Genomic DNA, 57671 nt, shown 5'->3' with positions numbered 1-57671 from the left:
CGATCAAGGCTTTCCGCTTTTGAATCTCTTCCGTAGTCCAAACTTCCCCGTTCGGGATATGGTGCAACGCATTTACGATACCGGTGGCACCCGCCTGACGGATGTCCCAAAGGCTGACAGGATCATTCGGTCCGTACCAACGCCAAGTTTGCTCACATAGATACATAATGAATAATTTTTAAATTTATCAATGTGCCAATATACCAATGCGGTTTGATGCATGGCTGGTTGGCACATTGGCACATTATTTAGATGGAGAAAGCGTCGAAACCTCCGTCTATGGGGATCACGGTACCGGTTACGAATGCGGAGGCGTCGCTCGCCAGCCATTGTAAAGTACCGAGTAACTCCTCCGGTTTTCCTAAGCGGCGGAACGGCGTGTGCGCGACGATCGTGTTGCAACGATCACTAGGTGATCCATCCGGATTGCTCATCAATGCCCGGTTCTGCTCGGTAAGGAAGAATCCCGGTGCCATGGCGTTCACTCGCAGGCCCTCTCCGAATTTAATCGCCAGCTCCCCGGCCATGTATTGCGTGAAATTGTTGATAGCGGCTTTCGCACATCCATAGCCAACCACACGAGTCAATGGGCGTAGGGACGATTCGGACGAGATATTAATAATGCTTCCTTTCCCTTGCCCCACCATGACCTCGGCGAAGACCATTGTCGGCAGTACGGTCCCGAATAAGTTCAGGTCCACGACCGTCCGGAAAGCATCGATATCCAGATCAAAGATCGTCTTGTCGGGAGGAATCGTCGCTCCGGCTTGGTTGCCACCCGCCAAATTGACTAAAACATCAATCTTCCCATATGCTTTCAATATCTCTTGCTTGTTTTGCTCCAGCAAGGCTTTATCCAGTACGTTTGAAACCAAGAATAAGGCCTCGCCCCCTTCCGCTTTAATCTCATTGACCAAGGCAGATCCTTTTTGCTCGTTTCGTCCGAGGATTACGACATACGCGCCTTCTCTCGCCAAGTGTTTGGCCATGCAGGCTCCTAATATACCATAGCCTCCGGTCAACAAAATCACTTTCTCTTTTACGCTAAATAAGGAGTTCATCAGATATAATTATTGTAGTATTGTATATTTTCCTTTACCAAGATATCGATCGGCATATAATTGACAGGCTCAATTTTCTCCTTAAGGATCAAATACCTGAAAAGTGCCTTGATACAATGATATCCTTGTACCTCCGGTCGCTGGGCGATCAAATGCGTGATCAAGCCGTTTTCCAGATAACGGACATTCGGTTCTATCACATCGTAGCCAAGAAGCTTGAAAGGATAGTCCGGCCGTTCGCTACTTAGATAATCTCCAAGGAAATGGGCCCTCGAATTAAAGATGATACCGATTCTTACTTGAGGATATTTGTCGAAGAAAGTATTCAGTAGTCTCGTATTCTCTTCTCGGTCATCCGCGTGCACATGCAGCAAATGAATCTTTCCCTTGAATGAGGTATTGGCGAGATAATCCCGGAATCCTTCCTCTCGCTTCTGCACTTGCGTAGAACATGAATCCCCCTTACGGGTGAAACGGAAAATCACTAGATCGTCCTCTTCACGGATTTGCTCGAATAAAAGGCGTCCCGCTATATACCCCGAATCATATGAATGCGTTCCGTAGTAAGAGATACAATTCGTGTGGTCGATAAAAGAATCGATTAATATATAAGGAATACCTTTCTGGTCTAGCCGCTGGGTCAAGGTCAAGACACTTTGCTTGAATAATGTAGCGATGATAACCCCTTGGCAATCCGCGGTCTCAATCTTCGGGATTAATTCGTCGAAACTGTTGCTATCGTATTGGTCAAAATAGATTTGCTCGACATCTATATTATAGCTAAACAATTCCCGTTCCGCTTTCTCGATCCCTTGGCTTAGTTTCGCCCAGTATTCCCCTTCATGGAAAGAAGGGATCAAAGCGATGAAATGATATTTTTTCTTCAACGCTAAAGAACGGGCTATCAAATTTGGTTGATAGTCAATTTCTTTTAAGACTTTCTCCACCTTTTTCCGTGCGTCCTCCGATACCTTTCCCCGCTCATGTAAAATGCGGTCTACCGTACCGGTTGATACGCCGGATAATTCGGCGATATCTTTTATCCTGTAATTTTTATTCATGGTATAGATTGTAGTGTGTATTCGTCCTCTCTGCTTATTCGAGTATTTGAAGAGGAGTGTTCAATTTACGGAAAACGTAGCCATACATCATATAGATAAGAGGAACGGCGACGAAAATTCCGATACCGAACAAAATACATCCTAATATCAAGATCCCGATCATAACCAACGCCAGAATGAACAGAGGCAATACTTGTCCTTTCGTTATCTCCCAGCTTTTATGCAAAGACTCGATAATCCCGGCGTTTTCCTCGATAATAAAGGCTTGGAAGAACTGAAGGCGCAATGCCAGATAAATACCGGGGATGATAAAAAATAAGAAACCCGCCAATACGACAAATCCCGTGATAAGACTCGCTAGAAAGTAGGTGATGATATTCTTTGTCTGTTGTCCATATGCGGAAAACTGAGGTTCTTCCCCATCCAACGCCTGAAATATATTTTTCATATATCCTAAGGAGAAAATAATGGAGAATAACGCGCTGATCACGTTTACGATGATTTTACCGATAATAGAACTTTGCATGGGCATCGCGAACGCTGTCAGCGTGAAAGACAAGATACAATATCCGATTAATAATCCGGCTAATATCCATAGCTGCGACTTCGTTCCCTTCCATGCGGTACTGAATACTTCTGATATTATAAATTTAGGCTCCATAATATATAATATTTGTTTATTGTGTGTGGACACAAATGTAAAATATATTGTTGAAAAAAACAATTTTATTTTCGTTTGAAACCAAAAGAGATGTATTTCAACAGGCGCTTCCTTTTAAGTGCTATTAATTTAGGTGAAAAAGATAAGTAGGAAACAGAAATCGTGTAAAAAGTTTCTACATTTGTAGGATGAAACGACGAGTAAAGACCCTATTGTGTGAATAGATGTAAAAGATCTCCACTTGGGTTAGAAAGAGAAGGTAACTGAAAAACAGCCTTGAATATATAATTATATACAAATATGGATAAACGAATGCTGAAAATTACGATTACTCAGTTAAGGCAGATCGCATTGTTTGCGGTTGGTATGTCTTTATTAACTGCCTGTGGAAACAGTCAGAGTGGTATGAAATTAGGGGATGCTGAGTTCGCTGTGATGGCGGTCAATTCAACGACTAGCGACCAAACAACATCCTATCCGGCTACCATCAAAGGTACGCAGGATATCGAAGTCCGTCCTCAAGTTTCTGGATTTATCGTGAAATTATGTGTGGATGAGGGAGCTACGGTTCGTAAAGGACAGGCGTTGTTCCAAATTGATCCTACGCAGTACGCTGCCGCGGTAGGTCAGGCTAAGGCCGCGGTAGAGATGGCGAAGGCAAACGTAAGCACTTTAACATTGACCGAGAAGAATAAGAAAACTTTGTTTGATCAGAAAATCATCAGTGATTTCGAGTATCAGACTGCCGTGAACCAGCTGATGTCGGCAAAAGCGAGCTTGGCGCAGGCGGAGGCTCAATTGGTTAGCGCTAACCAGAACTTGTCTTTCTGTACGGTTACAAGTCCCTCGAACGGTGTTGTCGGTACATTCCCGTATCGTGTAGGTAGCTTGGTAAGCGCTTCGATCGCTCAACCGCTGACTACCGTATCTGAGATCGGTGATATGTATGTGTATTTCTCTATGACGGAAAAGGAGCTATTGGCATTGACGAAAGCCGGTGGTACCTTGAAAGAGCAATTAGAGAAGATGCCGGCCGTAAGACTGCAATTGGCGGATGGCTCTACGTACCATCATGAGGGTAAGATTGATGCCGTGAGCGGTGTTATCGATCAATCTACCGGTTCTGTAAGCATGCGTGCTATTTTCTCTAACGAGGGAAATGTCTTACGAAGCGGTGGTACTGGTAATATTATCTTCCCATATACGATGAACGATATCATTACGATCCCTCAATCGGCTACCGTGGAGATCCAGGATAAGAAATTCGTATTTGTATTGCAGCCTGATAATACCGTGAAGAATACCGAGATCAAGGTTTCCAATTTGAATGATGGCAAAAATTATTTAGTGACGGGAGGCTTGAAGTCCGGTGATAAGATTGTCGTGGAAGGCGTACAGATCTTGAAAGACGGCCAGGAAATCCAGCCGATTACTCGTGAGCAGCAAAAGGCAAAGTACGATCAGGCCTTGAAAGACCAGCATGACGGTAATTTGCAGACTGCTTTTAATTAATAGGTATATAGAATAAGACAAATATTCGCTTTTGTCGAGTAAAAACGAAAGATATGAAATTAGATAGATTTATAAACCGCCCGGTGCTCTCCACGGTGATTTCCATCTTGATTGTCATCTTGGGTTTCCTAGGCTTGATTTCCTTGCCGGTTACCCAATATCCGGATATCGCCCCTCCAACCGTTTCGGTAAGGGCAACTTATACGGGTGCCAATGCGCAAACGGTATTGAATAGTGTGATCGCGCCTTTGGAAGACCAGATCAATGGTGTTGAGAACATGATGTATATGAGTTCCAATGCCTCTAATAATGGTTCTGCGGATATCTCCATTTATTTTAAGCAAGGAACGGACCCGGATATGGCGGCTGTCAATGTGCAGAACCGTGTATCTATGGCACAAGGTTTGTTGCCTGCCGAGGTAACGCAGATTGGTGTGACGACCCAGAAACGTCAGAACTCAATGTTGTTGGTTTTCTCCGTATACGCGGAAGATGATCGTTATGACTCAGAGTTTCTTGAGAATTACGCAAAGATTAACTTGATCCCGGAAGTCCAGCGTGTGCCGGGTGTCGGTGATGCCAACGTGTTGGGTACGGACTACTCCATGCGTATTTGGTTGAAGCCGGATGTGATGGCCCAATATAAATTAAGTCCGAGCGACGTAACCGTTGCCTTGTCTGAACAGAACGTAGAGGCCGCTCCGGGTTCGTTCGGCGAACAAGGAAATCAGTCTTTCCAATATACGATCCGCTATAAAGGACGTTTGCAAGAGGCTAATGAGTTTGAGCAGATTGTTGTAAAGGCTTTGCCGGATGGTGAGGTCTTGCGTTTGAAAGATATCGCCGATATCGAGTTGGGGCGTTTGACTTACAACTTTATCAACCGTGTAAATGGTCACGACGCCGTTACCTGTATCGTTTACCAGATGCCGGGAACCAACGCTACGGAAACAATTAGTAACATTGAAACCTTGCTGGAGGAAACTCAGTTGACAATGCCTCCCGGAATGAAGGTGAATATTTCCATGAATGCCAATGACTTCTTGTTCGCTTCTATCCATGAGGTAATCAAGACTTTGTTGGAGGCGTTCGTATTGGTGTTTATCGTGGTATATGTGTTCTTGCAGGATTTGCGTTCTACGTTGATTCCGGCTATCGCTATCCCGGTTGCCTTGATCGGTACCTTCTTTATGTTATCCTTGATCGGATTTAGTATCAACTTGTTGACTCTTTGTGCTATGGTGCTTGCCATCGCTATTGTGGTCGATGATGCGATCGTCGTCGTCGAGGGTGTCCATGCCAAGTTGGACCAAGGGTACAAGTCGGCGAAACTCGCTTCTATCGATGCCATGAGTGAGTTGGGTGGCGCTATCGTCTCCATTACGTTGGTCATGATGTCCGTGTTTATTCCCGTAAGTTTCATGGGAGGTACGGCCGGTACGTTCTATCGCCAGTTCGGTCTGACGATGGCGATCGCTATCGGTTTGTCCGCTTTGAACGCCTTGACATTGAGTCCCGCCTTGTGTGCGATATTCCTGAAACCACACGATACGGAACATAAGGAAAAGAAAACGACCTTCGTTTCCCGATTCCATACTTCGTTTAATGCGGCTTATGATTCTTTGTTGGCTAAATACAAGAAAAGTATCGTATTCTTCATTCAGAAAAAATGGCTTTCATTCGGTATTGTTGCCGCATGTATTGCGTTATTGGTGTTCTTGATGCAGGTTACTCCTACAGGCATGGTGCCGAACGAGGACACGGGTACGATTATGGGTGCTGTTACGTTACCCCCGGGAACTTCCCAGGAGCGTACCTTTGAGGTAATGAATAAGGTGGATAGCTTGATCGCTGCCGATCCGGCCGTTGAGTCTCGTACGGCGGTTGTCGGTTTTAGTTTCATCGGTGGTCAGGGACCTTCTTACGGTTCATTCATCATCAAGCTGAAAGATTGGGAGGAGCGTTCTATGATGCAAAATTCCGATATCGTATATGGTAGCTTGTTCATGCGTGCCCAAAAGATCGTAAAGGACGCTCAGGTATTGTTCTTTACGCCTCCTATGATCCCCGGTTACTCAGCGTCCAGTGATATTGAGTTGAATATGCAGGATAAGACCGGAGGTAATTTGGATCGTTTCTTTGATATCTCCAAGGAATATATGGCCGCTTTGACGGCACGTCCGGAGATCAAGTCCGCTCAAACTACGTTTAACCCGAACTTCCCGCAATACGAGATCGATATCGACGCTGCCGCTTGTAAGAAAGCCGGTATCAGTCCGAAGGACATCTTGTCTACCTTGCAGGGATATTATGGTGGTTTATATGCCTCTAACTTCAACCGTTTCGGTAAGATGTACCGTGTAATGGTGCAAGCGGATCCCGATTTGCGTAAGAATATGGAGTCCATGAAGAACATCAAGGTAAAGAGCGGTAACGATATGGCTCCGATTTCCCAGTTCATTACGATGAAGAAGGTATATGGCCCGGATATCATCAGCCGTTTCAATATGTATACCGCCATCAAGGTCATGGTTGCCCCGGCGGATGGTTATACCAGTGGTCAGGCGTTGAAAGCGATTGACGAGGTGGCTAAGACAACGCTTCCGGCAGGTTTCGACTATGAGTTAGGTGGTATGGCACGTGAGGAGGCAAGTACGAGTGGCAGTACGACGGCTTTGATCTTCTTGTTGTGTTTCGTATTCGTTTACTTGCTGTTGAGCGCGCAGTATGAGAGTTACATCCTTCCTTTGTCCGTATTGCTCTCCGTGCCGTTCGGTTTGATGGGTAGCTTTTTGTTCGTCCAAGGTTGGGCCGCTTTGGGAAATATCCCGGCGTTGAAGATGATCGTAGGAACCATGTCTAACAATATCTATATGCAGATCGCCTTGATCATGTTGGTAGGTTTGTTGGCGAAGAACGCTATCTTGATCGTAGAGTTCGCTTTGGAACGTCGTCGTATGGGTATGAGTATCACATGGGCTGCCGTATTAGGAGCCGCCGCCCGTTTGCGTCCGATCTTGATGACCTCATTGGCGATGGTGGTCGGATTGTTGCCTATGATGTTCGCGTTCGGAGTAGGAGCGCACGGTAACCGTACATTGGGTACAGCGGCTATCGGCGGTATGTTCATCGGTATGATCTTCCAGATCTTTATTGTTCCGGTTTTGTTCGTGGTATTCCAGTACTTACAGGAGAAATTCAAGCCGATCGAATGGGAAGATTTGGATAACAGCGATATGAGTACGGAAATAGAACAGTACGCTAAAATAAAATAAGAGATGACAATGAAGAAACAAATTATATATATGGTATGTGCGACTGCTTTGTTAAGCAGTTGCCATATCTATAAGGCATACGAGCGTCCGGATTCCATCGATGCGACGGGAATTTATCGTGATCCGGTTTCCGAGACTGATACATTAGCCTCCGCGGATACGACCAATATGGGAAACCTTCCTTGGAAGGAAGTTTTTCGTGATCCGAAGTTACAGGCGTTAATTGAGGAGGGATTAGCTAATAATGTAGATATGCAGGCAGCCGTTCTTCGGGTAGAGGAAGCGAAAGTATTGTTGACTTCCGCCCGTCTGTCTTTCTTGCCTTCTATTAATTTCGCTCCCCAAGGGACGATTACATCGATTGGAAATAGCGAATACGTAAAGGCTTACTCAACGCCTTTGGCCGCTAGCTGGGAGGTTGACCTATTCGGAAAGCTCTTGAACGCGAGCCGTGGCCAAAAAGCCTCCTACTTACAGAGCCAGTATTCAAGACAGGCCGTGCGCTCTCAATTGATCGGTGGTATAGCGAATACTTATTATACCTTGTTGATGCTTGATCGGCAGGTGGAAATTACCGCTAAGACGGTTGATATCTATAAAGAGAATGTTCGTGTCATGGAGGCTATGAAGATAGCGGGTATGGCTACCGAGGCTGCCGTGACGCAAATGCGTGCCGCTTACCATCAGGTTTCCGGCTCGTTGATCGAGTTGGAGAGCCAGGTGCGTAGCGTGGAAAACTCATTGTCCGTGTTATTGGCTAAGGCCCCTCAACAGATTGATCGGGGTACTTTGGAGGAACAAGTAATGCCGGAGGATATCATGGTGGGTGTGCCTTTGCAATTGTTAGAGAATCGTCCGGACGTGAAGATCGCGGAGATGACACTTGCTAGTGCCTATTATACGACGAACAAAGCCCGTGCCGCTTTTTATCCGGGATTGAATATCACGGCGACAGCGGGCTGGACGAATGGTTCAGGCATCTCTGTCGCCAATCCGGGCCAATTTATGTTTCAAGCTTTGGCTTCGTTGGCCCAACCGATCTTCAACAATGGTAAGTTGGTCGCTAACTTGAAGGTATCGAAGGCAGAAGAGAAGATCGCTCAAATGAATTATCAGCAGACAATTCTGGAAGCAGGTAAGGAGGTGAGTGATGCTTTACATCAGTATGATGCCACGAGCAAGAAGCTTGTCCAAGATAGAGCGCAGATCGAGCAGCTAGAGAAAGCGGTGGCTTATACCAGCGCCTTGTTCCAGTCGGCTCAATCTACTTATTTGGAAATCCTTTCCGCACAGCAGAGCCTCTTGAGCGCTCAGTTGACGGAAGTATCCGACAATGTGCAACGTATGCAAGCGGTTGTCAGTTTATACAGTGCCATCGGTGGTGGTAGAGAATAATAACCTTTAAATGTAGTAAAGTTATGATTAGTCCATTAGCATATGTAGATTCAAGCGCAAAGATCGGGAAGAACGTTACGATTCATCCTTTTGCGTACATTGATAAGAACGTGGAGATCGGGGATGATTGCGAGATCATGCCTCATGCCAGCTTGATGAGCGGTACACGCATGGGAAATCGCAACCGTGTATTTAACGGAGCTGTTATCGCTGCTGAGCCTCAGGATTTCTTTTATAAGGGAGGTGATACGATCGCCGTAATCGGAGATGACAACGTGATTCGTGAGAATGTGGTGATTAACCGTTCCTCGACAGCGGAAGGACGTACTAGTATCGGTAATGGTAATTTCTTGCATGAGGGGGTACATGTTTCTCATGATACGCGGATCGGAAATCGTAGTGTATTCGGCTATGGTAGTAAGATTTCCGGAAATTGCATCTTGGAAGATTACGTGATCTTCGGAGGCAATGTGTTGATGAGCCAAGGATCCCGGGTTGGGGCTTGGGCGATGATTCAAACCGGCTGTCGTTTCCGTAAGGATATCCCTCCTTTTATCGTAGCGGCAAAGGAGCCTACCACGTATTATGGCGTGAACTCTTTCATCATGTCTCATGAGGGATTCAGTGAAAAGGTTATCAAGCACATCAGTCATGCGTACCGGATCATCTTCCAAGGAAACAGCAGCCTTACGGATGCCTTGTTAATGATCAAGGATCAGGTTCCGATGAGTAAGGAGATCCAACATATTATAGATTTCGTTGGTGAGTCTAAATTAGGTATTGTCAAATAAATACCAATAACAAACGATAGGTAAAAGCCGAAGGAAATCATTTCCTCCGGCTTTTTTTATATAATGGAAGGACGGTTTGGTTAATAATGTTTGTTAAATAATGGTAAACGTGCAGCATTTGTCTCTTTTTAAGTGTCTTACTAATAAGACAACACGCAATGAAATCCAATAAAGGAGGTTTAATATGAAAAAGTCATTTTTATTATATCTTATCATGTCTGTATTTCTCATCGGTTATTGCGCTTGCGATAATGATGAGGAAAATTTTGATACGGCTACTACCGGACAAGTGATCAAAGTCCCGGATGATATCAAATCTTTTAATTCAGTTACAAAAGAAATCGTTTTCGAGAAGAATATTTCTATCAAGCAAGACGTGCTAGGCAATGAGAAGGTTGAATTCCGGATAGCTGGAAACGGTCACTTCACGGTAGGCAGTATCTCTTCGATAAGTTCCGTTATCTATAATGCCCCAGTCTTATTAGGGGATTATCAGAGATATTATTTATATGATGGATATCCTGTTGTAGATGTTCTACAAAATGAGGTAAGTAACCAAGAGGAAAGGGACGAAAACATGCAAAAGATAGAGAAAGCTTGGAGCAACTTCCTGAAAGTATTGAATGAGGCTGGAAAGTTGAAGTAGTGATTACCGGTTTGGGATGAAACGAATAAACTTAGTGAAGCTCGTATTGAACTAGTGAAGGCTTTTCATATTCAAACAAAAACTGTACTTTTGTCATAAATGCTTTACCGTGATCTTTTGAAATAAATCAATGGAGATACGTATGTATCTTCAAAGATTGAAAAATACGAATATTATCTTCGTTCCGTCGTAACTGTCCGTATCCACATAAAAAGAAAGAGGCCAACCCCGAAGGATCAGCCTCTTTTATCGCTTTAATAGAAATTCAAATTAAAGTGCACCCACTTCTTTCAAAGCCTCGTTAGTCTTATGAACAGCGGCAGCGCTCTTAGCGAACAACTCTTTCTCTTCAGCTGTCAATTCCAACTCAACGATCTTCTCGATACCGTTCTTGCCAAGGATAACAGGAACACCGATGCAAAGATCAGATTCACCGTACTCACCTTCCAAGTAAACAGAGCAAGGAACCATCTTACCTTGGTTGTGAATGATAGACTCAACAACAAATGCTCCAGCAGCACCCGGTGCATACCAAGCAGAAGTACCTAACAATTTAGTTAATGTAGCGCCACCAACCATTGTGGAAGCAACAACCTCTTGCAATTTCTCTGCGCTTAACAATTGGCTAACAGGGATACCTTTGTAAGTAGCCAAGCGAGCCAACGGAATCATTGTAGTGTCACCGTGACCACCGATTACCATACCCTCAACCTCGTTAGCGTTACAGCCTAGAGCCTGAGATAAGAAATATTTGAAACGAGAGCTATCCAAAGCACCACCCATACCGATGATACGGTTCTTCGGCAAGCCTAAAGACTTCAATGACAAATAAGTCATTGTATCCATCGGGTTAGAGATAACTACCAAGATTGCGTTCGGAGAGTATTTCAAGATGTTTTGAGCTACGCTCTTAACGATACCAGCGTTAACACCGATCAGTTCTTCGCGAGTCATACCCGGTTTACGAGGAATACCAGAAGTGATAACTACAACGTCAGAGTTAGCTGTCTTCTCATAATCGTTTGTGCAACCTACAACCTTAGTATCGAAACCTAGCAATTGAGCGGTCTGCATCATATCCATCGCTTTACCTTCGGATACGCCTTCCTTTACGTCTAGCATTACAACTTCGTCTGCCACTTCATTGAAGGCAAGAACATTTGCGCAAGTAGCGCCTACATTTCCGGCACCAACAACTGTTACTTTTGACATAATAAATAAGTTTTAGTATGTTATTACTTAATAATACGCTATGTTTTTTAACGATGGCAAAGGTACAATCTATTACGGAATAAAGAAATATTTCCGTATATATTTTTGAGGGACATTATTAAATATCGCTAAAGCCTTGTCGAGGCTTCTTGACAACTTGGTACGCTTTTATTTTTAAGATCTTGAGGAAATGTTGTATCTTGGGTGCGAACAAAACTAAACCGAGGGAAGTTTTATTTATATGGGTTATTAATCTTAAATCCAACGTACTTATGAAAGTTTTTATATATATCCGAAAAGTCCTGTTTTTGTTTCTGTGCGGGGCCTTGTCTTTCTCTTACGGCTACGGTCAGGAGCTGCCGCTTCTGCCGGATACGATCAAGCCTCTCTTGTCGGACTCCAATTTGATAGATGAGTTGATCACTGTCGGATATGCTACGGGCAATCGTAGTACTTTATCCGGTTCCGTAAACCGGGTGAATGAAGGGGGGATGAATGAGGGATTGATCTCTACACCCTTGGACGCTCTTCGGGGAAGGGTGTCCGGCGTTAGTATCCCGGTTGGAGGAAATAGCGCCGCTGCCTTGGCTGCCGTCCGGGTCCGGGGTACAACTTCCTTGACGGGAGGTAATGATCCGTTGGTGATTATTGATGGGGTTTTTGCCGATCTTAATTTGCTTAGCTCGATCTATCCGGCGGATATCGAGAACTTCACGATCTTGAAAGATGCCTCGGAGACTGCTCAATATGGTTCTCGTGGTGCTTCCGGTGTTATCGAGGTAACGACAAAGAAAGGGCGGCAGGGAGCTTTTAGTATCAGTTATGATGGGAGTTTCGGTGTGGAGGCGGCTTATAAAAGTTTGGATATGTTATCGGCGAATGGTTTCCGGAAACTGGCGGAGGAACGTAATATCGGTATTTTAGATTTAGGGAATAATACGGACTTTCAGGATGAGATTACCCGGTTGGGGTTGGTGCAGAATCATCATATCGCTTTTGGGGGTGGTTCGGAGACTTCCAGTTATCGTGCCTCCTTGGGATTTGTGGAAAGGGAAGGGGTTATCCGAAATACGAACTCACGTAATTTTACGACCAAGTTGAATATTACGCAGCATGCGTTCAATGATCTTCTGGTCTTTGATTTAGGCATATTTGGTTCCTTGCTAAAAAATGCTTATTTAAATGATGTACAGAAGATGTTCTATTCCGCCGCTACTTTCAACCCGACATTTCCGAATCATAAGAATATGGAGACGGGTAGCTGGGATCAAATAACCAACGCTAGCCAGATCACGAATCCTTTGGCTTGGTTGGAGGTGAAGGATGATGATTCGAATGCTCATATAAATACGCACTTAAAACTGGTTTTTAACTTGAGTAAGCATTTAATGTTTACGGCTTTCGGTTCGTATACCTATAATGTAATAGATAACGCCCAATACCTCCCTACTTCGGTTTGGGCGCATGGGCAGGCTTATCGGGGGGAGCGGAAAACAGAATCTTTATTAGGAGATTTCATGTTGGCCTATAAAAAAGACTTTGGTTTGCATCAACTAAATGTATTGGGATTGGCAGAAGCTCAGAAAATGATAACGAGAGGTTTTTATACGACTGCGACGAATTTCAGTACCGATCGTTTTGGTTATGATAATTTACAGGCAGGTGCGGTACGTTTATGGGAGGGGACCGGTTCTTACTATGAGGCTCCTCATCTGGCTTCTTTCCTTGGACGTGTGAATTATATTTATGATGGAAAGTATATCGCTACCGTGAATGCCCGTGCGGATGCCTCTTCGAAAGTGGGGGCCAATAATAAATGGGGTTTTTTCCCTTCGGCTTCTGTCGCTTGGGTGTTGACCGAAGAGGAGTTTATGGAAGGTGTCTCGTGGGTAAGGAATTTAAAGATTCGTTCGGGATATGGCCTTTCCGGTAATCAAGACGCGATCGATTCTTACAATTCTTTGCGATTGATGAAGCCTAATGGGGTTGTTTCCGTAAATGGTGCGCCCACCGTTACCTTGGGTACGATCCGTAATGCGAATCCGGACTTGAAATGGGAGGTAAAACGTACGTTCAATGCCGGTATCGATGCCGGGTTTTTCGACAATCGTTTTATTCTTGCCGTAGATTATTATAATTCCAAGACGGATGATATGTTGTATTTATACGATGTAAGCGTTCCGCCTTTCGCTTATAATAAAATGTTGGCGAATCTGGGATCGATGCGAAATAGTGGCGTGGAATTGGGTATTGGCGTCACGCCCTTGCGTACGAAAGATATGGAATTGAATATAAACGTAAACGTAACTTTCCAACGGAATAAATTGCTCTCCTTGAGCGGTTACTATAAAGGGGAATATATGTCCGCCCCGGAATATACTAGCATCTCGGATTTAAATGGGGCTGGTTTCCATGGAGGGTATAATCATATCGTTTATCAAATGGTCGGACAGCCTTTGGGTGTTTTTTATTTACCGAAATGTACAGGTTTGGTTTCCGATGGGAATGGCGGCTATAAGTATGAGATTGAGGACTTGAATGGAAACGGGGTGAGTTTGGAGGATGGTGAGGATCGTTATATTGCGGGACAAGCCATGCCGAAAACACTTTTAGGCTCTAATATCAGTTTCCGGTATAAACAATTCGATCTATCAGTACAGATTAACGGAGCCTTTGGGCATAAGATTTATAATGGAACATCGCTAACTTATATGAATATGGATATATTCCCGGATTATAACGTGTTGCGAGAAGCTCCATCCCTGAATATTCAAGATCAGACGGCTACGGATTATTGGTTGGAGAAAGGGGATTATATCAATTTTGATTATTTGACGTTGGGTTGGAACGTGCCTCTGGGTAATTTAAGGAAATATGTAAGAAACGTACGGCTTTCGGTTTCCGTAAATAATTTGGCGACAATTACAGGTTATTCGGGATTGACTCCGATGATAAATAGCTCTATCGTAAATAATACGTTAGGTATAGACGATAAGCGATCTTATCCGGTGGTTCGTTCCTATACGATGGGGTTGAGTTTTAATTTTTAAAAAGGTGTTCGTATGAGAAAGCTTTCTATTTTATCCTATATATTTGCGGGTTTGATGTTATCGTCGTGCGATGGCTATCTGAAAGAGGACCCTCGTGATCAGCTTTATCCGGAGGATGCGTACGATACCCCTCAGAATGTCTATCTGAATACGGTTGCTTCCTTATATAATTATATCGGAGGTTATAGCGATAGCCAAGGATTGCAAGGAACGTACCGGGGTGTCTACGACTTGAATACCTTTACGACTGACGAGGCCATGCTCCCGACTCGTGGCGGCGACTGGTATGACGGTGGTTTCTGGCAAGGTCTCTTCTTGCATAAGTGGGGAACGAATAGTGACGCTATCCAAGCTACTTGGGAATATCTGTATAAAGTAATCGTATTAAGCAATCAATCTTTAGAGATATTAGGCGAGTTGCGGCAAAAAACGGATTATAACGATTTAGATCGGTATGAGGCGGAGGTTCGTGCCTTGCGTGCGATGTATTATTATTATTTAGTCGATATGTTTGGCCGTGTCCCTCTTATCGTTTCTTCTTCCATTCCGGTGAAAGACGTGCGGCAGAGTGACCGGAAAGAGGTCTTTGATTTTGTTGTAAAAGAATTACAAGAATCCCTTTTGTTATTGAGTACGGCGCATAGTAATTCGCCCGGCGATTATTATGGAAGGATTACGAGACCGGTTGTTTATTTTTTATTGGCGAAGTTGGCCTTAAACGCAGAAGTGTTTACGGATAACGACTGGACGGATGGTCTGCGTCCGAATGGACGGGAAATCTATTTTAGGGTAGGCGAGAGGAAGTTGAACGCTTGGCAAACGGTTGTGGCGTACTGTGATTCAATAACGGACTTAAACTATAGCTTATCTCCGAACTATGCGGATAATTTTTCTGTATTTAATGAATCGTCCGGAGAGAATATTTTCACGATTCCGATGGATAAGAACTTATATACGAGCCAAATGCAATATCTTTTCCGCTCCCGTCACTATAATCATGCCAAAGCATATGGATTGGGGGGAGAGAACGGCTCTTGCGCTACGATAGAGGCCCTTCGGGTATTTGCGTATGGGACGGACTCGGTCGATACCCGGTTTTATGAGAATTATTACGCCGATACGATGTTTGACCTCAATGGTGATACGATTCGGTTAGATAATGGGACTCCTTTGGTATATTTACCTCTAGAGGTTAGGTTGGATTTGTCTAGGTTGCCTGCCGAGAAAACGGCGGGTGCCCGCATGAAGAAATACGAGATCGATAAGATGGGGACGAAAGATGGAAAGCTATCGGATAATGATATCGTATTATTCCGTTATGCGGATGTCTTGTTAATGAGATCGGAAGCGAAAGTTCGTAATGGAGAGAATGGGGATGAAGAGTTGAATGCCGTTCGTTTCCGTGTGGGAATGTTACCTCGTAAGGCGACATTAGAAAATATTTTGGCTGAGCGTCAACTGGAATTGGCTTGGGAAGGCTGGAGGAGGCAGGATTTGGTACGTTTTGGAAAGTTTACCCGCCCTTATACGGATCGCCCTCAATTGCCCCATGAATCGAATGGCTATACCACCGTTTTCCCAATTCCCGATAAAGTCCGTTCCTTGAATCCTAATTTGATACAGAATCCGGGATATTAGTAGATTTGGATTGTATTTATCAATTATGTAATAATTTGGAATATAGGAAGATTTTATTTTTCTTTGTGTAAAAAGTAAAACGTTTGTCTATGAGATCGCAAAAAGAGTGTATAGAATTGCTACGTGGCTATTTTCAAAATAAGGCTAAAGATTATGGCATTGTTCGTATGGCCCTTTTTGGTTCAGTCGTGCGAAATGAACAAACAGAGGAGAGTGACGTAGATATTGCTTACGAAGGGGAAGCTAATCTATTATTACGTAGCCGAATGAAACAAGAGTTAGAGTCTTTGTTTGGATGTAGAGTCGATATCATTCGTCTTCGCAAACAACTTGTTGATAGTGTATTTGGACAAAATATCGAAAATGATTTGATTTATGTTTGATAAGGTACGGATTGGCTCATTGTTAGATCGAATAGAAAATTCGATTCTCTTAATACAGAGTAAATCGGGGGAGATAAATTGTCCGGATGATTTCCTTTTGAGTCAAGATGGTATGTTCATTTTAAGTGGCATCTGTATGCAGTTGGTTTTTATTGGAGAAAGTGTCAAGACTATTGATAATAAAACTAATCATAGTTATTTAATAAAATATACAGATATACCTTGGACTGCTATTATGGGATTAAGGGATATTATAGCTCATGAGTATCATCGTATTGATGAGGAAGAGATCTTTGCGGTTGTGAATAAAGACTTAATTTCTCTTTTGAAAATAATTCAGCAAATGAAAATGGATTTAGAGACAATAAATTAAGGGTGAAAATAATATTCAATTTCTCACCCTTAATATCTATTTTACTCTATATACAATACCAATCCCTTTAAATATTCACCTTCCGGATGGTAGATATTCACCGGATGGTCTGCGGGTTGGGTTAATTGATGCAAGATACGAACGCTACGGCCGGATTGGGCGGCGGCGCTAAATACAGCTAAACGGAAGTTTTCCTTGCTGACAACCTGTGAGCAGGAGAAGGTAAACAAGATTCCTCCCGGCTTGATCTTCTCGAAAGCGATCGCGTTTAATTTGCGATACCCTTGTAAGGCGTTACGTAGTACATTCTTATGTTTAGCGAACGCAGGAGGGTCCAATATGATTAAATCATAATTACTTCCCATTTTTTCCAAATACTTAAACGCGTCTTCCGCATATGCCTCATGACGGGGATCTCCCGGGAAATTCAACTCGACATTCTTTTTCGTCAAAGAAATCGCTTTCGCCGAACTATCTACGGAATGAACCACCTTAGCGCCTCCTCTCATCGCATAGAAAGAGAAACCGCCCGTATAACAGAACATATTCAATACGGAGCGATCTTTTGCGTAATACTCCAACAAAGAGCGATTCTCCCGTTGATCCACGAAGAAACCTGTCTTTTGGCCTTTCTGCCAGTCTACACAGAATTTCAGTCCGTTTTCTATAGCGATATCTTCCACTTCGCCTCCGAATAAGTAACCATCTTCGCTACCTAAATTCGCTTTATAAGGTAAAGTCGCTTCCGATTTATAGTAGATGTTTTGTAAAGTATCGCCCAATACCGCTTTCAAAGCCTCCGCGATCTGATGACGGGCATAATGCATTCCTACCGAATGTGCTTGCATAACCGCCGTATGCGCATACATATCGATCACCAATCCCGGTAAGTTATCGCCTTCGCCGTGAATCAGGCGGAACGTATTATTATTTTCTACCCCAGCCAGCCGCAAGGTCTTTCTGAGTTCGTAAGCGATACGGATACGTTCAACCCAAAAAGCATCGTCGATGGCGATTGGGGTGAAAGATAACACACGTACGGCGATACTGCCGATTTGGTAATGGCCGATCGCCAAAAAACGCTGGTTCGCTCCGTATACCTCTACCAAGTCACCCTCTTCCGGATCGCCTTCAACAGATTGGATCGCTCCGGAAAATACCCATGGATGGAAACGCAATAGCGATTCTTCTTTCTTAGGCTTGAGAAAAACTTTACAATACTCCATTTATGCTTGATTCAATAAATTATATATTCTTAGGCAGGCCCAAGCATCGAGGGCCGCATATTTCTTTTGTGAGTCTGTCAATACATCCGCCTCCCAATTCGTGAGGCGTTGTCCTTTTGATATCTTTTTTTGGAAAAGTATCGCATATATCTTTTGCAGGCTGGCATCCTCGATGCCGAACTGGCCTACGTAATTCTGTAAATCAAGGAAATTAGCGGGTTCTATATCCGAACGCTTCCGTATCGCCCCGAAATCATCCCGTAAAGATAACCCGATCTTTAAGGTCGAACTGCTTTTTAGGAATTTCTCCAGAGATTCCGGTATACCGATATGATTCAAGCGGAACAAGAAACAAGTATCATCCGTTGATATCTGCATCAATGAGATCTTGTAACGCTGTCCCTTCTTAAAGCTGGGACGGGTCTCCGTGTCAAAACCAACGATCGGAAAACGCAGCAAGTACTCTACGGCCTTGTCTGCCTCCTCTTTACTAAGGATCGTAATGATACGTCCCTTGAATTCCTCTACGGTAAGTTTCGCTATTTCCTCTTTAGCAATTGTATGTATAAATTGTTGTATCATTCTTCCTCTTCATTCTTTTCCAAATCCTCATCACCACTGTAACGCACAGCGTGCAACGCTTTCAAGGCATTCAATAATTGCTGTCCCCAGTATTCTTGGAAGTTCGTGCGGCACAAAGCGATAGCCTCTTGCATAACTTCCTCGTTTCCTTGACGGAATAAAGATACGAAATTTCCTGTATCTTGATAGACATCAGCCAAGTTCTCGGAAATAAACGCTGCGATAGGAGTATCGCTATACCGCATATCCGCATGAAATGTTTCCAGATAGGAATCTCGTTCGCCAAGCAAACCGGCTATCCGTGAACGAACCGACTCGTACATGTCTTCTGAAACGGAAAGCTCGAGTTCGGTTTCCTCTTCAGATTCCACTTCGGGCAACAGGCTGGCCTTTAAGTATAAAAGAGGCAAAAGTTTTGTCGCCTTATCTACGAAGTCGAAAAGCCCGGTATTTCCGGCGGTCTCAACAAAGGTACAATATTCCAGTGCTACCGTAACAAATTCTAGCGTGTTGCGCTCGTATATCGGATTTTCTTCTTTTTCCATGTGCCTGTTCGTCTAATCATTCTTGATAACAATTCGCAAAAATACAACAAAAATCCGTTTTTTTCGTGATAAAGTCCCGAATATTCTTTTTAGTCGGGGATTGCTCTCCTATATATTTCCTGTTTTATTATTTTTGTGCAATTAATAGAAGGAATGTTAATGATAGACTAATGTTGGATATACTAATTAGGATAAAAAAACCGATCGAGTTATGAGTTCATGTGGAAAGAATGAGAACCCTCAAGAGATGAATCGCCGTAAATTCTTGAAGGTATTTGGGGGTGGGGCTGTCGCCTCTTCGGCGGCGCTTTACGGTTGCGCTCCCAAGAATGAGCCGGGGGCGGCTGTGGCGTTAGGTGAGGTTCCTACCGATAAAATGACCTATCGCCAACATCCTACGAATGGCGATAAGGTTTCTATTTTAGGATATGGTTGTATGCGTTGGCCCTTGAAACAAGGATCGGACGGTAAAGACCAGATTGATCAAGAAGCCGTGAATCGTTTAGTGGATTATGCGATAGAACATGGGGTGAATTACTTTGATACTTCTCCTGTTTATGTACAAGGTATGTCCGAGAAAGCGACCGGTATCGCATTGGCACGCCATCCTAGGAACTCCTATTATTTGGCCACTAAACTGTCAAACTTCCAGAACTATACGAGAGAAAACTCGTTGGCGATGTATCGGCAGTCGTTCCGTGATTTGCAAACCGATTATCTGGATTATTATTTGCTTCACTCTATCGGTGGGGGGAATGGTATCGAGCTTTTCAATGACCGCTATATAAATAATGGAATGCTTGATTTCTTGGTGAAAGAACGGGAAGCGGGACGTATCCGTAACCTAGGTTGGTCTTTTCATGGGGATGTAAAAGTGTTTGATTATGTGTTGGATATGGGCGTGAAATGGGATTTCGTTCAGATCCAGCTGAATTATCTGGACTGGAAACATGCCTCGGGGCGTAACGTAAACGCTGATTATCTGTATGGCGAATTAGAGAAGCGAGGTATTCCGGCGGTTATCATGGAACCGCTATTAGGAGGTCGCTTATCGAATGTTCCGGATCATATCGTTGCTCGTTTGAAACAGCAACGGCCTGAGAATAGCGTGGCTTCATGGGCTTTTCGTTTCGCCGGCTCTCCGGATGGGGTCTTGACGGTGTTAAGCGGCATGACGTATATGGAGCATTTGCAAGATAATATCCGTACTTATTCCCCGCTTATTCCGGTAACGGACGAGGAGAAAGACTTTTTGGAAGAGACGGCCCAGCTTATGATGAAATATCCGACAATACCTTGCAATGATTGCAAATATTGTATGCCTTGTCCATATGCGTTGGATATTCCGGGCATTCTTTTACATTATAATAAATGTGTGAACGAAGGAAATGTTCCGAAAAGCGTGCAAGACGAAAATTACGCAAAAGCTCGTCGTGCCTTCTTAGTCGGTTATGACCGGAGTGTCCCAAAGTTGCGTCAAGCGAACCATTGTACAGGGTGTGAGCAATGTAATCCTCATTGTCCGCAGGGTATCGATATCCCCAAAGAGATGCAGCGTATCGATAAATTCGTGGAAGAGTTGAAAGTGAATGGTTAACCTTTAAACAAACGGAAAATTATGTTACGAAAAATAAGAATATTCGCCGCCACCTTTTGCTTTGTGCTGATAACCCTGTTATTTCTTGATTTCACGGGTACGATTCACGCTTGGTTCGGATGGTTGGCAAAGATACAGTTTTGGCCTGCGTTGTTGGCTTTGAATGTCGGTGTTGTGGTAGGGTTGGTAATCTTGACTCTTTTATTGGGGCGTGTATATTGCTCCGTTATCTGCCCTTTAGGGGTATTGCAAGATATTATTTCGTGGTTTGCTAGTAAACGGAAGAAATACCGCTTTTCCTATTCTCCCGCATTGAAGTGGGTACGTTATGGTACCTTGGTTGTTTTTATAGTGGCTTGTATTGCTGGTGTCGGTTCCTTGGTAGCGTTGATTTCGCCTTATAGCGCTTATGGGCGTATCGCTTCTAATTTATTTGCGCCAATCTATCAAGAGGGCAACAATCTATTGGCCTATTTTGCGGAACGTATGGATAGTTACGCTTTCTATTCGGTGGACGTATGGGTGCGTAGTCTGGCTACGATGGGAATCGCTATTCTGAGCTTTGTCATATTGGCGATTTTAGCTTGGAGAAATGGACGTACATATTGTAATACGATCTGTCCGGTAGGTACGGTTCTCGGTTTTTTGTCGAAGTATGCTTTACTTAAACCTCGTATTGATACCGATAAATGTAATGGTTGCGGATTATGCGCACGTAAATGCAAGGCTTCTTGCATCGACTCTAAGAATCATGCGATCGATTATAGCCGTTGCGTGACTTGTATGGACTGTTTGGATAATTGCCGTCAAGGCGCGATTTTGTATACGAGGGCACGCAAGGCTGATAAAGCTACTTCGGTAAAAGAATCCTTAACGAAGGACACTACGGATGTTTCCCGCCGTCGAGCCTTGTCGGCTACGGCATTGGTAGCCATGTCTTCCGTTTTGCATGCTCAGCAGAAAAAACTGGAGGATTATGTGGAGATGAAGAAAGACGGAGGCTTTGCGCCGATTAAAGAACGTAAAGAGCCGAATCGTTTGGCACCATTGGTTCCTTCCGGAGCTTTGAGTATCGGGAATCTGGCGCAACATTGCACGGGGTGTCAGCTTTGTGTATCTGTCTGCGAGAATCATGTCCTGCGCCCGTCTACGGATCTGATGAAACTGATGCAGCCGAAGATGGCATTCGATAGAGGGTATTGCCGTCCGGAATGTGTGAAATGTTCGGAGGTTTGCCCGACGGGAGCGATCAAACCTATTACGAAAGAAGATAAATCTGCTATACAGATCGGTCATGCCGTATGGGTAAGAGATCTTTGTATTGTCAATACGGACGGTATGAGTTGTGGTAATTGTGAACGCCATTGCCCGACAAAATCGATCCAGATGGTGGCGAAAGATCCGGCAGATCCAAAGTCGTTAAAGATCCCGGTGATCAATACGGAAACTTGTATTGGTTGTGGTGCTTGCGAGCATCTTTGTCCGTCTCGTCCTCAAAGTGCGATCTATGTGGAAGGGCATGAGATGCACAGATCTATTTAATGCCGTTAAAATCTATCCCTAAAAACATGTACGTGTTTCCGCGAAAACATGTACATGTTTTTCAGAAAACACGTACGTCTTTTTTTCAAAGGTTCGTCAGACTCGATTTTTCTATGTACATTTGCGTGTTATAAAAGAATTATTGAGAAACTATTTATGGCAAAGAAGACAACAACAACGAAGCAAAATCATACAGAGCCGAGCTGGTTCGCAGCCTTGAAGACTTTTTTTACAAATGAACGGACCCGTTTCATTACAGGTTTGATTATCTCTATACTAACCATTTATGTAGGGCTTGCCTTGATTTCGTTTTTCTTTACAGGAGCTGCCGATCAAAGCAAAATAGAGAATGTTCCTTTAGGTGATTTATTGATCAATCGAGGATCGGTAGAGAATTGGACGGGTGTACGCGGGGCGTATTTGTCTGATCTGTTGATGAATCGTTGGTTCGGTATCTCTTCTTTTATGATCCTCTTTTTCTTGGGATCGGTTGGGGCGAAACTCATGAACTTAAATAAAGTATCCTTGTTGAGGCGTTTTTTGTTTAGCGCTTCGGCGTTGATCTGGGGATCTGTGTTTTTTGCTTTTATATTTATCAAGGGATATGAGGATACGTTTATTTATCTAGGCGGTCAACACGGATATTACATCTCGGAGATGTTTATTACCAATATCGGAATCCCCGGTACGATCTTGCTTTTATTAGGCTCATTCTTAATCATCGCTATTTTTACCAGTAAGAAGACAATCCCGTTCTTACAGCGCGTATTTTCTTTAGGTTGGGTGAAAGATCGTTTGAAACGTGAAGGCGAGGTAGATGTCGATCAGACGGAAAAGGAGGATAATGTAATTCCTCGCTCTAAGCCTGTCGTAGAGCAACCGGATGAACAACCGGAAATGGATGAGTATGAGGAGTTCGATACGGAGGCTGAATTGTTGAAAGCCGAAGGGAAAGAAAACCGTAAAACAGTACCGGAATATAAGAACGAAGAGGTCGCTGTTGCTGATGATTTAGTAGTTACGATCGCTCAAGGTGACGACGATCCGATAAACGAAAAAACAGATGAGATAAATACCCCGGAGTCAGAGGATGAGGAGGATGCCGGATTTACGGTGGAAGTTGCCGCCGGTAATGATGAGACCTACGATGCCTCGGCCTTGGGTACGTATGATCCCCGTTTGGATCTTTCCCGTTATGTATTCCCTACCTTGGACTTGCTGAAAGCGTATGATAGTGGGAGCATGGAGATCAATCGGGACGAATTGGCGGAAAACCAACGCTTGATCAAGCAAGCCTTGGAAGATTTCAATATAAAGATCGCTTCGATCAAAGCGACAGTCGGACCTACGGTTACGCTTTATGAGATTGTACCCGAGGCGGGTGTCCGTATTTCTAAGATCAAGAACTTGGAGGATGATATCGCCTTGAGTTTATCCGCTTTGCAGATCCGTATTATCGCCCCGATGCCCGGAAAAGGAACGATCGGTATCGAGGTGCCGAATAAGAATCCTCAGACGGTATCGATGCAATCTGTTATCGCTTCACGCCGATTCATTGAGGGTAAGTATGAGTTGCCTGTGGCGATGGGTAAGACGATTACGAACGAGGTGTTCATGTTCGATCTTTGTAAGACACCGCATCTATTGGTAGCCGGTGCTACGGGACAAGGTAAGTCTGTCGGTCTAAATGCGATCATCACTTCCTTATTATATAAGAAGCATCCATCGGAGTTGAAATTCGTGATGGTAGACCCGAAAATGGTTGAGTTTAGTATCTATTCCAAGATAGAACGTCATTATCTGGCGAAACTTCCGAATGCGGAGAAGCCGATCGTTACGGAGCCAGCTGACGCTGTCGCTACATTGAACTCGTTGGTGATCGAGATGGAAGACCGGTACCGTTTACTGGTGAACGCGAATGTTCGTAATATAAAGGAATACAACGCTAAGTTTATCGAACGGCGGTTGAACCCGCAGAAGGGACATCGCTTCTTACCCTATATCGTGGCGGTAGTGGATGAGTTTGCCGACTTGATCGCAGTGGCCGGACGTGAGATCGAGTTGCCTATCTCTCGTATTGCGGCGAAGGCCCGTGCGGTAGGTATCCATATGATCTTGGCTACGCAACGCCCGGATACAAAGGTGATTACCGGTACGATCAAGAGTAACTTTCCGAGCCGTATTGCCTTTAAGGTTGCTTCTATGATCGATTCACGTACGATTCTGGATGCTCCGGGCGCTAACCGTTTGATCGGACGGGGCGATATGTTGATTGTCGTGGCGGGACAAGAGCCGGTTCGTGTGCAGTGCGCTTTCGTAGATACGCCCGAGGTGGAGGATATCGTGGATTATATCGGTGAGCAGGCTGGCTTCCAAACCGCTTATCTGCTTCCGGACTATGTACCGGAAGGGGGAGAGGCATCGACTTCGGGAGCTGTCGATTTATCAGATCGAGACCCCTTATTTGACGAGGCGGCTCGCTTGATCGTGATTCAGCAACAAGGTTCTACTTCTTTGATCCAGCGTAAATTCGCTATCGGTTATAATCGTGCCGGACGTTTGATGGATCAATTGGAGGCTGCCGGTATTGTTGGCCCGTTTGAGGGAAGTAAGGCCCGTCAAGTATTGGTGCAAGATGAGTATTCGTTGGAGCAAGTATTAAATGCTTTGAAATAAATATGAGAAGAGAACATAAAATAAGAGTGTGGCGGTGTATCGCGTTTGTCGGATTATTCTTGTGTTTCCTGTTGGGGTTAGGAGTGGGGGCGCATGCCCAGAACGCGAATGATATCTTGGGGAAGGCTGCTGCTGCTTATGAGAATTCGAACGGGATAAGCGCTTCTTTTACGATGTTTACCCGTTCTGCCGGTCAAAATGCGGGAGAGAGTTTTGAGGGAACCATCCAGATGAAAGGTGATAAGTTTACATTAGTCACGCCGGATGCGCTTACTTGGTTTAATGGTACGACGCAATGGACGTATGTGGAACGGAACGATGAGGTGAACGTGACGAATCCTACGGGAGAGGAGTTACAATTTACGAATCCTGCTCTTTTATTAAATAGTTATAAGAAAGGATTCACGGCAACATATAAAGGCGAGAGTACGGCACCGAACGGAAAAGCCGCTTACGATGTGGAATTGACACCGAAGAAAAAAGGGGATATCGTGAAAGTGGAGTTGCAAATCGAGAAATATTCAAATTTCCCGGCTCGTATCACGGTTACTTCTAAAAACGGCGTTAGCAGTACGATCCAGATCAGCCAATTGAAAACAGGTATAAACCAACCGGATCGTTTTTTTGTTTTTAACGAAGGGGATTATCCGGACGTAGAGGTGATAGACCTTCGATAATAGAGAATTGAAAATTGATAATTAATACTTAGATACTATGAGCGATTCAGTGAATGAGAAAGTACGTTGCCTTATTATAGGCTCGGGTCCAGCAGGTTATACGGCAGCGATTTATGCTTCCCGTGCAAATTTATCTCCGGTGCTTTATGAAGGAATACAGCCGGGGGGACAATTAACAACAACTACGGAGGTGGAGAATTTCCCGGGATATCCGGACGGTATAACCGGTCCTGAGTTAATGGAAGATTTAAAAAAACAAGCCGTCCGTTTTGGTGCGGATATCCGTTTCGGTATCGCTACCGCCGCTGATTTGGGTGAGGCTCCTTATAAAATTACGATTGATGGTGAGAAAGTGATCGAGACGGAGACTTTGATTATCGCTACGGGTGCTTCCGCGAAGTATCTGGGTCTTCCGGATGAGCATAAATATGCGGGTATGGGTGTATCCGCTTGCGCTACTTGCGATGGTTTCTTCTATCGTAAAAAGACGGTAGCGGTAGTGGGTGGTGGAGATACGGCCTGTGAGGAAGCGATTTACTTGGCTGGTTTGGCGAAGCAGGTTTACTTGATCGTGCGTAAACCCTATTTGCGTGCTTCAAAAGTAATGCAAGAACGTGTCTTCAAGACTCCGAATATCACGGTACTTTTCGAGCATAATACCTTAGGTTTGTTTGGAGAGAATGGCGTGGAGGGTGCTCATTTGGTAAAACGTATGGGAGAGCCGGATGAGGAGAAAGTGGATATCGCCATCGATGGTTTCTTCTTGGCGATTGGCCATAAACCTAATTCGGATATCTTCAAGCCATGGATAGATACGGACGAGATCGGTTATATCGAGACAGTTCCGGGAACTCCCCGAACGAAAGTTCCGGGTGTGTTTGCCGCTGGAGATGTCGCTGATCCCCATTATCGTCAAGCTATTACCGCTGCGGGAAGTGGTTGTAAGGCTGCTATCGAGGCTGAACGTTATTTATCAGAGATCGGAAAATAGTTGACAGTTGACAATTGATAGTTGACAGTTGCGACAAGCGGTATTTAACTGTCAACTGTCACTTGTCAACTATCAACTGTCACTTGTCATTTGTCAACTAATTTAATTTCCATGAATTTAAAATCTACTCTTCTTTTGCTACTTTGCCTGATGATGGCAGGAATGGTAGCGGCAAAGGATAACACGAAAGTGATCGCCCATCGGGGGTATTGGAAAACGGAGGGCTCTGCTCAGAACTCTATCCGTTCTTTGGAACGTGCCAGCGAGATTGGTGCCTATGGCTCGGAATTCGACGTACATCTTACGGCGGACAATGTGCTGGTAATATTCCATGATAATGATATCCAAGGAAAACATATTCAATCCTGTACTTATGATGAATTGAAAGATTTGCAATTGAGCAACGGCGAAAAGCTCCCTACTTTAGAGCAATATTTGAAACGTGCGAAGAAATTGAAGAATGTCCGGTTAATTTTAGAACTGAAAGCTCATGAGACCCCGGAACGCAACCGTGAGGCTGCTAAAGCTGTTGTATATATGGTGAAGCGTATGAAATTAGCGAAACGTACGGATTACATATCTTTTAATATGGATGCTTGTAAAGAATTTATCCGTCTATGTCCGAAATCTGAGGTTTCTTATCTGAATGGAGAATTATCCCCGATGGAATTGAAAGAGTTTGGTTTTACAGGATTAGACTACCATTATAAAGTCTTGCAATCTCATCCGGATTGGGTGAAGGATTGTAAAGTCCTAGGCATGACTTCGAATGTCTGGACCGTAGATGACCCTAAATTAATGGAAGAGATGATCGATCTGGGAGTCGATTTTATTACGACTGATTTACCGGAAGAGACTCAAAAAATACTACATTCGCGGGCTCAATAAGGCATTATAAAGATGAGAAAGTTTTGTCTGTTGCTTATCCTGTCGCTGGCTTTACCCGTTTTTTGTCTGTTACAAGCGGTAGAGCCTCCCAAAAAGGAAATTCGTGCGGTTTGGTTGACTACGGTTTATGGTCTGGATTGGCCTCATAAACCGGCTACTACCGAGGCGGGACGAAAAGCCCAGCAACAGGCATTGCTTGATATCTTGGACCGGCTTCAAGAAGCGAATTTTAATATGGTCTTCATTCAGGCTCGCTTGAGGGGAGACGTGATGTATCGTTCGGCTATCGAACCAGTCAGTAAGACATTCTCCGGTAAGTATGGAGAATTACCGGGATATGATCCACTCGCTTTTGTCGTTGATGAATGCCATAAGCGGGGAATGGAATGCCATGCGTGGTTCGTGACTTTCCCGTTAGGAACGGAAAAAAGCGTGAAGGAGCAAGGAAAGCTTTCCGTGGTTAAAAAGAAACCAAAACTTTGCAAACGGCATAATGGAGAGTGGTATTTGGACCCCGGCGTACCGGAGACCGCTGATTATATCTTATCCTTAGTCAAGGAGATCGTGAATGGCTATGATATAGATGGTATCCATTTCGATTATATCCGCTATCCCGAAGAGGCGAAAACATTCCCGGATAAAGCGCTGTATAATAGATCCGGTAAGAAAAAGTCTCTGGCAGACTGGCGTAGGGAGAATATCAACCGGATGGTTTACCGTATTTACGATTGGGTAAAGCAAACGAAACCTTGGGTACAGGTGAGCAGTTCGCCACTCGGGAAATATAATCGTATTGAACGGGTACCTAACGCGGGTTGGACCGCTTACGAAAGTGTCTTCCAAGACCCGAAGATATGGATGCAACAAGGTAAACAAGATATGATTGTTCCGATGATGTATTACCTGCATAAGAATTTCTTTCCTTTCGTGGATAATTGGGTGGATAATTGTAACGGGCGTTTGGTCGTACCCGGCTTGGGAGCTTATCGGATGGACAAGAGTGAGGCGGACTGGGCCGTGAATGATATAACGGACCAGATCGATTATAGCCGTTATTACGGAGGAGCCGGCTGTGCGTTCTTTCGTTGTGGAAATGTCCTGTATAATGATAAGGGACTCTATAAAGAGTTGAGAGACAATTACTATAAGTATCCGGCCCAATTGCCTCCGTTGACTTGGCTGAATGATTCGGTACCTGCCGCTCCGGAGGGCATCAAAGTGGAACGTTTAGATGATGAGTTGCATTTAACTTGGCAGAAACCTGTGTCGGAAAAGCAGGATTTAACTTATACCGTTTATTATTCATTGACGGATTCGATCGACACGGCTTCGGCAAAATCCATATTAGCTACGAATATTTATGGCAACGAGCTTTTTCTTCCTATCGATGTAGAGTCTGAACGTGGGTATACATTTTCTGTAACGGCTTCCACCCGTTACCGGATGGAGAGTGAACCTTCTCCGGATACCTATTATTACCTGTCTAAATTTATCAAGTAAAGGGGGTATTTTGATTTCGAGTTTTTTTGCTTATTTTTGCGGCATATGAGACGATTTGCCACATCCTTGTTTCTTGTAATTCTTGCTTCCTTGATCTTTTATGGGGGAGCGGGGGTTAATTTCGTATCTTATTGTTGTGGCGTTTGCGAGAAAGAGGGAGTGGAGGCTTTATTGGCAGCTAAGTGCTGTGAGATTCATGGACATGATCATAGTCGTGATAAGCTTGCGAATAATACGGTGGAGTGTTGTGGCATGAACGGCTGTGGCATTGAACGGGTTGATTTTGATTGGAATTCTGTAAATATACAAGTACCGGATCTGCAACCAGTCGTACATGATTTGCTCTTCTCCTCTATTTTCGAGAGTTTACAAATCGCTTCCTTATTTGCTGATTCCTATGAGATTAGGGTGACAGGTCCTCCTGTAGCCTGTCCTCGTGTGTACCTTTCTTTATTGACTACGCTTTTGATTTGATTGTATTCGTGAGGGTGGAAGCTGCTCGCTGAATACCCTTTGGTTTTTAAGGTAGGGGATACTCTATCCCTGCGGAAACTGTATTTAACGATTCAATCAAATAACAACTATCATGTTAAGACAATTATATCTGATATTTTTACTGTCCTGTTTGACTTTTACTTTGACTTGGGCCGAGGATTCCGGCAAGAAAGTGAAAGGACGTGTATGTGATGAAAACAAACAACCTATTATCGGTGCAAATGTATATTGGGAAGGAACCCAAAATGGAACCACGTCCGATGTGGATGGAAATTTCGAGTTAGAACGAAAAGGTGACTCCAAGAATCTGGTGGTTAGCTATATCGGTTATATGACTGAGGTCACCCCTGTGGATGAGAAGGACGATGCTATGCAGATTATCTTAAAAGGTGAGATCGCCTTGGATGAGGTCGTGGTTAGTGAGCGCAAGATGGGAACCATCGCTTCCCGTACGAGCGTATTGCAAACTCAGAAAATTACGTACGATGAGATTTGCCGTGCGGCCTGCTGTAATCTGGCGGAGAGCTTTGAGACAAATCCGTCTGTCGATGTATCGTACTCGGATGCGGCTACAGGTGCCCGGCAAATTAAACTGTTGGGATTGGCGGGAACCTACGTACAAATGTTGACCGAGAATTACCCGAATTTCCGGGGGGCCGCTTCCTTATATGGGCTGGATTATGTTCCGGGAGCTTGGATGGAAAGTATTCAGGTGTCTAAAGGAACCTCTTCGGTTAAGAATGGGTATGAGGCGTTGGCCGGACAAATCAACGTGGAATTCAAGAAGCCCCCTACGGCGGATATTTTCTCTGCTAATGTGTTCGCTAGTGATGCCGGACGTTATGAAGGGAATGCGGATGCTTCTTGGCATATCAACGACAAGCTCTCTACCGGTTTATTGGTACACTACTCGAATGATAAAATGCAACATGACGGTAATGACGATGGTTTTCTCGATACGCCGCTAAGGGAACAGGTGAACGTAATGAATCGTTGGTATCATAAATTGGATAAATACGTGGCTCAATACGGAGTTCGCTATCTGCATGAGAGCCGTACCGGTGGGCAGGATACGAAACACCATGATTTCACCGACCCGTATCGGATTCATTTAAATACGAACCGGGCCGAATTATTTACGAAGCAGGCCTATATTATCGATAAGGAAAAGGTAGAGAGCGTGGCATTGATACTTTCCGGTTCTTATCATGAGCAAAAATCAAGATATGACCGTACGCCCTATAATGTATATCAGAATAATGTATATGCCAGTTTGCTGTATGAAAAGGAGTTTACGCCGATGCATAGCTTGAGTACCGGATTAAGTATGAACTATGATGGTTTCGACGAGAATCTGGTTCAATATGCGGGAGGAGAGTCGGTCCGTCATGCCTATGACCGTACGGAAGTCGTGCCGGGAGCTTATGCCCAATATACGTTCAATCTGAATGATAAACTGATCTTATTGGCGGGTGTACGTGCGGATTATAGTACGTTGTATGATTTCTTTGTAACCCCTCGTGTACATATTAAATATAATCCTTTTGACTGGTTCCATATCCGGGCTTCGGCAGGTAAAGGATTTCGGACAGCGAATGTGCTGGCAGAGAACAACTTTTTGTTATCCAGTAGTCGAAAAATGTATATCGCCGACAATCTGGATCAAGAAGAAGCGTGGAATACCGGTGTGAATCTGTCATTTTATATACCTTTGTTCGGGAAGGAACTGAGCTTGAGCGGGGAATGGTATTATACCGATTTCTTGAAGCAAATCGTGGTGGATATGGATAGTGATCCTCATGCGGTTCGTTTCTACAATCTGGATGGGCGTTCCTATTCGAATAGCTTCCAAGTGGAGGCTTCCTATCCTTTTTTCCGGGGATTTACGTTAACGGCCGCTTATCGTTATACGGACGCGAAGACCGATTACCGGAATGAGGAGGGTGTAGCGCATCGATTGAAAAAGCCGTTGGTTAGTGATTATAAAGGTTTATTGACCGCTTCTTATCAAACCCCGTTGAAAAAATGGCAGTTTGATTTGACCGGCCAGTTTAATGGAGGCGGTCGTATGCCGACACCGGATGCGTCTAATCCGTTATGGGAGCCGAATTTTAAGGCTTATACGGTAGTGAATGCGCAGATTACGAAATATTTCCGTCAATGGTCTATTTACGTGGGAGCGGAGAACCTGTTTAATTACAAACAACCGAATCCGATTATCGATGCCAGCAATCCCAGAGGGGATAACTTCGATGGATCTATGGTGTGGGGACCGGTGCATGGACGGAAAATTTATGCGGGTATCCGCTTTAATATAAGCAGGGATTGACACGTATATACGTGTAGGCCTATGCGTATACTGGTGTGCCTCTACGCCTATATACGTGTAGCCCGATGCCTATAGTGGTACTTTTCTTTTGGTAGATATGAATGGATAATTAGAACTATTAATATTAAAAACGATTGATTATGAGACGATTAATTATGTTATTGTTTTGTGCTGTATGTACGGTATCGATGACATTCGCCCAAGACGCGAAAAAGAAGAAGGACTCTGTGACATTCTTTATCGAAGCGATGGATTGTGATCACTGTATCAAGAAGATCGAGAAAAATATCGCTTTCGAGAAAGGAGTGACCGACTTGAAATGTGATCTGAGCACCCGTACGGCCATTGTGACTTACAAGACGGATAAGACTTCGAAGACTCGCTTGGCCGCGGCCTTCAAAAAGATCGGTATGGAAGCGGTTCCGGTAGATAATGGCGCCGGCTGTCCGGTACCTCCGGCGAAAAAAAGTGAGCATACTCACGCTCATTAACATGGAAATTCATAAGAACATCTTATCTTTGCAGATGTTCCGTGAGGGCGGGCCGGAGTGTCCGCCCTGTTTATGAAATAATTTTTCTACGGAATGCAGCGTTTGTTTAATTATTTACATCCTAATATTGTACAGTCTCCAGAAGGGAGACGTTCAAGGCACGACTGAATGAATGAGCTACAACTGATAGAGGGTTGTCGGAAGGGGGAGAGACGAGCTCAAAAAGAGCTTTATGATGCGTATTCCCGAAAAATGATGGGAGTTTGCCTTCGTTATGTGAACGACAGGGAAACGGCTCGTGATTTGTTGCAGGATGGCTTCGTGAAAATCTTTACCAGTATGGATTCCTATACAGGGAGTGGTTCATTTGAGGGGTGGATGCGGAAGATCTTTGTTAATTGTGCGTTGGAATATCTGCGAAAGTCGGATGTGTTGCGTGAAGCGACCGATCTTGACAATACGGCGGAACTGATTCAACCCGATAGTTCGGCTATCTCGGACATGTCGGCGGCTGAGTTGATGAATCTAGTGAGGGAGTTGCCGGTTGGCTTCCGTACCGTATTCAATATGTTCGCGATAGAGGGATATTCTCATAAGGAGATCAGTGAGATGTTGAACATAACAGAGAGTACTTCCCGTTCCCAATATACCCGTGCCAAGCAGTTATTACAACGTAGAATTAACGCATTGTATTGAGATAAGATGAGTAAAAAGGAAAGAGATATATGGGATGACGCGATCCGATCGAAGCTAGAGGATTTCGAGATGGATACGCTACCCGGCGACTGGGAGGCTATAGCCGATCGATTGCCCGGAAAGGCTCCGGTTCCTTTGCGTCGTACGCTTCGCTACTGGGTTGCCGCCGCCGTGATCTCCTTATTGGTCGTATCGGGTGGTATCTATTTATATGACAGGGAGATGGAAGATCTACCTATAGCCCAAGAAATACAGTCTTCACAAGAGTCGACATCCGTGGATACCCCGGTTGTTCCGGTAGAGAAAACGATGGAGCAAGCACCCGTATTAGCGACTATTCCTGCTGCTGCGGTCGTGAAGGCAAAAGCGGCATCTGGAGCGGTTAAAGTGGGAGCTAAGGCTAGGATGGCAGCGTTCCGGCAAAATGTAGAGAGCGCAGAGGATCGGCCTATTTCTGAGTCGGAGGTAATGTCTGCTGATATACCGGCGAATGAGAAAGATACCGTTGAGCCGGAGGTTGAAAGGAATAATGATGAGATAGTTGTTCTCAAGAATGATGTACTTGTCGCGGATGCTACTCCTGTTGCTAAAAAGAAGCCGGAGAAGACTGCGTCCCGGAAATGGGGGTTCGGTATGGGAGGTGGAGGTCTTTCTATGGGCGCTGATAATCTGGTCCCTCAGTATGTGACGAATAGCAGCGTGCTTAAGAGTGAGAATCTGATGAGCTTAAATTCGTTCGATGCGGAGAAGAAAGATCCTGCTAAGACGGATATTCATCATAAGACGCCTATTGGGGTGGGGATCTCAATTAGTCGTTATTTGAATAATCGTTTTTCTTTGCAGACTGGATTAACTTATTCTTACTTAAGATCGGAGTGGAGTACGAATAATACGTATCATATAGAGAATGATCAGCGATTGCATTTTATAGGAATTCCATTATCATTGACTTATAAGATCGCGGAATGGAATCGTTTTATGTTTTACGCCTCAGCCGGAGGTATGGCGGAAGTGAATGTCGCTGGCAAACGTAGAATGAAATTATTCTCGGATGAGGTAGAGATCGCAAAGCAAAGCGAACATATTCGAATGAAAGAATGGCTATGGTCTGTAAATGCCCGTGCGGGTGTAAGTTATCCGATTATCCGTTTTGTAAGCGCTTTCGCTGAGGTGGGAGCCAGCTATTATTTTGATAATGGTAGCGAGATCGAAACCATCCATTCGGAGAAGCCGTTTAACATGAGCCTTCAGTTCGGATTTCGTTTTGGTTTTTAATACTCGATAGATTAACAGTGTAAATACAAATACTTAAAAATAGAAAAATTGAATTATGAAAGCATTTAAATTAATTGGAGCAGCGGCGGCTGCGTCATTATTGTTGTTGACCTCTTGTCTTGGAGAATCGAATAATACGGTGACTCGTGCCGGCTTTGGTGTCGCAGGTCTTTCTGAAAAGACATATAAAACGGTACTGAATACAAATATGGGAGCATTATACTCTCCGTCTTTATCGGCACAAGTAGTTGACGGAGCTTGTTACTTGATCAACTATGAATTAGACCTAAATTCTCCGGAGAATGCGAATGCGGCGACAAATGGTTATTTAACAGCGACAATCTCTGTGGCAGATGAGATAACAAAAGGACAGCCAGTCTTTTATAATGTGCCAGATTCGGCCAGCTTACTTCAGAATGAGATACCTGTAAAAAACCTATTTAGCAATGGCGACTATGGGGTGTATGTAGACGGTTATTTATTCTTCTTTATAACAATGGATATGTTTAAGGATCAGAAAAATTCTTATACTTTATATTGGGATCGTTCAAAGGAGCCTACTATGGTGGATAATGTCCCGACATATGACTTGTTCTTGCGTGTCGCTAAAGTAGCGGACGGAACAGGTTCTGCTGCATCATCCATAGGAGAAGTCCGTGCGTTTAATGTTAAGTCTGTATTGGAGTCTGTGAATAGCGCTGAGGCTAATAAAGATTCAAAGTCTTTTAATCTTAAGGTCAATTATCTAAATACGATTAATGAAAAAGATAGTACGGATTTGAAATGGGCTTCTTATACCGTTCTATTCCAAGTCGTGAAAAACTCATAAAGAAATTAGTATAGAAGTTGAGGGCGTACCGATAAGAAGATTATCGATACGCCCTATTTTTTTGCCGTTTTTTTTATGCATATGGGTAAAGATCGTATCTTTGCGTACTTTAAGAGGAGTATTGTGAAATGAGATACAAGAATTTAATAGGTTTTGTCTGGGTGGCGGTTATCGTGAGTCTGTTTACTTCTTGCCTGAAAGACATAAATAACGTCTATAATCCGGGAACGACCGCCGCTGTGGTTCGTCAACATGGAGATAGCGCGTTGATGATGGCTAATACCCGGTTCGGCTGGATCTATGCGACGAAGCTGAGCTCATACTCAGAGGGTAAATGCTTGTTGGTGAGTTTTGATTATGATCCTAGCTTGCCGGAAAATACGGGTGCGGAACAAAAAGGGTATTATACGGTGACGATACAAGGGGAAACCGCCGTTAACCAGCAAAACGCTGAGAGTCCTCTTACGGATACGCATAAACTATTGACAAATGAGCAACCGATACTTGCGGTTAATCCGAACGACTCTGTTCTGTACGTCAAATTGGAAGATTATTTGTTTTTGCCTTCCGCCTGTTGGACAACAAAAGACCGGGCTTTAAATTGGCAACTGACTTATGATCCGACTCAACAACCAGTTGTTGAAAATCGGAAATCAATTTATTCCTTATATTTACGGGCTGCCGCTACGACCGGAAAGCCAGAGGATAAGGCAGAGGAGGCTATCGCGGTTATCAATGCCTTTAATCTGGCGAATTTTATCAAGGATATGCGAGAACAAGGTGGACGCGACGCGGATATGTATGTTCGGATTCATTATATCGATCAAATTAATCCGAAAGATAGTACCCAGTTTACATGGGGAGTAACAGATCCTTTACTTATAAACTAAAGAAGATGAGAAAGCGAATTTTATACGGCTTATTTTTATCCTTATTTTTCTTAATGACCTCTTGTATGGGGGATGGAAGTAATTCCATCAATTATCATCGAGTAGGAGTGATACGTGAGAATCCTATGCGATGTATCTACACGGCGGATGATCAAGGGGAGATCTTTATCGTCTCTTCCTCTGAGTTTGAGAATCGGACGGATTTGAAAGATGGCGACTGCTGTGTGGTTGATTTCAAGACGAATTTTAGCGAGGAATTGGGCAATGGTGTTTACAACGCTGAGATTTATAAGTATGATTCGGTCGCTGTATGGCCTTTGCATGAGACATTGACTGATACTACGGTTGTATTGGACAAGGAGCGTCTGGTTACGCTGGACTTTAAGAAAAGTATTTATTTGGAAGGACGTTTCTTCTTGCAAACCCAACATGTAAATCATCAGGTAGACCAAAAGGATATTTTCAATTTATCCTATAACCCTGATCAGGAGGTGGAAAAAGATGATGACGGACAACGGATCTATAACCTATATCTCCGGGTAACCCAAGAGGGGGGTACCGGCGATTCCACTAAATGGATCAATACGACCGCTTTTACGATCGATAAGTTTTTGGACCAAGCCAAAGCGATAGAGAGCAGGGAGGGGCAAAATGAGATAAACTTTAAAATAAATTATGCCGAACGCTATAATGCGGATACAACCGCATGTGTTTGGGGGGCTACCGACGTATTTACGTTGCGTTTTACGAATTAAATATATACTTTTGCTATTTAAAAGTAAACAGAGATGTATAAGGAGATATTTAGGTGGGTAATCGCTATCATCTCACAGCCGGCGAAGGCGTGGGTCTTGTTAGCGAAAAAAGGAGAGAAGCAGGAGGAGTTCTTATCCCGATTCGTGTATCCTTTGATCGGCTTCGTTACTGTCGCGGCTTTTCTGGGCGTATTGTTTACGCGGAAGGAGTTTGATTTAGAGCTGGCCTTGAAGTCGTCTATCCGGACATTGGTGTCCTCGTTCGGTGGTTTTTACCTCGGGGCTTATCTGATGAACGAGATATGGCAAGGTATATTTAAACGGGAGAAGGATTTGAAACTGTGGTTGCGCTTCGTCGGGTATTCCTCGTCGTTGATGTTCGCTTTGAATATCGTATTGATGTTGCTTCCCGAGTTTTTCTTCTTGCGGATATTTATCCTTTATACATTCTATATTGTTTGGGAAGGCGCTGGTCCGTATATGGGAGTCGAGGAGAAGATCCGCTTGAAGTTCGTAGGATTTACAACCGCCATTATATTACTGACTCCGGCAGTTATCGAGATTTTGTTATCGATGCTGATGCCCGGTTTGAGTTTTTGACAGAATAACACAAGATGAAGGAGAAGATTAGTAATAACATACAGATAAAGAATAAGCGGGCGACGTTCGACTACGAGTTGCTCGACACTTTTACGGCCGGGATCGTACTGACCGGAACGGAGATTAAATCGATCCGTTTAGGGAAGGCGAGTTTGGTAGATACGTTTTGTATCGTGGAAAAAGGGGAACTGTGGGTGAAGAATATGTACATCGCCGAATATTTTTACGGTACGTACAATAATCACAACGCACGGCGGGACCGGAAATTACTTCTTACCAAAAAGGAATTACGAAAGATCGAGGGTGCGGTTCGTGCTAGTGGTTTTACGATCGTTCCCACTCGTTTGTTTATCAATGAGAAAGGATTGGCGAAAGTAGTCGTCGCGATCGCACGAGGTAAAAAGGAATATGATAAGCGAGACTCCATCCGGGAACGTGACGACCGACGGGAGATGGATCGGGCTTTCAAACGATAAGTCGAGATGGAAACAGGGCAAGGCGTGATCGGTAGGGTTTGGGGATGTATCCTGAAAGCTCTGCCTAAAGCAGGCAAGACGTGTTTATGGCTGCTAAAGATTATTTTGCCTATTTCTTTATTGGTCCGTATATTGCAATATTCCGGAATATTAGGTCAGATCTCGGATTGGTTAGTGCCCGTGTTCTCGTTGGTGGGTCTGCCGGGGGAGACAGCCATTGTTTTTATAACCAGTATATTCTCCCCATTATATGCTCCGATCGCTTTGATCACCTCGATGTCTTTAGGAGTCCGTGAAGCTACGATATTGGCATTGATGTGCCTTACTTCCCATAATCTAATGGTAGAATCCTCCGTACAGGCAAAGACCGGGTCTTCTTTCTGGGAGATGACGCTGCTCCGTTTGATCATGAGTTTCGTGATCGCCTTTTCTTTGAATTGGGTAATGCCCCATGAAGGATGGGGACAGGTCGGGATCGCTCAAAGCGCGGCTGTATGCGATAATTGGTTGGAAGTATTCGTACTTTGGTTTACCAGCTCGATGAAGGTGGTGATTTCTATTTTGATAATTGTTACGGCTTTAATGATCCTTCATTATATATTGGAAGAGTTTAATCTAATGAAAGGATTGTCCTCGGTCTTTTCTCCACTGATGCGATTATTTGGCTTGCCTCAAGATGCCGCTTTTTTGTGGTTGGTAGGTAATGTGGTCGGACTGGCTTATGGCGGGGCTATTATGGTAGAGCAAATGGAGCAGAGGAAGTTGTCTTACGGTGACGGCAACTTGCTGAACCATCATTTGGCCGTGTGCCATTCCCTGTTGGAAGATACGATCATCTTTGCCGCGATAGGGGTACCCGTTCTTTGGGTGGTGCCTACCCGTCTGTTTTTCGCCATCGCTGTGGTATGGATCCTCCGGGGATATAGTTATATGTACGCAAGAAAGGTAAAACATATTTATGAATAAGGAACGATTTCTGCGACTCTTGAATGAGCGCATTTTGATCTTGGATGGTGGTATGGGTACCATGATCCAAAGTTTCAAACTAAACGAACAAGATTACCGAGGCGAACGTTTCGCCGATTTTCCGAGACAGTTGAAGGGGAACAATGATTTATTGTGTATCACCCGCCCGGATGTAATCCAGTCTATTCATCGTCAGTATTTGGATGCGGGAGCGGATATCTTCGCTACGAATACGTTTAACGCGAATGCTATTTCCATGGCAGATTATGCGATGGAGGCCTATGTACGTGAGATAAATCTGGCCGCCGGCCGATTGTCGAGGGAAGTGGCGGATACCTATATGGCAGAGCATCCGGATCGTACGATCTTCGTGGCCGGATCGATCGGTCCTACCAATAAGACAGCTTCCATGAGTCCGGATGTAAGCGATCCCGCTTATCGTGCCGTAACTTATAAAGATTTGTATAATGCCTACAAGGAGCAAGTCGAGGGACTTGTTGATGGCGGGGTGGATATCATCCTTTTCGAGACTACTTTCGATACGTTGAACGTAAAAGCGGGATTGGAAGCGGCTGAGGTCGTGTTGAAAGAGAAAGAAAAAGACCTGCCGATTATGTTGTCTTTGACTTTGTCTGCGCAAGGTGGACGAACATTTTCCGGACAGACTTTATTGGCCTTCTTAGCTTCCATACAGCATACACATATTGTTTCGGTTGGCTTAAACTGCTCTTTCGGAGCGGCGGATATGAAGCCCTATTTACAAGAGTTGGCGAAGTATGCCCCCTATTATATCAGCGCTTATCCGAACGCCGGATTGCCGAATAGTTTTGGTACCTATGACGAGACGCCGGATAAAATGGCCCAACATGTGAAGCCTTTTGTGGAAGAGGGATTAGTGAACATTATCGGAGGCTGTTGCGGAACGACTCCAGCGCATATCTCCCGGTATCCGGAGTTGGTGAAAGGAGCTAAACCGCATATCCCGGCTTTGAAACCGGATTGCCTGTGGCTGTCGGGCTTGGAACTGCTGGAGGTGAAACCGGAGAATAATTTCGTGAACGTGGGAGAGCGTTGTAATGTGGCCGGTTCTCGGAAATTCTTACGCTTGATAAAAGAAGGCAGTTATGAGGAAGCGTTGACGATCGCTCGTAAGCAAGTGGAGGATGGCGCCCAAGTGATCGATATCAATATGGACGATGGTATGTTGGATGCCGTGAAAGAAATGAAGACATTCTTAAACTTGATCGCCTCCGAACCGGATATTGCCCGTGTACCCGTCATGATCGATTCTTCTAAATGGGAAGTGATCGAGGAAGGCTTGATGTGCGTGCAAGGAAAGAGCATCGTGAATTCCATCTCCTTGAAAGAAGGAGAGGAGGTCTTCCTTAAACATGCCGCCCGTATTAAGCAACTGGGTGCGGCTGCGGTCGTGATGGCTTTCGATGAGAAGGGGCAGGCGGATACCTATGAAAGAAAGATTGAGATTTGTGAACGGGCCTATCGCCTATTGACTGAAAAGATCGATTTCAATCCCCAAGATATTATTTTTGACCCGAATGTATTGGCGATCGCTACCGGTATGGAGGAACATAATGGCTATGGTCTGGCGTTTATCCGTGCCGTTGAATGGATCAAGAAGAACTTGCCGGGCGCGAAGGTGAGTGGTGGTGTAAGTAATTTATCTTTCTCTTTCCGGGGGAACAATCATGTACGCGAGGCTATGCATTCCGTATTTCTATATCATGCGATCGGGAAGGGGATGGATATGGGTATCGTGAATCCGTCTACCTCCGTACTTTATGAGGATATAGAGCCGGAGTTCCGTACCTTGTTGGAAGACGTGATCTTGGCACGCCGTCCGGAAGCTGCCGAGGAATTAATTACTTATGCTCAAAATTTACATGTTCAAGCTTCCGGAGAAACTCCGGAGAAGCATGAGGCTTGGCGTGAGCTTTCATTGAAGGAGCGTTTGGAACATGCCTTAATCAAAGGGATCGGAGACTATTTGGAGGACGATTTACAAGAAGCCTTGCGGATTTATCCGCATGCCGTGGATATAATTGACGGTCCGTTAATGAGCGGAATGAATAAGGTCGGCGAGTTATTCGGTGCCGGAAAGATGTTTCTCCCTCAAGTCGTGAAGACCGCACGTACGATGAAAAAGGCCGTGGCTATTTTACAACCGGCCATTGAGTCTGAAAAGAAAGCTTCCGGCTCCGCAAAGGCCGGTAAAGTGATTTTCGCTACGGTAAAAGGGGATGTACATGATATAGGTAAGAATATCGTCTCTATCGTATTGTCTTGTAATAACTACGAGGTGATTGATTTAGGGGTAATGGTTCCCGCAGATGTGATCATAAAGAAAGCGATCGAGGAGAAACCGGATCTGGTTTGCTTATCCGGCCTGATAACCCCTTCTTTAGAAGAGATGGCGCATGTCGCGGACGAGATGCAGAAAGCGGGACTTACGATTCCTATGATGGTGGGTGGCGCTACGACCTCCAAATTGCATACGGCAGTGAAGATCGCTCCGCATTATGATTATCCGGTGATTCATGTGCTGGATGCCTCACAGAATCCGTTGATCGCCGCCAAACTATTGAATCCAGATACCCGTGACGCTTATATCAGGGAGTTGGAACAAGAACAAGAAGCCTTGCGTGCCTCTTTAGGGCAGAAGAAAGAGACCTTGGCTTCTCTTTCAGAGGCTCGTAAGCATCCGATAGAAATAGATTGGACCGGGTATACACCGGTTGTTCCGGCCCGGATGGGGGTACATGTTATCCCTTATATCCCCTTGGAAGAAGTGATTCCTTATATCCACTGGACCTTCTTTTTTAGCGCATGGAAATTGAATGGCCGTTTCTCGGAAATCTCCCAGATACATGGTTGCGATTCTTGTCGTGCCTCTTGGTTGGCCGGATTCCCGGAAAAAGATCGTGCGAAGGCTACCGAGGCGATGCAATTATACAAGGATGCTGTTAGGTTATTGGATCGGCTGGTCAATATGAAGGTTGAATATTGTAAAGCGATTTACGGATTTTTCTCAGCGAATAGTGAAGGGGATACGATCCGAATGGGTGATATAGCGCTGCCTTTATTACGTCAGCAAGTAAAAAAAGAGGAAAATATTTATAAATGTCTTTCCGATTATGTAATACCGGTTTCCGAGGAGCGAACTGATTATGTAGGGGCGTTTGTCGTTACCGCTGGAGCTGGCGCTGATTGTTTGAAGGATAAATTTGAGGAAGAAGGCGATACCTATAATTCAATGTTGCTGCAAACCTTGACCGATCGCCTAGCGGAAGCTACAGCCGAATATCTTCATGAGAAAGTACGTAAAGAATATTGGGGATATGCTAAAGACGAATCCTTGTCTATCCCGGATCTTTACAAGGTGAAATACCAAGGAATCCGTCCGGCTATCGGTTACCCTTCTCTACCGGATCAATTATTGAATTTCACATTGGATGGATTGCTCGATATGTCGCGAATTGGTGTTTCGTTAACCGAGAATGGTGCCATGTATCCTACGGCTTCGGTTAGTGGGATTTATATTGCCCATCCCTCTTCTCAATATTTCATGATCGGTTCTATCGATGAGGAGCAGATGAGAGATTATGCGAGCCGCCGGAATTTAACGGAGGAGCAAGTCCGAAAGTTATTGAGTAGGAATATAGGATAATTTAGTAGCATCACTGCAATCCGGGTTGCAGTGATGCTGCAATGCCTGTGCAGTAATACTGCAACACCTATTGCAGTAACACTGCATAGGCATTGCAGTAAAAAATCGATCAATACGATCTATCTGCCATAGTAATGCTTGGCGGAAGGAACCATGATAACGTTCAATTCCGGATCAGCCATGTCTGGATCGATCGGGAACATCGGTCTCACGATATTCTTATAGGGAAGCTTCTTGAAGTCCTGATCCACGCCTCCCCTTGTAAAAGCCATCACCCAATCCGCTTGTATATTGTACCATTGGGTTACAAGGTAACCCTGTTTAACCATTACGATATCCATTTCCTTCGGGTCAATTCCTGAACCCTCTAGGTTTGGAGTGGGAGACGATGTGCCTACTACCACATAAACGCTTCCGGTCTTTACGATAGCGATATCTCTTTTCCGTCTCCATGATTCCGCGTTCTTGTCTTCTTCCGGACTGACATAAACCACGGTACCCGACAATTTCACGGGACCTTCGTAGGAATTATCGACCATGGCACCTACCATGCCTTCTACGTGTCCGCCTACGCCGACCTTACGTGCCTGCTTAACCACTTCTTCTCCCGGGATGGAGCAATAAAGAACGCTCTTTCCCTTATCAGTCTGGAATTCCGGACGCTTCAAGAGTCTCGCCAAAGTCCAAGTGACCTCGCCTGAGCCGCCTCCGCCGGGATTATCTCCCATATCACTGATAAAGAAAGGCTTCTTTTTGCTTGCTATTGCCAAATCGATACATTTCTCGAGCGAATATCCCGGAGCTTCCAGCGAGAACTGCTTACGGACATCCCAGAATTTCTGGGCGAGTTTCTTCGCCCCGGCTTTTACCTGTTCCTCATCGTCACCGTAAACCATCACGGTTCCTTGGTTCCGTGGGTTGTCTCCCCAAACATAACCGATCCAGATCCCTGCGTCTATCACTCCGGGCATGGCTTCAACCTCGGGAACCAATGCGTACAGCGATTTCGCAGGCTCGACACGGGTACTCGACCATTCGCCGGAAACTAGGACAGGAACAGCAACCCATGCCTTGTATGCCGGACGCCCTTTCCCTGATTCAAGACGTTCCAACAAATTGACAACCCCTCGCCGATGTGATTCGCGAGAATCCGCATGCGGTGCTTGACGATAAGTCGTAATCAAATCGGAGTTGAGAGCTACCAACCAAGACGTATTTCCGTGAAGGTCCATCGTGGTGGTAGTCAAGACATCGTTTCCGATCAAGCTACGCACCTTCTCCATGAATTCGCCCTCGGGATCGGCTACGCCTTCCACGCTACAAGCTCCGTGGTTATAAAACCAGAAAGCGTCATATGGCATATTGGCCTTGATCATCTCCAATGTTTTTTCCACAAACGCGTCGTACGATTCTTTTGTCACGGGGCCTCTTCCACCGCCATAGCCAATCTGCGTGGGAAGCCAAGTGGCCGCCTGTCCCATTGCGGAGTCTGGGCTGAGATAGTCCGGCATTCTTACGGGGTGTCCTACGAGCGGCTGCCTATTCGGGACGAACACGCTGTTTTCTATCTGTATACCGGCAATACCGATACGAGGTTTTTTCTTCTGTCCAAAGGCCTCTCCAACGAACGATACGGCCAAGAGACAGATTCCGAGCAATACTAAATTCCTTTTCATGCTATTATGATTTTTGCGAATTGTTATTTCCTTATTAATTAGTTATTAAACCGTCACTAATATCAATCTCGGTTTGAGGTATAGGCAATACTTCCGCACCGGCGCTGAAAGGAGTCTTAGCTCCAAATTCCGCCTTCTTGGTTCCGTTAAAGACTTTCTCTCCCCATCCTACACGTACCACGTCAAAGAACCGGAAGCCTTCCATTCCAAACTCCAGATGACGCTCGTTCATGATGTCTTCAAACAATTGGCTTCCTGTATGGTTTTTAGGAGCCAAGTTGATATGGCTTCTTACCTCATTCAGATACTTTTGCGCATTAGCGATATCGCCGCTGAAATAACAAGCCTCGGCATAGTTCAAATATACCTCCGCGAGGCGGATAAGCCTGAGGTTCGTGGGTTGGTTATTTCCCCGGTTCTCCTCTCTTTGTCCGGGCGCAAGATATAATTTGCGATTGTACCAGCCCGTTCGGTCGTCCGTAACGGGTGCCACATCGCCTTTGGCCGCGGTCTCGATCTCTATGGCCTCTTCCGTGGAAAGGAGAGTGGTCTTCTTTCGTATGATATCCCCCTCGGCATCATAAGCGTCTGCCAAGGCCTGTGTAGGTTGTGCGCAACCGAAGCCGATCGTCATGTTTCGGGGCATAGACATCAGCACGTGACGGTTGCCGTTATTAACGCCATACCCGCTTTGGGTTGTGGAGGTATACATATTTACTTCAAGGATTGAAGAAGAGCAGTGCTCGCCGTCCAGTGAGAATTGCCAAGCGTAATCCTCCGGAGCGACCAAGCTATACTCACCCCCGCACTCATTCTGGAATTTCTCGAATGCCTTTTTTACCTCATCGTATTTTTTCTCATACAGATAAATACGTGTTTGCATGGCGATGGCCGCGCCTTTGGTAATCCTTCCCGCATAGCTTGACTCGTAGTTAGCCACCTCACTTTTCTTAGGTAATACGCTAACCGCATCGTTTAGGTCTTGCTCGATAACCGAGTATATCTCTTCGACAGACGCACGTCCGAGTCTCTCATGATCGAGATCCAAGACTCCCGTATAGCAAGGAACACCACCAAAGGTTTTCACAAGCTCGAAATAAGTATAGGCGCGAATAAACTTGGCCTCACCGATCATCTGTTCCCTGTTATATTTCGAGAATAGGGCATCGTCTGCCATTTCCATATCCCGTATAAACAAATTGGCCTTATTAATACATTGGTAAGAATACCGATATTTGTTCAAGATCTCGGTATGATCCGCTTGATACTGATAATTCTCCAGCAACGTGAAGGTTTGTGCGTCGTTCGAAGAACCGCTGTAGGTCGCGTCATTCGACAACACGTCGCCGAAACATTGCATTGACCATGTGTAACGGAAGTCCTTCATGACGGAATAGACAGCGGTCAGACGCAAGAAAGCTTGTCTTTCCTCTGATATCTCTCCAGCCTCCGGACTTCCTAACGGAGCTAAATCCAAATCTGCACAACTGCTGAATCCTGTTAAAATCGCTAGTACGATTCCTATGATATATTTGTTTTTAAACATGACATTATAAATTTTAAAAAGTAACATTAATACCTCCGGTGAATGAAATGTTCTGAGGATAGATACCGTAATCTATGCCTCTAGACAAAGAGCTGGACTGACCCACTTCCGGATCCATACCCGAGTAACTGGATATCGTAAACAAGTTCTGGCCGCTTACATAAAAACGTACTTTTTGTAGTTTTATCCTCTGCGTGAGAGAAGCGGGCAGGGTATAACCTAGCTGGGCGTTTCTCAAGCGGAAATAAGTCCCGTTTTCTACGTACATGTCCGAGAAGCGGTCATTGTCGTTTACGTCCGTAGCCGTCAGGCGAGGGATGTCCGTATTTGTATTATTTGGCGTCCAATAGTTCATTAACGCTCTATCCTTGTTCGTTATATCGTTCGGGAAGTAGGTGTAATAACGCATCGCGTTGAATATCTGATTACCGATTGTTCCACCAAACTGCAAATTGAGGTCGAAGCCTTTCCACGCCATACCCATGTTGATACCGTATATGATATCCGGAATAGGATTACCGATCATGCATCTATCACTTGAGTCTAACTTGCCATCGCCATTCGTATCTACGAACAATACATCGCCCAATTCGGCATTAGGTTGGAAATCCGCCCGCTTAACGGCATTCAACTGTTCCTGTGTTTGGATAAGCCCGTCTGTCTTATAGCCCCAGAACGCGCCGATAGGCATACCTTCATTCGTATAGGTGAGGTACATGCTTCCGTTTCGGAATGGTCCATCGGAGATTGGTGTGCCACCATTCAATTTCGTCATGCGGTTACGGATGGTCGACATATTTACTCCCACGTTGTATTCGAAACCGCTTTCGGTCTTGTCTCTCCACTCGAGATTCATCTCGATACCGCGGTTGTTCGCCTCGCCGATATTGGTGTAGGTGTTGCTGGCATATCCCATATAGATAGGCATAGGAGCGGCCAGCAGCATGTCCTTCGTTGTCTTGTAATAATACTCGAAGCTGAAGACCATGCGGGTGTTAAAGAAGCTTGCGTCAAGACCGATATTCAGAGATTCCGTGGTCTCCCATTTAATATCCGGATTGCCCAATCTGCTCACGGCAATACCTTGATACAAGGTCTCATTCTCTCTCGCTCCGAATAAAGCACCGTATTGCGTACTCAATGACAGCAAACTACGATCCACATAATTGGTGATATTCTGATTTCCGATCTGTCCCCAACCCCCGCGGAGTTTCAAGGAGGAAACCCATTCGGCGTTCAATTTCTGGAAGAACGGTTCGTTGTCGATTCTCCAACCTAGAGCGAACGAGGGGAAGTTACCCCAGCGATTCTTGGAAGAGAATTTAGAGGAGCCGTCTCGCCGGAAAGTGGCTGTAATAAGGTATTTGTTATTGTAATCGTAGTGTAGGCGGCCCAGATAAGACATCAAACCATATTCCGTAGCGCTATTGCTGGCCGTGGTCTTGTTCTTGTCCAGCGTAGCGTCTATATAATGCAGGTTATCCGACTCTCCGATAAGATCTCTCGCATTTACGCTCAAGGTTTCCTGCTTACCCCATTCATTGGTATAACCTACGAGAGCGGATATGGAGTGCTTCTCGGCAAACGTTTTCTCATACGAAAGGGTATTCTCGAACGTATAGTAATGCCCTTTGGTCTGCGACTTCGATAAACTACTCTCTAAATTTCTTTGGCTTGAGGATACCTCATAGACAGGCGAGAAGGTTTTATTGTCTACCCTTCTGATTTCCGCTCCGAAGCTACTCTTGAACTTCAATCCTTTTATAATCTGCCATTCCCCATACATATTGCCGATGAAAGCAAGTTTCTCCCGTTGATTATCCCGATACATGATACTTGCCAATGGGTTATAGTAGTCAATATAAGGAGAGTAACCATATGAACCGTCTGCGTTTTGGGCGGGAGTTACCGGATCCAAACGGATTGCGTTACTTACGACACCATAGTCGGAGTCGTACACATTACTACTGTTGCGCTCGCTAATACTTGCGTCGGTAGATCTTGCGATCGACGCGTTGGTACCCACTACCAAATGATCTTTGAGCACCGTTTTTTCCGTGCTTTGACGGACACTGAACCGTTCGTAGTTGGATTTCTTGATCGTTCCATCTTGGTTGATATAGTTCAAGCCCAGATTGAATTTATAGTCGTTCTCTTTACCACCGCTTATGCCGACACTGTAGTTATGCATAAAGGCCGTATGCGTAATCTCGTCCATCCAATTGGTGGAAACATTACGATTGACAAGGGCCAAGTTGATGGGAACGCTCCTCACTGTGTTCAACTGCTCCTGATAGTCGTACCATTCCGGACCTGACATCAAATCGAGATTATTCAATATTTTGTTCATACCCCAATATGCGTCGAGCGTAACGGTGGTTTTTCCAGCGGCGCCTTTTTTCGTAGTGATAAGGATTACGCCGTTCGCGCCACGGGAACCGTAGATAGCGGAAGCGGAAGCGTCTTTAAGCACCTCCATAGACTGTATATCCGATGTGTTCAGGTAGTTTATATCCGTCACGGGCATCCCATCCACGACGAACAATGGCTCCGCGTCGTTTACCGTACCGACACCTCTGATACGGATCGTGGCGGCGGAACCCGGAGATCCGGAACTGGAAGTGACGGATACACCGGTAGCCAAGCCTTGCAATGCGGTAGAAACATTGGCCACTGCTTGGCGAGCGATTTTCTCCTCGCTCACGGACGAGATAGCCCCCGTGATATCACTTTTCTTCATCGTACCGTAGCCAATCACTACCACCTCATCCAACTTTTGTGTGTCCTCTTGCAAGGAGATGCTTAAAACCGATTTATTGCCTACCGGAATCTCCTGGTTCATATAACCGATATAGGACACTTGCAAAATAGCGTCTTTGGCTACTTCCAACGTGAATTTTCCATCTATATCCGTTATTGTCCCGTTTGTTGTCCCTTTTACCATCACATTGGCGCCAATTATCGGCATACCGGTAGCATCAATCACGGTTCCGGTGATCTGACGGGTGTTTTGTTGCGGGGTGGATACGATTGATGGTTTCTCTATAATCATGATGTCGCTTTTAATGCGCATGTTTGGGGAGTGTACGGAAGCGTATACCCCTGTGGTAAAAATAAATAGCGGGATTGAGGTTAACTTCATGACTCTGCCCAATTTAGTTTTTGTGTTTAATCGGGGGTTAGGATTCCCCTTACAAATTTCATTCATACATTTGTAATGTTTTAGTGTTAGTATTAATTGATTTAAAGGCGTTTAGAAACTTGTTTGGCTGGATTATATAGCCATATCTTCCAGCCAGTTTCCTTGCTAGATATGGTTCATGATGGCTCCTGTTTCATAGGCTCTCCTTTCTTTAAGATTAACTTTAGTAAACTGAATATGTTTATTTGGTTGTTTGGTTTGCAATATTCGTGAAAAAAAACGACACCTGCAAGCAAGTCTCTGCTAATTTAATATTGTGTATTCAATCGATAGAAGTCATTAATACGGCTTAATTATGTCAATTTGTCATTTCTCTCTCCTTCTGCTTCTTGTATTTGAGATAGGATAGGGTGTGTGTGTATTATATGCGATTCTCTGGTAGTTAAGCCCTGACGAATAGAATGTGTATGAAGGAAAATACTTGCAGTTTGCCTTCTTTTTATCAATATCCGCCGAATTATTATATCTCTTGTTTCAGAAAACTAATAAATGCCTCCTGAATGATATTTGAAAATCAGTCGACTTTTTTGCCGTTCTAGAGCGCAAAGGCTCTATATAGTCTCGTTTTTCAGTGTACAAAAGATTGAGATTAGGAGTAGATCCCAGCTAAATTAGAGCAAGTGCCGGATAATCCGAACTAGATGCCGGGTAGATGTCGGTTATCTGACGGGAAATAGAAATTATAAGCCGACTAAATACATACAAGTTTAGGATATATCCTAAAAAATGTGCTGTTTTGGGTACTAAATTCCATAATAATCGGTTTAAAAGTAACTGTTTTGAAAAAGTCTGTGTTTGAAATATGTTTAAGAAGTTAACATTATGATAGTGTTTCGGTAATTCTTTTTGCATTCAGATAGTATGGTTACATTTGTCTATTCATTTCAAATATTATTAAAAAACAGAGAGATATGGATGAGAAAGGATTCGTGGAAGGGGTGAGAAGGTATATGTCCCAGTTACGAGAGGAAAAGCGTTATTCCTCCGCCAAAAGTTATCAGGATGCGTTGAACTCCTTTATAAAGTATAGTGGAACAGAGAACATTTCCTATTCGGATATCAATAAGGCCAATCTTCACCGATATGAGGCTTATTTGTTGGAAAACGATTGCATGCGTAATACGGTCTCCACGTATATCCGCCGTTTGCGTTGTATTTATAACAAGGCGGTGGAGAATGGTGATGCGGAATATATCCCCGGTTTGTTCCAAGGAGTTTTTACGGGAGTGGAGAGTAAGCGCAAGAAATCCCTATCCTTAGAGAACCAACATAAGTTGATGACGGTGAAGGTAGAGAGTGAGGTGCTAAGGGAGACACAACTGGTCGTTTGTTTGTTGTTTCAGTATGCAGGAATGTCGTTCGTGGACTTCGCCCACCTAAAAGAAAGGAATATCAAAAACGGGATATTGGACTATAATCGGCAGAAGACAGGCACACCGATGAGACTGGAAATCTTGGATACGGCAGAATTGATGCGCAAGGAATTAATGGGTGACAAGAAGCCGGCCTCAGGCTATTTATTCCCTTTTTTGAGTGGAACGAAGACGGGCTATGAGGCATATCTCGAATACAATGCGGCCCTATCCCGATTCAATCGAAATTTGAAGGCGTTGAAAAAGGCCGCTGGAATAGCATCGGATGTTACTTCTTATACGATCCGCCATTCCTTTGCCATGGCATTGAAAGAGCAAAATGTCCCTATAGAAATGATCAGTGAATTATTGGGGCATAAGTCTATCAAGACCACCCAGATTTATCTGAGAAGTTTCTCTTTAGAAAAAATGACAGAGGTGAATAGCACTTGCTTTGGTTGTGTCTATAATTATGTGTCGAAAGTGGGATGAGGCTACTTAGTGAGTAGCGTTTGTTTCACGCCGCAAATGTAGTAAAAAATAACAAAAAACAAGCAATCATTAGGGTTTGTTTGTGTTTCCAGTTGGATTCTCGTTAAATCTTCGTTCTTATTTCTGATGTATAGACATGGCAATAGAGACGAAATGGCCTCGTATTTCCGAAATCATCACGTCCCCCCCTAAAATCGAACATACATTCTTGTAGAGATGGGTATACCTCGTCTCATCCCCTCTAAAAGATGTTTTAAATTACTGTCAGACGGTGGGAGACGGAGCATGCTCCGTCTCTACAACTGAGTAATAACCATTCTCCCACCTTTTGCGCTACTCACTAAGTAGCCTAATTTCTCACATGGCGAAAAAGGGTTATGGTGCATATATCAAACTATCTCTTTTAAGCAATCAACGAAATGCGAGCGAATGTTGTAAAAACGGTTGTAAATTCGGTACCTCATGAGGGTATCGACGCCGTAGGCGTTGAAAGAACCATTCCTGAAAACCCGTTACGGCGAAAATCTGATCAGAAACATTGGTACATCGCTATCGTCAACAACAAGTCCGAGAAACTATGCCGTGACAAGCTGGAAAAGCGCATAGCCAGTCAGCCGGAAGGCGAGAAGGACTATGAGGTTTATATAGCCTCCCAAAAAGAGATGTGTCTTCTGCCAAGCGGCAAGCGTAAGCAAGTAGACCGGATCGTCTTCCGTTCCATTGTATTCATCCGTTGCACCGATGTCTTGCGTAGGAAGGAGATCGTGCATCTTCCTTATATCAAACGTTTCATGGTAAACATAGCTGGCGAACGATCTGGAGGCATACGCCCCGTAGCCTTCATTCCGGATGAGCAGATGGTGAAACTCCGTAGGATGCTGGACGATTCCGAAGAGCCTGTCATTATCGATCCCCGTCCGCTGCCTCTTGGAGCGAGGGTACGTATTAACGGCGGTAAGTTGCATGGTCTAGAAGGTAACGTGCTGGAAGTGGAGGATGGCAATCTTAACTTTGTGATCCGTGTAGATCTACTGGGATGTGCCAAAGTAAATATCACCCGTGACCTGCTAGAGCTATTATGATACACATAGATGGATACGCACTACGGTAAAAAAGAGGATAGATCCGGAGTACGCCTTATCTCGTTGTTAGGAAACCATTTGAAAGAGATTCTTAAGCGAGAGTCGGATAATCGTGCCTTCATCCATCTTTACTGTACGGGTCCGTATTGGGTGGCGTTCGAGAAATCAGCTTACCTGTTACGCCAAATATCTTCCCGTACCTTAGTGACCCCGTTAAGCCTCACCACGTACCCGTTTCCAATCGTGATGGTCTCTTGGACAGATGGCGAGTTACGTTCCTATACACGTAACCATCTTTTCCATTGCGAAGGCAATGACTACGGTCGGTTATCCGTCCCTACTCGTACGCTTGACGGTTACAAGGAGTGGCATAAGGAAGAGGTGAGGTATTTTCCGATGCCGGAAGTAAAAACCACGTCCATGGATCGTGACATGGAGATTGATTAAAGATACTTCTGAGGTTCAAGAGGGCCTCTAATCAAGAATATATTATCGCTAGGTCGCAATTAGAAAATGAGAATTAGGCGGCCGATATCGATCAAGAGGTCAGCTATCTCTAGTAGCGAGGAGAGTCCCTTTTTCTTTAACCGATAGACTAGACTCTTGCTTTAGCTTATACCACTCCAACCACTTGAGAGGTTCGGTCGCTTATTATTATAGTTAGATAGATATGAATAAAACAAATATGGAAAAGGTGAAATATCGTTATAATCGCTGGCGTTTAGCGCTGGGGCGTCTGGTAAATTTGCGGTATATCAACCGCTGGATCATTTTTTGTGCGGATCTTTTCATTTCCCTATGTGTATCTTTGATAGGAGTGCTGGGATTATTGTCCATCATGCATGTATACATAAGCGGGATTAGTGTATTAAAGGTAGGAATAGCTTCCTTTGTGGCCAGTATCCTTTCTTTTCTTACGTTCAAGGTTTATCACGGGGTGATCCGTCATTCCACGCTACGTGGACTATGGAGGATTGGTGGTGTCGCCATCACAAAATCCATCCTCATGTTCATACTGCTTCATCTTTTGAAGGCGGATTTCAATTCCTCTATATATTGGGTGGGAGGGATAACCGATTGTATGTTGACGATTGTTCTGCTGATCACCTTACGTGTATTCGTGATTAATGTATATAATAGCGTGTTGTCCCAACTTGGAAAAAAGCGCAAGCGTGTACTGGTGTTCGGTATGGATGAGGATAGCGTGATGATAGCCACATCACCCAACCGGCAAGTATTCATGCAAAATTATAGCATCATCGGCTTCTTGACGTTTGGTAGCGCTAAAAAGAACCTTCGCATAGCGGAACTTCCCGTTTACCAGATCGAGGACATTGATGACTTGTTGTGTCTGATCCCCAGAAATAACTTGGATGGTATCCTTTTCCCGAATATAAAGACCGTCCGACGAGAACGTGATCGTTTGATTCATTATTGCGAGCAGGCCTCCTTGAAGCCTCTCGTGGTTCCTGATATGGAGGAGGTCCATGAGGGCGGAATGAAGCGTTCAGTCCGTGAGATCCGTATTGAGGACTTGCTGGGTCGTGAGGAGATCAGTATAAATCTGGGCGAGATCGGTCTCTTATTGAAAGATAAGACGATCCTTGTTACGGGAGCGGCCGGTAGCATTGGTAGCGAGATCTGCCGCCAGCTGGCGCATTTCCCGATCAAGAAACTGATCTGCCTTGATGCCGCCGAGACTCCGATGCATGACTTACGCCTGGAATTGGAGGAGAAGTATAAGGAACTGGATTTTGTACCTATCATAGGCGATGTCCGGAATCCGGACCGTGTAGATTACGTATTTCGCAATTGGCATCCCCAGGTAGTATTCCATGCGGCAGCTTATAAGCACGTCCCCTTGATGGAAGAGAACCCTTGCGAGGCTGTTCGTACCAACGTGTTTGGTACCCGAGTGATAGCGGATGCCGCCGTAAGCTATGGTGTAGAGAAATTCGTGATGATCAGTACGGATAAGGCCGTTAATCCAACGAATATCATGGGATGTAGCAAGCGCCTCGCTGAGATATATGTGCAGAGCTTGAGTGTGGCGATCAGTAAGGGGGCTCTAGCGGGAAACACTAAATTTATCACGACCCGTTTCGGTAATGTATTAGGAAGTAATGGTTCCGTGATACCTCGTTTTCTCGATCAGATCGCCAAAGGAGGCCCAGTTACGGTAACCCATCCCGATATCATCCGCTACTTCATGACAATCCCCGAAGCCTGCCGTTTGGTGTTGGAAGCCGGTACGATGGGCAAGGGCGGCGAGATATTCATCTTTGATATGGGTGAGCCGGTCAAGATCGCTGACTTAGCGAAGCGTATGATCGAGCTTTCTGGTTTGCAGGTGGATAAAGACATAGAGATTAAATACACAGGTCTTCGTCCCGGTGAGAAATTATATGAGGAACTATTGAGCAACAAGGAGAATACGAAGGAAACCCCTCATGAGAAGATTCGTGTGGCAGCAGTCCGGGAGTACGCCTACAAGGATGTGGTAGAGCACATTGATCTATTAGCTGAATTATCCCTTCATGTACATATTCTTCCTATGGTGAGAGAGATGAAATCCTTCGTCCCCGAGTTCAAGAGCCAAAACTCTCAATTCACGAGATTGGACGGAGTGAATTAGCAATTTAGTTGGTAGTTATAAATCTGAATTATAAATGATTATCGCAGTAGATTTTGACGGAACAATCGTTGAGCATAAATATCCGGCGATAGGGAAGGAGATCCCTTTCGCTTTCGAGACATTGAGAAAGTTACAAACAGAACACCACAAGCTGATCTTATGGAGTGTGCGAGAGGGTAAGCTTTTGGATGAGGCTGTCACCTTTTGCCGAGAGCGGGGCTTGGAGTTTTACGCCGTGAACCGAGATTACCCGGAGGAAGAGAAAAGCCTGAATAACCATTTCTCCCGTAAGCTGAAGGCCGATATTTTTATTGATGACCGTAATCTTGGTGGTCTCCCGGACTGGGGTATGATTTACGAGATGGTGAGTAAAAGACTTTCCTATGAGGATTTAATGCGGAAATACGAGTCGGAATACGAACCGGAGAAACCGAAAGGCCTTTTCTCTCGTTTGTTTCGCTAAATCCATATCATTCTGTGTTCTAAGAAATAAAAAAAAAGATAACAAAATAATATGAAAATCAAAAGATTACTACTTTTATTAGCTCTACCTCTATTGGTAGCGAGTTGTACTTCTTACAAGAACGTACCATACCTCCAAAACCCAGAGGCAGTGAACGATTTTGAGGAGACCCTTCCGTTGTATGACGCCAAGATCATGCCAAAAGACTTGTTGAGCATCACGGTCAATACGACAGACCCGAAGGCTGCGACTCCATTCAACTTGACGGTACAGACTCCAATCAATGCGGCTTTGACAAATATCAGTACGACCACACAACCGACCATGCAGCAATACTTGGTGAATAATAAAGGAGAGATCGATTTCCCTGTTATCGGTCGCTTGGAAGTGGGTGGTCTCACCAAGAACGAGGCGGAGGACTTGATTCGTGAGCGTTTGAAACCTTATTTGAAGGAATCCCCGATCGTTACGGTCCGTATGGCTAATTACAAGATCTCCGTGTTGGGTGAGGTGGCCCGTCCGGGTAGCTTCACGATCGGCAACGAGAAGGTGAACGTTCTGGAGGCTTTGGCGATGGCAGGCGATATGACGATTTACGGTGTCCGTGATAACGTCAAGCTGATCCGTGAGGACGTGAACGGTAAGCGTGAGATCATTAACTTGAATTTGAATAATGCCGAAGTCGTGACTTCCCCGTATTATTACCTGAAGCAAAACGATATTATTTACGTGACCCCGAACAAGACGAAGGCTAAGAACTCCGATATCGGTAACAGCACGACCCTTTGGGTAAGCTCACTCTCGATTCTGGTATCTATTGCCGGCCTGTTGGTAAACATACTTAAGTAATTGAAAATTGAAAATTGAGAATTGAAAATTAAGAGAGATGATAGACGAACGGATAATTAATAACACTGGGATAGAGAACGAGGAACAAGAGATTGATTTGGTCGCTCTTTTATTCAAATACCTTTTTTATTGGCGTTGGTTTGTTGCTAGTATATTGATATGTTGCATCGCTACTTACCTGTTTCTTCGTTATCAAACGCCTGTATATAACATTTCCAGTTCCGTGTTGATAAAGGAGGAGGATAAGCGAAGCGGTTCGGGCAACAATCCGTTGGCGGCCATTCAAGATTTGGGAATGTTTTCCATGACAAATAATTTTGATAACGAGGTGGAGATATTGAAATCCCGTACATTGATAAAAAAAGTCGTGAACGACCTGAATTTATATGTTCGTGTAGCGGAAAAGCGAGCGTTCGGTTATGCGATGCCTCTTTATAAGAATAGTCCGGTGCGGATTTATATGACACCGGAAGAGGCCGATAAATTGGAGGAGCCGATTAAGCTGGATCTTACATTTACAAAAACAGGAAAATTGTCTGTTAAGGCTGAATATGTGCAAGATAAGGAAGAGCAAGAGATAGAACAGGCATTTGATCAATTGCCGGCGGTGTTACCAACACCTGTGGGTGTTTTAAGCTTTACGCGAGGCGATACCTTGTATATGGAAGAAGAGGAAATCGCTTTACGTGTTACCATAAATACGCCGACGGAGACCGCCGAGGATTATATGAAAGACTTGAGCGTGACCGCCTCTTCCCAGACCACGACGATAGCGAAGATCAGCGTGAACAATACAGTAAAGGAGCGAGGCGTGGATTTCGTGAATCGTTTGGTTGCGTTCTATAATCAAGACGCGAACGATGAGAAGAATGAGGTAGCTCAGAAAACCGCTGAGTTCATAGAGGAGCGTATCGGTATAATTAACCATGAGTTGGGTACGGCGGAGAGCGAGTTGGCGGATTTCAAGCAACGATCCGGTCTGACGGATTTGACAAGTGATGCCCGTCTAGCCTTACAAGAGAGTTCCAAGTATGAGCAGCAACGTACGGAGAACGCTACACAGATCAGCTTGGTTCAATTTCTGCGTACCTATATCAACGATCCGGTCAACAAGGAAGAGATAATTCCTGCAAACGTAGGGTTACAGGATCAAAACCTCACTAGGGTGATTGAACAATATAACACGATGATCATCGAGCGTAAACGTTTATTACGTACCTCTTCGGAAAATAACCCGGCGGTGATAAACATGAACACCGGCGTTGAGGCGATGAGACGTAATGTCGAGACAACCGTGAATAGTGTCTTGCGAGGACTACAAATCGCCCAGAAAGATATTGAGCGTCAGGCTAGTAAATTTGAGAGCCGGATTAGTGATGCTCCAAAGCAAGAGAAAGAGTTCATGACTATTTCTCGCCAGCAAGAAATCAAGGCGACTTTATATATCATGCTGTTGCAGAAGCGGGAGGAAAATGCGATCACATTGGCAGCCACGGCTAATAATGGTCGTATTGTAGAGGAACCATTACCCGGGAAGGATCCTGTGGCTCCCAAGAAGCTCGTGTTTTTATTGGCTGCGTTTGTGGTGGGCCTGTTTATTCCGGT

Annotated in this window: 46 protein-coding genes (2 of these 46 running past the window's edge); 35 read left to right on the top strand and 11 right to left on the bottom strand. The window is 44.6% G+C overall.

Going from position 1 to position 57671, the window contains the following annotated elements:
- The 4 genes from uxuA to DW033_RS12110 form a co-directional block, all read right to left on the bottom strand.
- Positions 1 to 166, bottom strand: partial view of a mannonate dehydratase gene (uxuA, locus tag DW033_RS12125; RefSeq protein WP_048927710.1) — the start only. The gene continues 1013 nt to the left of window position 1, outside the view; only the first 166 of its 1179 coding nucleotides appear in the window; it begins with the start codon at positions 164 to 166; the stop codon falls past the left edge of the window.
- Between the two features lie 82 nt (positions 167 to 248).
- The gene (locus DW033_RS12120) at positions 249 to 1061 is read right to left on the bottom strand and encodes an SDR family oxidoreductase (protein WP_005855387.1); all 813 of its coding nucleotides are present in this window, start codon (positions 1059 to 1061) and stop codon (positions 249 to 251) included.
- Positions 1061 to 2122, bottom strand: a complete 1062-nt coding sequence (locus DW033_RS12115; protein ID WP_122382773.1) for a LacI family DNA-binding transcriptional regulator — start codon at positions 2120 to 2122, stop codon at positions 1061 to 1063. Before DW033_RS12115 ends, DW033_RS12120 begins: the two co-directional genes overlap by 1 nt.
- Before the next feature lie 34 nt (positions 2123 to 2156).
- Positions 2157 to 2783: a hypothetical protein gene (locus DW033_RS12110; protein WP_008780866.1), complete on the bottom strand. Its 627-nt coding sequence runs from the start codon at positions 2781 to 2783 to the stop codon at positions 2157 to 2159.
- A gap of 300 nt (positions 2784 to 3083) precedes the next feature.
- Between DW033_RS12110 and DW033_RS12105 the strand changes: the two genes are divergently transcribed.
- The 5 genes from DW033_RS12105 to DW033_RS12085 all read left to right on the top strand — a co-directional run bounded on the left by DW033_RS12105 (position 3084) and on the right by DW033_RS12085 (position 10402).
- Entirely contained in the window at positions 3084 to 4295 is a 1212-nt protein-coding gene (locus DW033_RS12105; protein ID WP_008771622.1) for an efflux RND transporter periplasmic adaptor subunit, read from the top strand.
- 53 nt (positions 4296 to 4348) lie between these two features.
- Entirely contained in the window at positions 4349 to 7570 is a 3222-nt protein-coding gene (locus DW033_RS12100; protein WP_048927712.1) for an efflux RND transporter permease subunit, read from the top strand.
- Positions 7571 to 7573: 3 nt separating this feature from the next.
- The gene (locus DW033_RS12095) at positions 7574 to 8965 is read left to right on the top strand and encodes a TolC family protein (protein WP_005865140.1); all 1392 of its coding nucleotides are present in this window, start codon (positions 7574 to 7576) and stop codon (positions 8963 to 8965) included.
- A gap of 23 nt (positions 8966 to 8988) precedes the next feature.
- Positions 8989 to 9756 (top strand): acyl-ACP--UDP-N-acetylglucosamine O-acyltransferase, encoded by a 768-nt coding sequence (lpxA, locus tag DW033_RS12090; protein ID WP_022193086.1) that lies wholly within the window; start codon positions 8989 to 8991, stop codon positions 9754 to 9756.
- Between the two features lie 184 nt (positions 9757 to 9940).
- A complete protein-coding gene (locus DW033_RS12085) occupies positions 9941 to 10402 on the top strand; it encodes a hypothetical protein (RefSeq protein WP_022193087.1) in 462 nt (153 codons plus the stop codon).
- Between the two features lie 270 nt (positions 10403 to 10672).
- Here DW033_RS12085 and mdh read toward each other — a convergent pair whose 3' ends face one another.
- A complete protein-coding gene (mdh, locus tag DW033_RS12080; RefSeq protein WP_048927713.1) occupies positions 10673 to 11614 on the bottom strand; it encodes a malate dehydrogenase in 942 nt (313 codons plus the stop codon).
- A 272-nt stretch (positions 11615 to 11886) separates the two neighbouring features.
- On the opposite strand from mdh, the gene DW033_RS12075 reads away from it, so the two are divergent.
- The 4 genes from DW033_RS12075 to DW033_RS12060 all read left to right on the top strand — a co-directional run bounded on the left by DW033_RS12075 (position 11887) and on the right by DW033_RS12060 (position 17058).
- Positions 11887 to 14664 carry a SusC/RagA family TonB-linked outer membrane protein gene (locus tag DW033_RS12075; protein ID WP_048927714.1) on the top strand — a complete coding sequence of 926 codons (2778 nt, stop codon included), beginning with the start codon at positions 11887 to 11889 and terminating at the stop codon, positions 14662 to 14664.
- A gap of 12 nt (positions 14665 to 14676) precedes the next feature.
- Positions 14677 to 16302 (top strand): RagB/SusD family nutrient uptake outer membrane protein, encoded by a 1626-nt coding sequence (locus DW033_RS12070; RefSeq protein WP_005865148.1) that lies wholly within the window; start codon positions 14677 to 14679, stop codon positions 16300 to 16302.
- Positions 16303 to 16391: 89 nt separating this feature from the next.
- The gene (locus tag DW033_RS12065) at positions 16392 to 16685 is read left to right on the top strand and encodes a nucleotidyltransferase family protein (RefSeq protein WP_048927716.1); all 294 of its coding nucleotides are present in this window, start codon (positions 16392 to 16394) and stop codon (positions 16683 to 16685) included.
- The gene (locus tag DW033_RS12060) at positions 16678 to 17058 is read left to right on the top strand and encodes a DUF86 domain-containing protein (RefSeq protein WP_005865152.1); all 381 of its coding nucleotides are present in this window, start codon (positions 16678 to 16680) and stop codon (positions 17056 to 17058) included. The genes DW033_RS12065 and DW033_RS12060 overlap by 8 nt, the downstream gene beginning before the upstream one ends.
- Positions 17059 to 17099: 41 nt before the next feature.
- Here the strand turns inward: DW033_RS12060 and DW033_RS12055 are convergent, their stop codons facing one another.
- The 3 genes from DW033_RS12055 to DW033_RS12045 are packed head-to-tail and all read right to left on the bottom strand — an operon-like array spanning position 17100 to position 19411.
- Positions 17100 to 18284: a class I SAM-dependent rRNA methyltransferase gene (locus tag DW033_RS12055; RefSeq protein ID WP_005865154.1), complete on the bottom strand. Its 1185-nt coding sequence runs from the start codon at positions 18282 to 18284 to the stop codon at positions 17100 to 17102.
- Positions 18285 to 18866: a 3'-5' exonuclease gene (locus DW033_RS12050; protein ID WP_005855416.1), complete on the bottom strand. Its 582-nt coding sequence runs from the start codon at positions 18864 to 18866 to the stop codon at positions 18285 to 18287.
- Entirely contained in the window at positions 18863 to 19411 is a 549-nt protein-coding gene (locus DW033_RS12045; protein ID WP_005865156.1) for a DUF5063 domain-containing protein, read from the bottom strand. Before DW033_RS12045 ends, DW033_RS12050 begins: the two co-directional genes overlap by 4 nt.
- Before the next feature lie 211 nt (positions 19412 to 19622).
- On the opposite strand from DW033_RS12045, the gene DW033_RS12040 reads away from it, so the two are divergent.
- The 19 genes from DW033_RS12040 to metH all read left to right on the top strand — a co-directional run bounded on the left by DW033_RS12040 (position 19623) and on the right by metH (position 42769).
- Positions 19623 to 21008 carry an aldo/keto reductase gene (locus DW033_RS12040; protein ID WP_009017539.1) on the top strand — a complete coding sequence of 462 codons (1386 nt, stop codon included), beginning with the start codon at positions 19623 to 19625 and terminating at the stop codon, positions 21006 to 21008.
- A gap of 21 nt (positions 21009 to 21029) precedes the next feature.
- Positions 21030 to 22550, top strand: coding sequence for a 4Fe-4S binding protein (locus DW033_RS12035; protein ID WP_048927717.1), 1521 nt, complete (start codon positions 21030 to 21032; stop codon positions 22548 to 22550).
- A 156-nt stretch (positions 22551 to 22706) separates the two neighbouring features.
- Entirely contained in the window at positions 22707 to 25226 is a 2520-nt protein-coding gene (locus DW033_RS12030; RefSeq protein WP_121961076.1) for a DNA translocase FtsK, read from the top strand.
- A 2-nt stretch (positions 25227 to 25228) separates the two neighbouring features.
- On the top strand, positions 25229 to 25903 hold the full coding sequence (locus DW033_RS12025) for a LolA-like putative outer membrane lipoprotein chaperone (protein WP_121961075.1): 675 nt from the start codon (positions 25229 to 25231) through the stop codon (positions 25901 to 25903).
- A gap of 37 nt (positions 25904 to 25940) precedes the next feature.
- Complete coding sequence (trxB, locus tag DW033_RS12020) at positions 25941 to 26894, top strand: thioredoxin-disulfide reductase (RefSeq protein WP_005865171.1); 954 nt, start codon at positions 25941 to 25943, stop codon at positions 26892 to 26894.
- Between the two features lie 111 nt (positions 26895 to 27005).
- Entirely contained in the window at positions 27006 to 27782 is a 777-nt protein-coding gene (locus DW033_RS12010) for a glycerophosphodiester phosphodiesterase family protein (protein WP_122382772.1), read from the top strand.
- Between the two features lie 12 nt (positions 27783 to 27794).
- Positions 27795 to 29282 carry a glycoside hydrolase family 10 protein gene (locus DW033_RS12005; RefSeq protein ID WP_005865175.1) on the top strand — a complete coding sequence of 496 codons (1488 nt, stop codon included), beginning with the start codon at positions 27795 to 27797 and terminating at the stop codon, positions 29280 to 29282.
- A gap of 45 nt (positions 29283 to 29327) precedes the next feature.
- Positions 29328 to 29756: a hypothetical protein gene (locus DW033_RS12000; RefSeq protein WP_005865177.1), complete on the top strand. Its 429-nt coding sequence runs from the start codon at positions 29328 to 29330 to the stop codon at positions 29754 to 29756.
- A 112-nt stretch (positions 29757 to 29868) separates the two neighbouring features.
- Positions 29869 to 32106 (top strand): TonB-dependent siderophore receptor, encoded by a 2238-nt coding sequence (locus tag DW033_RS11995; RefSeq protein WP_005865179.1) that lies wholly within the window; start codon positions 29869 to 29871, stop codon positions 32104 to 32106.
- A 140-nt stretch (positions 32107 to 32246) separates the two neighbouring features.
- Positions 32247 to 32597, top strand: a complete 351-nt coding sequence (locus tag DW033_RS11990) for a cation transporter (protein ID WP_005865181.1) — start codon at positions 32247 to 32249, stop codon at positions 32595 to 32597.
- Positions 32598 to 32765: 168 nt separating this feature from the next.
- Positions 32766 to 33293, top strand: a complete 528-nt coding sequence (locus tag DW033_RS11985; protein ID WP_122382771.1) for an RNA polymerase sigma factor — start codon at positions 32766 to 32768, stop codon at positions 33291 to 33293.
- 6 nt (positions 33294 to 33299) lie between these two features.
- Positions 33300 to 34568 (top strand): porin family protein, encoded by a 1269-nt coding sequence (locus DW033_RS11980; RefSeq protein WP_005865185.1) that lies wholly within the window; start codon positions 33300 to 33302, stop codon positions 34566 to 34568.
- Between the two features lie 55 nt (positions 34569 to 34623).
- A complete protein-coding gene (locus DW033_RS11975; RefSeq protein ID WP_005865187.1) occupies positions 34624 to 35397 on the top strand; it encodes a hypothetical protein in 774 nt (257 codons plus the stop codon).
- A 128-nt stretch (positions 35398 to 35525) separates the two neighbouring features.
- Entirely contained in the window at positions 35526 to 36287 is a 762-nt protein-coding gene (locus DW033_RS11970) for a hypothetical protein (protein WP_121961073.1), read from the top strand.
- A gap of 5 nt (positions 36288 to 36292) precedes the next feature.
- Positions 36293 to 37042 (top strand): hypothetical protein, encoded by a 750-nt coding sequence (locus DW033_RS11965; protein WP_121961072.1) that lies wholly within the window; start codon positions 36293 to 36295, stop codon positions 37040 to 37042.
- A gap of 33 nt (positions 37043 to 37075) precedes the next feature.
- The gene (locus DW033_RS11960) at positions 37076 to 37642 is read left to right on the top strand and encodes a YIP1 family protein (RefSeq protein ID WP_005865193.1); all 567 of its coding nucleotides are present in this window, start codon (positions 37076 to 37078) and stop codon (positions 37640 to 37642) included.
- 14 nt (positions 37643 to 37656) lie between these two features.
- Positions 37657 to 38118 (top strand): SsrA-binding protein SmpB, encoded by a 462-nt coding sequence (gene smpB / locus DW033_RS11955; RefSeq protein ID WP_005855460.1) that lies wholly within the window; start codon positions 37657 to 37659, stop codon positions 38116 to 38118.
- A 6-nt stretch (positions 38119 to 38124) separates the two neighbouring features.
- Complete coding sequence (locus DW033_RS11950; protein WP_005855462.1) at positions 38125 to 39084, top strand: nucleoside recognition domain-containing protein; 960 nt, start codon at positions 38125 to 38127, stop codon at positions 39082 to 39084.
- Positions 39077 to 42769, top strand: a complete 3693-nt coding sequence (gene metH / locus DW033_RS11945; protein WP_122382770.1) for a methionine synthase — start codon at positions 39077 to 39079, stop codon at positions 42767 to 42769. Before DW033_RS11950 ends, metH begins: the two co-directional genes overlap by 8 nt.
- 119 nt (positions 42770 to 42888) lie before the next feature.
- On the opposite strand, the gene DW033_RS11940 is transcribed toward metH, so the two are convergent.
- Genes DW033_RS11940 through DW033_RS11930 form a run of 3 tightly spaced genes read right to left on the bottom strand, consistent with a single transcriptional unit; the run spans position 42889 to position 49199 of the window.
- Positions 42889 to 44445, bottom strand: a complete 1557-nt coding sequence (locus DW033_RS11940; RefSeq protein ID WP_005855465.1) for a M81 family metallopeptidase — start codon at positions 44443 to 44445, stop codon at positions 42889 to 42891.
- Between the two features lie 34 nt (positions 44446 to 44479).
- Positions 44480 to 45991, bottom strand: coding sequence for a RagB/SusD family nutrient uptake outer membrane protein (locus DW033_RS11935; protein WP_122382775.1), 1512 nt, complete (start codon positions 45989 to 45991; stop codon positions 44480 to 44482).
- Positions 45992 to 46004: 13 nt separating this feature from the next.
- Positions 46005 to 49199 carry a TonB-dependent receptor gene (locus DW033_RS11930; RefSeq protein ID WP_172618159.1) on the bottom strand — a complete coding sequence of 1065 codons (3195 nt, stop codon included), beginning with the start codon at positions 49197 to 49199 and terminating at the stop codon, positions 46005 to 46007.
- Positions 49200 to 50104: 905 nt separating this feature from the next.
- Between DW033_RS11930 and DW033_RS11920 the strand changes: the two genes are divergently transcribed.
- The 7 genes from DW033_RS11920 to DW033_RS11885 all read left to right on the top strand — a co-directional run.
- The gene (locus DW033_RS11920; RefSeq protein ID WP_005865208.1) at positions 50105 to 51037 is read left to right on the top strand and encodes a site-specific integrase; all 933 of its coding nucleotides are present in this window, start codon (positions 50105 to 50107) and stop codon (positions 51035 to 51037) included.
- Between the two features lie 419 nt (positions 51038 to 51456).
- Positions 51457 to 52119 carry a transcription termination/antitermination NusG family protein gene (locus tag DW033_RS11910; protein ID WP_005865210.1) on the top strand — a complete coding sequence of 221 codons (663 nt, stop codon included), beginning with the start codon at positions 51457 to 51459 and terminating at the stop codon, positions 52117 to 52119.
- A gap of 9 nt (positions 52120 to 52128) precedes the next feature.
- On the top strand, positions 52129 to 52566 hold the full coding sequence (locus tag DW033_RS11905) for a hypothetical protein (RefSeq protein WP_005855475.1): 438 nt from the start codon (positions 52129 to 52131) through the stop codon (positions 52564 to 52566).
- 238 nt (positions 52567 to 52804) lie between these two features.
- Positions 52805 to 54754: a nucleoside-diphosphate sugar epimerase/dehydratase gene (locus DW033_RS11900; RefSeq protein ID WP_122382769.1), complete on the top strand. Its 1950-nt coding sequence runs from the start codon at positions 52805 to 52807 to the stop codon at positions 54752 to 54754.
- Positions 54755 to 54788: 34 nt separating this feature from the next.
- Entirely contained in the window at positions 54789 to 55217 is a 429-nt protein-coding gene (locus tag DW033_RS11895; RefSeq protein ID WP_048927731.1) for a BT0820 family HAD-type phosphatase, read from the top strand.
- A 51-nt stretch (positions 55218 to 55268) separates the two neighbouring features.
- Positions 55269 to 56066, top strand: a complete 798-nt coding sequence (locus tag DW033_RS11890) for a polysaccharide biosynthesis/export family protein (RefSeq protein ID WP_005855491.1) — start codon at positions 55269 to 55271, stop codon at positions 56064 to 56066.
- Positions 56067 to 56103: 37 nt separating this feature from the next.
- Positions 56104 to 57671, top strand: the 5' portion of a protein-coding gene (locus DW033_RS11885) for a polysaccharide biosynthesis tyrosine autokinase (RefSeq protein ID WP_122297437.1). It continues 880 nt past the right edge of the window; only the first 1568 of its 2448 coding nucleotides appear in the window; it begins with the start codon at positions 56104 to 56106; the stop codon falls past the right edge of the window.

The sequence above is a fragment of the Parabacteroides sp. AF39-10AC genome (assembly GCF_003635405.1).
Lineage (GTDB): Bacteria > Bacteroidota > Bacteroidia > Bacteroidales > Tannerellaceae > Parabacteroides > Parabacteroides distasonis.
The sequence above is the reverse complement of the archived record's forward strand: the minus strand, read 5'-3'. Positions and strand labels throughout refer to the sequence as shown.

Excerpts from the sequence above, each read along its gene's own strand:
- DW033_RS12120 (WP_005855387.1), bottom strand. The coding sequence starts at position 1,061 with ATGAACTCCTTATTTAGCGTAAAAGAGAAAGTGATTTTGTTGACCGGA.
- DW033_RS12115 (WP_122382773.1), bottom strand. The coding sequence starts at position 2,122 with ATGAATAAAAATTACAGGATAAAAGATATCGCCGAATTATCCGGCGTA.
- DW033_RS12110 (WP_008780866.1), bottom strand. The coding sequence starts at position 2,783 with ATGGAGCCTAAATTTATAATATCAGAAGTATTCAGTACCGCATGGAAG.
- DW033_RS12105 (WP_008771622.1), top strand. The coding sequence starts at position 3,084 with ATGGATAAACGAATGCTGAAAATTACGATTACTCAGTTAAGGCAGATC.
- DW033_RS12100 (WP_048927712.1), top strand. The coding sequence starts at position 4,349 with ATGAAATTAGATAGATTTATAAACCGCCCGGTGCTCTCCACGGTGATT.
- DW033_RS12095 (WP_005865140.1), top strand. The coding sequence starts at position 7,574 with ATGACAATGAAGAAACAAATTATATATATGGTATGTGCGACTGCTTTG.
- lpxA (WP_022193086.1), top strand. The coding sequence starts at position 8,989 with ATGATTAGTCCATTAGCATATGTAGATTCAAGCGCAAAGATCGGGAAG.
- DW033_RS12085 (WP_022193087.1), top strand. The coding sequence starts at position 9,941 with ATGAAAAAGTCATTTTTATTATATCTTATCATGTCTGTATTTCTCATC.
- mdh (WP_048927713.1), bottom strand. The coding sequence starts at position 11,614 with ATGTCAAAAGTAACAGTTGTTGGTGCCGGAAATGTAGGCGCTACTTGC.
- DW033_RS12075 (WP_048927714.1), top strand. The coding sequence starts at position 11,887 with ATGAAAGTTTTTATATATATCCGAAAAGTCCTGTTTTTGTTTCTGTGC.
- DW033_RS12070 (WP_005865148.1), top strand. The coding sequence starts at position 14,677 with ATGAGAAAGCTTTCTATTTTATCCTATATATTTGCGGGTTTGATGTTA.
- DW033_RS12065 (WP_048927716.1), top strand. The coding sequence starts at position 16,392 with ATGAGATCGCAAAAAGAGTGTATAGAATTGCTACGTGGCTATTTTCAA.
- DW033_RS12060 (WP_005865152.1), top strand. The coding sequence starts at position 16,678 with ATGTTTGATAAGGTACGGATTGGCTCATTGTTAGATCGAATAGAAAAT.
- DW033_RS12055 (WP_005865154.1), bottom strand. The coding sequence starts at position 18,284 with ATGGAGTATTGTAAAGTTTTTCTCAAGCCTAAGAAAGAAGAATCGCTA.
- DW033_RS12050 (WP_005855416.1), bottom strand. The coding sequence starts at position 18,866 with ATGATACAACAATTTATACATACAATTGCTAAAGAGGAAATAGCGAAA.
- DW033_RS12045 (WP_005865156.1), bottom strand. The coding sequence starts at position 19,411 with ATGGAAAAAGAAGAAAATCCGATATACGAGCGCAACACGCTAGAATTT.
- DW033_RS12040 (WP_009017539.1), top strand. The coding sequence starts at position 19,623 with ATGAGTTCATGTGGAAAGAATGAGAACCCTCAAGAGATGAATCGCCGT.
- DW033_RS12035 (WP_048927717.1), top strand. The coding sequence starts at position 21,030 with ATGTTACGAAAAATAAGAATATTCGCCGCCACCTTTTGCTTTGTGCTG.
- DW033_RS12030 (WP_121961076.1), top strand. The coding sequence starts at position 22,707 with ATGGCAAAGAAGACAACAACAACGAAGCAAAATCATACAGAGCCGAGC.
- DW033_RS12025 (WP_121961075.1), top strand. The coding sequence starts at position 25,229 with ATGAGAAGAGAACATAAAATAAGAGTGTGGCGGTGTATCGCGTTTGTC.
- trxB (WP_005865171.1), top strand. The coding sequence starts at position 25,941 with ATGAGCGATTCAGTGAATGAGAAAGTACGTTGCCTTATTATAGGCTCG.
- DW033_RS12010 (WP_122382772.1), top strand. The coding sequence starts at position 27,006 with ATGAATTTAAAATCTACTCTTCTTTTGCTACTTTGCCTGATGATGGCA.
- DW033_RS12005 (WP_005865175.1), top strand. The coding sequence starts at position 27,795 with ATGAGAAAGTTTTGTCTGTTGCTTATCCTGTCGCTGGCTTTACCCGTT.
- DW033_RS12000 (WP_005865177.1), top strand. The coding sequence starts at position 29,328 with ATGAGACGATTTGCCACATCCTTGTTTCTTGTAATTCTTGCTTCCTTG.
- DW033_RS11995 (WP_005865179.1), top strand. The coding sequence starts at position 29,869 with ATGTTAAGACAATTATATCTGATATTTTTACTGTCCTGTTTGACTTTT.
- DW033_RS11990 (WP_005865181.1), top strand. The coding sequence starts at position 32,247 with ATGAGACGATTAATTATGTTATTGTTTTGTGCTGTATGTACGGTATCG.
- DW033_RS11985 (WP_122382771.1), top strand. The coding sequence starts at position 32,766 with ATGAATGAGCTACAACTGATAGAGGGTTGTCGGAAGGGGGAGAGACGA.
- DW033_RS11980 (WP_005865185.1), top strand. The coding sequence starts at position 33,300 with ATGAGTAAAAAGGAAAGAGATATATGGGATGACGCGATCCGATCGAAG.
- DW033_RS11975 (WP_005865187.1), top strand. The coding sequence starts at position 34,624 with ATGAAAGCATTTAAATTAATTGGAGCAGCGGCGGCTGCGTCATTATTG.
- DW033_RS11970 (WP_121961073.1), top strand. The coding sequence starts at position 35,526 with ATGAGATACAAGAATTTAATAGGTTTTGTCTGGGTGGCGGTTATCGTG.
- DW033_RS11965 (WP_121961072.1), top strand. The coding sequence starts at position 36,293 with ATGAGAAAGCGAATTTTATACGGCTTATTTTTATCCTTATTTTTCTTA.
- DW033_RS11960 (WP_005865193.1), top strand. The coding sequence starts at position 37,076 with ATGTATAAGGAGATATTTAGGTGGGTAATCGCTATCATCTCACAGCCG.
- smpB (WP_005855460.1), top strand. The coding sequence starts at position 37,657 with ATGAAGGAGAAGATTAGTAATAACATACAGATAAAGAATAAGCGGGCG.
- DW033_RS11950 (WP_005855462.1), top strand. The coding sequence starts at position 38,125 with ATGGAAACAGGGCAAGGCGTGATCGGTAGGGTTTGGGGATGTATCCTG.
- metH (WP_122382770.1), top strand. The coding sequence starts at position 39,077 with ATGAATAAGGAACGATTTCTGCGACTCTTGAATGAGCGCATTTTGATC.
- DW033_RS11940 (WP_005855465.1), bottom strand. The coding sequence starts at position 44,445 with ATGAAAAGGAATTTAGTATTGCTCGGAATCTGTCTCTTGGCCGTATCG.
- DW033_RS11935 (WP_122382775.1), bottom strand. The coding sequence starts at position 45,991 with ATGTTTAAAAACAAATATATCATAGGAATCGTACTAGCGATTTTAACA.
- DW033_RS11930 (WP_172618159.1), bottom strand. The coding sequence starts at position 49,199 with ATGAATGAAATTTGTAAGGGGAATCCTAACCCCCGATTAAACACAAAA.
- DW033_RS11920 (WP_005865208.1), top strand. The coding sequence starts at position 50,105 with ATGGATGAGAAAGGATTCGTGGAAGGGGTGAGAAGGTATATGTCCCAG.
- DW033_RS11910 (WP_005865210.1), top strand. The coding sequence starts at position 51,457 with ATGCGAGCGAATGTTGTAAAAACGGTTGTAAATTCGGTACCTCATGAG.
- DW033_RS11905 (WP_005855475.1), top strand. The coding sequence starts at position 52,129 with ATGGATACGCACTACGGTAAAAAAGAGGATAGATCCGGAGTACGCCTT.
- DW033_RS11900 (WP_122382769.1), top strand. The coding sequence starts at position 52,805 with ATGGAAAAGGTGAAATATCGTTATAATCGCTGGCGTTTAGCGCTGGGG.
- DW033_RS11895 (WP_048927731.1), top strand. The coding sequence starts at position 54,789 with ATGATTATCGCAGTAGATTTTGACGGAACAATCGTTGAGCATAAATAT.
- DW033_RS11890 (WP_005855491.1), top strand. The coding sequence starts at position 55,269 with ATGAAAATCAAAAGATTACTACTTTTATTAGCTCTACCTCTATTGGTA.